Source organism: Streptomyces spinoverrucosus (genome assembly GCF_006539505.1).
Lineage (GTDB): Bacteria > Actinomycetota > Actinomycetes > Streptomycetales > Streptomycetaceae > Streptomyces > Streptomyces spinoverrucosus.
The window spans coordinates 1-57,671 of the sequence record NZ_BJND01000041.1; the positions used below are offsets into that span (position 1 = coordinate 1).

Annotated in this window: 43 protein-coding genes and 3 pseudogenes (1 of these 46 running past the window's edge); 16 read left to right on the forward strand and 30 right to left on the reverse strand. The window is 72.5% G+C overall.

All coding sequences use genetic code 11. From position 1 onward, the window contains the following. The 9 genes from SSP24_RS26145 to SSP24_RS26180 form a co-directional block, all read right to left on the reverse strand. A partial coding sequence (locus SSP24_RS26145) for a PAAR domain-containing protein (protein WP_141312152.1) occupies positions 1-336 on the reverse strand: 336 nt, incomplete at its 3' end. A 31-nt stretch (positions 337-367) separates the two neighbouring features. Beyond that, positions 368-2,191 (reverse strand): VgrG-related protein, encoded by a 1,824-nt coding sequence (locus SSP24_RS26150; RefSeq protein WP_141312153.1) that lies wholly within the window; start codon positions 2,189-2,191, stop codon positions 368-370. Then, on the reverse strand, positions 2,188-2,910 hold the full coding sequence (locus SSP24_RS26155) for a CIS tube protein (RefSeq protein WP_141312154.1): 723 nt from the start codon (positions 2,908-2,910) through the stop codon (positions 2,188-2,190). The genes SSP24_RS26150 and SSP24_RS26155 overlap by 4 nt, the downstream gene beginning before the upstream one ends. Before the next feature lie 52 nt (positions 2,911-2,962). Continuing rightward, entirely contained in the window at positions 2,963-3,388 is a 426-nt protein-coding gene (locus tag SSP24_RS26160; RefSeq protein WP_141312155.1) for a phage tail protein, read from the reverse strand. A gap of 29 nt (positions 3,389-3,417) precedes the next feature. Continuing rightward, positions 3,418-4,899: a hypothetical protein gene (locus tag SSP24_RS26165; RefSeq protein ID WP_141312156.1), complete on the reverse strand. Its 1,482-nt coding sequence runs from the start codon at positions 4,897-4,899 to the stop codon at positions 3,418-3,420. A gap of 1,861 nt (positions 4,900-6,760) precedes the next feature. Beyond that, positions 6,761-6,919 carry a DUF6760 family protein gene (locus SSP24_RS43035; protein ID WP_167529706.1) on the reverse strand — a complete coding sequence of 53 codons (159 nt, stop codon included), beginning with the start codon at positions 6,917-6,919 and terminating at the stop codon, positions 6,761-6,763. Next, complete coding sequence (locus tag SSP24_RS26170; protein ID WP_141312157.1) at positions 6,916-7,410, reverse strand: zinc-ribbon domain-containing protein; 495 nt, start codon at positions 7,408-7,410, stop codon at positions 6,916-6,918. The genes SSP24_RS43035 and SSP24_RS26170 overlap by 4 nt, the downstream gene beginning before the upstream one ends. Beyond that, positions 7,407-7,847 carry a phage tail protein gene (locus tag SSP24_RS26175; protein ID WP_141312158.1) on the reverse strand — a complete coding sequence of 147 codons (441 nt, stop codon included), beginning with the start codon at positions 7,845-7,847 and terminating at the stop codon, positions 7,407-7,409. The genes SSP24_RS26170 and SSP24_RS26175 overlap by 4 nt, the downstream gene beginning before the upstream one ends. A gap of 45 nt (positions 7,848-7,892) precedes the next feature. Further along, complete coding sequence (locus tag SSP24_RS26180; protein ID WP_141312159.1) at positions 7,893-9,467, reverse strand: phage tail sheath family protein; 1,575 nt, start codon at positions 9,465-9,467, stop codon at positions 7,893-7,895. A gap of 251 nt (positions 9,468-9,718) precedes the next feature. On the opposite strand from SSP24_RS26180, the gene SSP24_RS26185 reads away from it, so the two are divergent. Then, positions 9,719-11,446 (forward strand): eCIS core domain-containing protein, encoded by a 1,728-nt coding sequence (locus SSP24_RS26185; RefSeq protein ID WP_229865030.1) that lies wholly within the window; start codon positions 9,719-9,721, stop codon positions 11,444-11,446. Here SSP24_RS26185 and SSP24_RS44295 read toward each other — a convergent pair whose 3' ends face one another. From SSP24_RS44295 to SSP24_RS26205, 4 genes are all read right to left on the reverse strand, one after another. Further along, positions 11,447-13,864 carry an ATP-binding protein gene (locus SSP24_RS44295; RefSeq protein ID WP_229865099.1) on the reverse strand — a complete coding sequence of 806 codons (2,418 nt, stop codon included), beginning with the start codon at positions 13,862-13,864 and terminating at the stop codon, positions 11,447-11,449. 383 nt (positions 13,865-14,247) lie between these two features. After that, positions 14,248-14,955, reverse strand: a complete 708-nt coding sequence (locus SSP24_RS26195; protein ID WP_141312160.1) for a Pvc16 family protein — start codon at positions 14,953-14,955, stop codon at positions 14,248-14,250. After that, on the reverse strand, positions 14,952-18,149 hold the full coding sequence (locus SSP24_RS26200; protein ID WP_218037105.1) for a DUF11 domain-containing protein: 3,198 nt from the start codon (positions 18,147-18,149) through the stop codon (positions 14,952-14,954). Before SSP24_RS26200 ends, SSP24_RS26195 begins: the two co-directional genes overlap by 4 nt. Positions 18,150-18,285: 136 nt before the next feature. After that, on the reverse strand, positions 18,286-19,011 hold the full coding sequence (locus SSP24_RS26205; RefSeq protein ID WP_141312162.1) for a helix-turn-helix transcriptional regulator: 726 nt from the start codon (positions 19,009-19,011) through the stop codon (positions 18,286-18,288). A 202-nt stretch (positions 19,012-19,213) separates the two neighbouring features. Here SSP24_RS26205 and SSP24_RS26210 point away from each other — a divergent pair, with 202 nt between their 5' ends. Further along, entirely contained in the window at positions 19,214-20,566 is a 1,353-nt protein-coding gene (locus SSP24_RS26210; protein WP_373306681.1) for a COG1470 family protein, read from the forward strand. Between the two features lie 187 nt (positions 20,567-20,753). On the opposite strand, the gene lgoX is transcribed toward SSP24_RS26210, so the two are convergent. Both lgoX and SSP24_RS26220 read right to left on the reverse strand, forming a co-directional pair. Continuing rightward, positions 20,754-22,790, reverse strand: coding sequence for an L-glutamate oxidase LgoX (lgoX, locus tag SSP24_RS26215; protein ID WP_141312163.1), 2,037 nt, complete (start codon positions 22,788-22,790; stop codon positions 20,754-20,756). A gap of 194 nt (positions 22,791-22,984) precedes the next feature. After that, entirely contained in the window at positions 22,985-23,590 is a 606-nt protein-coding gene (locus SSP24_RS26220) for a tellurite resistance TerB family protein (RefSeq protein WP_174864714.1), read from the reverse strand. A gap of 225 nt (positions 23,591-23,815) precedes the next feature. On the opposite strand from SSP24_RS26220, the gene SSP24_RS26225 reads away from it, so the two are divergent. Further along, complete coding sequence (locus SSP24_RS26225) at positions 23,816-24,019, forward strand: DUF4287 domain-containing protein (RefSeq protein ID WP_141312164.1); 204 nt, start codon at positions 23,816-23,818, stop codon at positions 24,017-24,019. Between the two features lie 23 nt (positions 24,020-24,042). On the opposite strand, the gene SSP24_RS44300 is transcribed toward SSP24_RS26225, so the two are convergent. Further along, on the reverse strand, positions 24,043-24,786 hold the full coding sequence (locus tag SSP24_RS44300; protein ID WP_373306682.1) for a hypothetical protein: 744 nt from the start codon (positions 24,784-24,786) through the stop codon (positions 24,043-24,045). A gap of 678 nt (positions 24,787-25,464) precedes the next feature. Between SSP24_RS44300 and SSP24_RS26240 the strand changes: the two genes are divergently transcribed. After that, positions 25,465-26,697, forward strand: a complete 1,233-nt coding sequence (locus SSP24_RS26240) for a bifunctional glycosyltransferase family 2/GtrA family protein (RefSeq protein WP_141312223.1) — start codon at positions 25,465-25,467, stop codon at positions 26,695-26,697. Positions 26,698-26,739: 42 nt separating this feature from the next. Here SSP24_RS26240 and bla read toward each other — a convergent pair whose 3' ends face one another. Continuing rightward, positions 26,740-27,651 (reverse strand): class A beta-lactamase, encoded by a 912-nt coding sequence (bla, locus tag SSP24_RS26245; RefSeq protein ID WP_229865035.1) that lies wholly within the window; start codon positions 27,649-27,651, stop codon positions 26,740-26,742. 17 nt (positions 27,652-27,668) lie between these two features. Continuing rightward, positions 27,669-29,309 (reverse strand): penicillin-binding transpeptidase domain-containing protein, encoded by a 1,641-nt coding sequence (locus SSP24_RS26250; protein WP_141312224.1) that lies wholly within the window; start codon positions 29,307-29,309, stop codon positions 27,669-27,671. 106 nt (positions 29,310-29,415) lie between these two features. Between SSP24_RS26250 and SSP24_RS26255 the strand changes: the two genes are divergently transcribed. From SSP24_RS26255 to fxsT, 5 genes are all read left to right on the forward strand, one after another. After that, a complete protein-coding gene (locus SSP24_RS26255) occupies positions 29,416-30,372 on the forward strand; it encodes a LysR family transcriptional regulator (RefSeq protein WP_141312166.1) in 957 nt (318 codons plus the stop codon). Beyond that, positions 30,369-31,244: a serine hydrolase gene (locus SSP24_RS26260; RefSeq protein ID WP_141312167.1), complete on the forward strand. Its 876-nt coding sequence runs from the start codon at positions 30,369-30,371 to the stop codon at positions 31,242-31,244. Before SSP24_RS26255 ends, SSP24_RS26260 begins: the two co-directional genes overlap by 4 nt. A gap of 54 nt (positions 31,245-31,298) precedes the next feature. After that, positions 31,299-31,607, forward strand: coding sequence for a trypco2 family protein (locus tag SSP24_RS26265; RefSeq protein ID WP_141312168.1), 309 nt, complete (start codon positions 31,299-31,301; stop codon positions 31,605-31,607). Between the two features lie 103 nt (positions 31,608-31,710). After that, a complete protein-coding gene (locus SSP24_RS26270; protein ID WP_141312169.1) occupies positions 31,711-33,258 on the forward strand; it encodes a VMAP-C domain-containing protein in 1,548 nt (515 codons plus the stop codon). Positions 33,259-33,465: 207 nt separating this feature from the next. Beyond that, the gene (fxsT, locus tag SSP24_RS26275; RefSeq protein WP_167529708.1) at positions 33,466-37,419 is read left to right on the forward strand and encodes an FxSxx-COOH system tetratricopeptide repeat protein; all 3,954 of its coding nucleotides are present in this window, start codon (positions 33,466-33,468) and stop codon (positions 37,417-37,419) included. Between the two features lie 172 nt (positions 37,420-37,591). Here the strand turns inward: fxsT and SSP24_RS26280 are convergent, their stop codons facing one another. The 5 genes from SSP24_RS26280 to SSP24_RS26300 all read right to left on the reverse strand — a co-directional run bounded on the left by SSP24_RS26280 (position 37,592) and on the right by SSP24_RS26300 (position 44,307). Next, complete coding sequence (locus tag SSP24_RS26280; RefSeq protein ID WP_141312171.1) at positions 37,592-39,436, reverse strand: HEXXH motif domain-containing protein; 1,845 nt, start codon at positions 39,434-39,436, stop codon at positions 37,592-37,594. Positions 39,437-39,457: 21 nt separating this feature from the next. Beyond that, on the reverse strand, positions 39,458-39,637 hold the full coding sequence (locus SSP24_RS26285) for an FxSxx-COOH-like cyclophane-containing RiPP peptide (RefSeq protein ID WP_141312172.1): 180 nt from the start codon (positions 39,635-39,637) through the stop codon (positions 39,458-39,460). A gap of 124 nt (positions 39,638-39,761) precedes the next feature. Then, positions 39,762-40,829, reverse strand: a complete 1,068-nt coding sequence (locus tag SSP24_RS26290; RefSeq protein ID WP_141312173.1) for an effector-associated domain 2-containing protein — start codon at positions 40,827-40,829, stop codon at positions 39,762-39,764. Next, positions 40,826-42,262, reverse strand: coding sequence for a condensation domain-containing protein (locus SSP24_RS26295; RefSeq protein ID WP_141312174.1), 1,437 nt, complete (start codon positions 42,260-42,262; stop codon positions 40,826-40,828). The genes SSP24_RS26290 and SSP24_RS26295 overlap by 4 nt, the downstream gene beginning before the upstream one ends. A 323-nt stretch (positions 42,263-42,585) precedes the next feature. After that, complete coding sequence (locus SSP24_RS26300) at positions 42,586-44,307, reverse strand: lysyl oxidase family protein (RefSeq protein ID WP_141312175.1); 1,722 nt, start codon at positions 44,305-44,307, stop codon at positions 42,586-42,588. A 320-nt stretch (positions 44,308-44,627) separates the two neighbouring features. On the opposite strand from SSP24_RS26300, the gene SSP24_RS26305 reads away from it, so the two are divergent. From SSP24_RS26305 to grpE, 3 genes are all read left to right on the forward strand, one after another. Continuing rightward, the gene (locus tag SSP24_RS26305) at positions 44,628-45,386 is read left to right on the forward strand and encodes an SCO2400 family protein (RefSeq protein ID WP_218037106.1); all 759 of its coding nucleotides are present in this window, start codon (positions 44,628-44,630) and stop codon (positions 45,384-45,386) included. A 152-nt stretch (positions 45,387-45,538) separates the two neighbouring features. Beyond that, the gene (locus tag SSP24_RS26310) at positions 45,539-47,194 is read left to right on the forward strand and encodes a glycoside hydrolase family 13 protein (protein ID WP_141312176.1); all 1,656 of its coding nucleotides are present in this window, start codon (positions 45,539-45,541) and stop codon (positions 47,192-47,194) included. A gap of 97 nt (positions 47,195-47,291) precedes the next feature. Further along, a complete protein-coding gene (gene grpE / locus SSP24_RS26315; protein WP_141312177.1) occupies positions 47,292-47,738 on the forward strand; it encodes a nucleotide exchange factor GrpE in 447 nt (148 codons plus the stop codon). Between the two features lie 10 nt (positions 47,739-47,748). Here grpE and SSP24_RS26320 read toward each other — a convergent pair whose 3' ends face one another. The 4 genes and pseudogenes from SSP24_RS26320 to thrS form a co-directional block, all read right to left on the reverse strand. Continuing rightward, the gene (locus tag SSP24_RS26320) at positions 47,749-48,822 is read right to left on the reverse strand and encodes an aminopeptidase P family protein (protein ID WP_141312226.1); all 1,074 of its coding nucleotides are present in this window, start codon (positions 48,820-48,822) and stop codon (positions 47,749-47,751) included. A gap of 335 nt (positions 48,823-49,157) precedes the next feature. Further along, positions 49,158-49,604, reverse strand: coding sequence for a hypothetical protein (locus SSP24_RS26325; protein WP_141312178.1), 447 nt, complete (start codon positions 49,602-49,604; stop codon positions 49,158-49,160). 148 nt (positions 49,605-49,752) lie between these two features. Then, positions 49,753-50,706, reverse strand: a complete 954-nt coding sequence (locus SSP24_RS26330) for a nucleoside hydrolase (RefSeq protein WP_141312179.1) — start codon at positions 50,704-50,706, stop codon at positions 49,753-49,755. Positions 50,707-50,771: 65 nt separating this feature from the next. After that, a pseudogene (gene thrS / locus SSP24_RS26335) lies at positions 50,772-52,009 on the reverse strand (threonine--tRNA ligase). A 246-nt stretch (positions 52,010-52,255) separates the two neighbouring features. Here thrS and SSP24_RS26340 point away from each other — a divergent pair. The 3 genes and pseudogenes from SSP24_RS26340 to SSP24_RS26350 all read left to right on the forward strand — a co-directional run bounded on the left by SSP24_RS26340 (position 52,256) and on the right by SSP24_RS26350 (position 54,540). Beyond that, positions 52,256-53,211 (forward strand): annotated as a pseudogene (locus SSP24_RS26340) (RNA-guided endonuclease InsQ/TnpB family protein). A gap of 73 nt (positions 53,212-53,284) precedes the next feature. Then, positions 53,285-53,628, forward strand: a pseudogene (locus SSP24_RS26345) (MMPL family transporter); the annotation flags it as partial. Between the two features lie 117 nt (positions 53,629-53,745). Next, positions 53,746-54,540 (forward strand): hypothetical protein, encoded by a 795-nt coding sequence (locus SSP24_RS26350; protein ID WP_141312180.1) that lies wholly within the window; start codon positions 53,746-53,748, stop codon positions 54,538-54,540. A gap of 28 nt (positions 54,541-54,568) precedes the next feature. Here SSP24_RS26350 and SSP24_RS26355 read toward each other — a convergent pair whose 3' ends face one another. Further along, entirely contained in the window at positions 54,569-55,297 is a 729-nt protein-coding gene (locus tag SSP24_RS26355; protein ID WP_141312181.1) for a GAF and ANTAR domain-containing protein, read from the reverse strand. A gap of 163 nt (positions 55,298-55,460) precedes the next feature. After that, positions 55,461-55,634, reverse strand: coding sequence for a hypothetical protein (locus SSP24_RS43040; protein WP_167529710.1), 174 nt, complete (start codon positions 55,632-55,634; stop codon positions 55,461-55,463). A gap of 204 nt (positions 55,635-55,838) precedes the next feature. Between SSP24_RS43040 and SSP24_RS26360 the strand changes: the two genes are divergently transcribed. Then, positions 55,839-57,182, forward strand: coding sequence for a helix-turn-helix domain-containing protein (locus tag SSP24_RS26360; RefSeq protein ID WP_141312182.1), 1,344 nt, complete (start codon positions 55,839-55,841; stop codon positions 57,180-57,182). Between the two features lie 17 nt (positions 57,183-57,199). Here the strand turns inward: SSP24_RS26360 and SSP24_RS26365 are convergent, their stop codons facing one another. Further along, on the reverse strand, positions 57,200-57,671 hold the 3' portion of the coding sequence (locus SSP24_RS26365) for a 2-phosphosulfolactate phosphatase (RefSeq protein WP_141312183.1). 290 nt of this gene lie beyond the right edge of the window; only the last 472 of its 762 coding nucleotides appear in the window; its start codon lies off the right edge, out of view; it ends in the stop codon at positions 57,200-57,202.

Sequence of the window (57,671 nt, forward strand, 5' to 3'; positions counted from 1 at the left end):
GCCCCCGATCAGCACGTTCGGCGCGCCGGTCACGATCATCGCGCCGCACGTCGTCTGGTCGCGGGCCCGCGCGGCCGGCAAGCCGCCGATGAGGACCTGGCCCTTGGCGAGCGCGGTCGGGTCGGGCTTGATCACGTTGGTCGGTCCGAGGGCCGCGTGCTGCGGGATCGGGCAGGTGATCACGCTGCCCACGCCGCTGACCACCGTGGTGGCGACGGCCGCGGGGCGGCCGCCGATCAGCACGCGCGCCACCGCCTGAGCGGCGGGGCCGGGCGGCGGCATGGCGATCACACCGCCGTGGCTGGTGGGGTCACCGGTACGGGCTGCGGCTGGCATACGGCGCTCCTTGCGGCAGATAAGAACTGGGTCAGTTGATCCGGATGAGCTTGGCCTTGAGGACGCCGAGCAGACCGCCGTCGACGGTGACGCCGGAGCTGCCGCTGATGTTCACGTCACGGCCGCCGATCTTCACCCCGACCCTGCCCTGGATGTCCACGTTCCGGCCGGACACGCTCACGTTGCCCCGCCCCGCGTCGAGGGTGATGCCCTTCTTGTCGAGCAGGACCGAGCTGAGCGGGCTAGTGCCCTTCCTGGCGTACACCGTCAGCTCGATCTGCCCCTTGCGCTGGTCGAGGCGTACTTCGAGCCGCTCGTCGGCGCTCACGAGACGGACTCCGGACAGGCCGGGAGCCCGTGCGTCCAGCAGCTCCATCCGATGCCCCGAACGCGACACGATGGAGCGGCGGTTGACCTTCCCGGTGGTCTTGTCGATCAGCGGGACGTCGTGCGGCGACGGCTTGTCGACGCCGTTGTAGAGCCCGCCGATGACGTACGGGCTGTCCAGCAGGCCCTGTTCGAAGCCGACCAGGACCTCGTCGTTGACCTCGGGGCTGACGACGCCTCCGCCGCCCTTGCCGCCCCACTGCACGGTGCGCACCCAGTCGGTGGTGTACGTGTCGTCCAGCCAGGGGAACTTCAGCTTCACCGCGCCGTTCTCGGCGCCGCCCGGCTCGCGTACGTCCGTCACCACCCCGATCGCGAGCCCCGGCATGCGCGGCCCGCGGGCCGGTGCGTTGGCGCCGGTCACCAGGCCGGTCAGGGAGCGGTCGGGGCTGGCGCTCACCCAGACCGTCGTGCGGTATCCGCCGTCCGGTTCGAGGATGTGCTGCACCGCCGTCGCCGTATAGCGGCCCGAGAACGCCTGCCCGACGTTGCCGAGCGCCACGGGCTTGCCCGCCCGCAACAGGGGATTGCCCTCGGCCACCACCTCCAGCTCCCCGAAGCCCGCGCTGACCTGATCGGCCACCGCGTCCGCGACCGCCTTCGTCTCGGCCTGGGTGCGGTACGGGGTGTCGGTGACGGTCAGCTTCGAGGACTTGCCGAACCGGGCGGCGAGCGCCGGACTCAGCCCCGGCACCACCGTGTCACTGTTCACCGACGGCTGCCGGGCCACCAGCGGCCGTTTCGTGGTGACGTCCCAGCCGCGCACCTCCACCTGCTGCGCACCGTCCGCGGCCGACAGGGAGGCCCGTAGCGCCAGCAGGTTGCGGCCGTACTCCAGCACCATCGGGTTCCGGGCGGCCGACGTCGACGGCGCGGGCGCGCCGGACGCCTTCGTCGGCCTGGTGAACTGCAGCAGCCCCTTGTCGTCGACCCGCACCTGCGCGCCGCTCTCGGCCGCCAGGAACTGCAGGAAGTCCCAGTCGGACACGTTCGCCTGCGACAGCTGCTTGTAGGTGACCGGCGCGGCCTGCACGGTGCCGCAGGCCAGCCCGGCCCCTGCGGCCACCTTGCGGACGATGGCCGACGCCGTCATGTTCCGGTACGCCACCACCTTCCGGCCCCGCTGCAGACGATGCGCCTTCGAATACGCACGCACCACCGTGAACGAGCCCGTGCGGTCCCGGTCCACCTCCAGGGCGGTCACCTCGCCGTTGAACAGCCGCTCGCGGGCCTGCCCGGTCACGGTCATCACCGAGACCTTGAGCGGGGTGCCGATGGTGATGCCGGTCTTCCTCAGGAACTCGTGGTCGGGGTCGCGGAAGGTGAGCACCGCCGCGTCCGGCAGGCCCACGTTCTCGTCGACCACGCAGCTCACCAGCTGGGCGGCCCAGACCGGCGGGAGTTCGCCGGGCGCCTCCACGATGGGATCCGCCGCGAACGACCGGCCGTCCCGTGCCCCGGCTGTCACTGTTCCTCCTCAGCGCCCGCGTCGCTCAGTGCCGGCACCACGAGTTCGGTGCCGGGTACGAGCGCCATCGGGTCGTCGATGTCGTTGGCCTCCGCGATGACCCGCCAGGCCGTCGCGTCGCCGTATTCCTGCCAGGCCAGCAGGGCCAGGCTGTCGCCCGCGACGACGACGTGCGTACTGCGGGCGGTGCGCGCGCCGGACGTCGGGTTCTGGCCCGCCGGGCCGACGCTCGCCTCCTCGATGGACAGTTGGCAGGTGGCCCGTAGCGGCTTGCCGTCCACGTCGAACAGCGTGTACGTCACGGACAGGCTGGAGAGCACCCCGTCGAACGACGTCGTCCGCGCGGTGCCCCACTCGAACCGCACCCACGGGCTGGCCGGTTTCTTGCGGCCCAGGCTGGCCTTCGTCGGCACGCAGGCCTTCATCAGCTTCTCCACCGCCTGCTCCACGGAGTTGTCGTGTGTGGCGGTGGCGTCCAGGAACACCTCCAGGCTCAGCTCGCGCGGGCCGCTGCCGACGAACTCGGGCAGCGCCGACTCCTCCGCCATCCGGGACGGGGAGCGCCGCCACTCGGTGGTCTTGCGCAGCTCCAGGGAGGAGGGGTTGAACTGGAGGTTGATCCGCGCGAGCGCCCCGCCGGGCTTCGCGCCGACCGAAGCGGGGGGCTCCTTCAGGGTCAGCTGGGCCCTGGCCCGACTGGTGCGGGACGCTGGGGGCATGCCGGGACTTCCTTTCCGGGACGATCACGTGCGCGGGGTTCATGAGGGCGGGTCAGGAGGGACGCAGCCCCTCGTGGGCGATCTCCAGGGTCTCCACCGCGGCCTGTGAGCTGCTGGGGTCGAAGGACGGCCCCTGCCAGCGCACCGGCACGATCCCGAAGACCTGCCAGCTGATGATTCGCGTCAGGTCCGGTTTCAGCGCCACGATCTCGCCGTCCTTGGGCTCCACCCGCTTCAGCGTCTCGTCGAGCCAGCGGCCGATCTTCGCCGTGTCGGCGGTGACCGGCCGGGTGAGCGTGATGTTCGACCAGGTCACCCGCCCAGGCAGGTTGTGGGTGAAACCGTTGTTGCCGCCCTCGGCGTAGGTCTCGATCTCGACCTCGGCGCCCATGCCGGAGCAGGTGTGGAAGGCGCCCAGGTCGTTGCCGCCGATCGCGAGCCGGAAGAACACGCTGGTCGCGAAGATGTTGTCCGTCATTCGTCCGTCATCCGTTCCGTGCCGGGCCCTCAGCGGCGTCCGTCGTAGGGGCGGCCTGTACGTTCCCGTCCGCGCCGCAGCTCGGTGCGCAGCAGCCGGGCCATCGGGTCGAGCAGGCGGCGCGCGAGGTCGTCCAGGTCGATGCCGGGGTCGTCCTGGGCTGTCTCGGCGCGGTGGGCCGTGCGCTTGGCGGAGGCCGACCGCGAACGGCCGTGCGCCGACTTGGCCGGTTCGGCGAGGTCACCGGCGACGGAGGCCGAACGCTGCCGACCACGCGTCGGGAGCGCCTTGTCCATGTTCCCCGGGAGTACGGAGTCGTCCGCGCTGTGGGGCGCTCGCTGGACGGGGGTTGCCGCGTCGCCGGGCGCTACGGGTCGGGGGCGGACCACGGGTACGTTGCGCGCCGGTGCCGACGCCGACGGGGCTGAGGGGCTGTTCGCGAGCGGCGGCGTCTGCGGGGCGGTCACGGGGAGGGGCCGCGCTGGTACGGCGGTGGCCGGGGCGAGTGCCCCGTGGGTCTCGCGGTGGGGCGACGCAGGGCGGACGATCGGGACGCGCTGGACGGCGACGGAGGAACTGGGGGTTCGTGGGCCCGAGTTCTCCGGGGTGGTGTTCGGGGTTGCGGGTGCAGCAGCGTACGTACCCGGAGACGGGCGTGCAGGTGTCCCGGTGTCGGTCTGGGCCTGGGGGGCGGGCGGGTCGCCCGGCCAGCGCATGGCCACCACGGGACGGGTGCTGGAGCGGGCGGCGGCGGGGGGCTGTGCCACGTCTTCCGGAGCACGGGTGTTCAGGGTGAGCGGGCGCGCGGGGAGCAGTTGGAGGGTGAGGGGTGCGGCCGGGGTGGAGTGTGCGGCGGTGCCGGTCACGGTGAGCGGGCGCGGGTCGGGGGCCGCGCCTACGGTGCCGTGGGGGCGGGGTGCCGGGGCGGGGGGCTGGTCGGTGGCAGGGGTCCGGGTGCCCGGGGTGGCTTCGGCCGGGGCGCGGGCCACGACGACGGGGCCCGGGGCGTCGGGGACTTGGGGGCGTTGGGTGCCGGGGTGTGGTGCGTTCTCTACCGGAACTACCGGAATTGCCACGCCCACGGCGCCTTCCGGCGCGGCGGCCGGGGACGGCGGAGTCACCAGCGGCGTGGCGGGCGCGTTTCCGTGGTCCGTGGGACCGGGCGTCGAGGTGCCCTGGGCGGAGGAGTCGTCCACAAGGCGGCGCTGGACATCGATCGACCCCAGCAACGGCGCGGCGGGCGCGCCCCAGTGCTCCGTAGGACCAGGCGTCGAGGTGCCCTGGGCGGAGGAGTCGTCCACGAGACGGCGCTGGACGTCAACCGACCCCACCAGCGGCGCAGCGGGCGCGTCCCCGTACTCCGTAGGACCAGGCGCCGAGACGCCCTGGGCGGAGGAGCCGTCCACGAGACGACGCTGGACGTCAACCGACCCCACCAGCGGCGCAGCGGGCGCGCCCCCGTACTCCGTGGCACCGGGCGCCGAGACGCCCTGAGTGGAGGAATCGTCCACGAGACGACGCTGGACATCGACCGACCCCACCAGCGGCGCGGCAGGCGCGTCCCTGTGCTCCGTAGGACCAGGCGCCGAGACGCCCTGTGCGGAGGAGCCGTCCGCAAGGCGGCGCTGGGCGTCCACCGACCCTTGCAGCGGCGCGTTCGCTCCGCTCTCTCCGCGCGCGGGCACTGCAGAATCGCTCGGCGTCCGTTCGCGATCCGGCGCGGGCCCCCGGTCGTCCTGGCGGGCCGGAGCGCGCTGGACGTCTGGGCGGGAAGCGCGGGCGCCGGACCGGGCCGAACCGGGTACGTCGGCGCTCGGCGGCAGCGCGGGCAGTGGCGCGCCCAGGCCGCCACGCGCGCGTGCCCCGGACCGACCCGAGTCGGACGTCCGGCGCGGGGCGGAGCCCTCCTGAACCGTTCCCCGCACGCCGCCGTCGGACGTGCCAGCGCCTTCCGTCTGGCGCTGGACGACAGGAAGCGCCGGACCGGACGCCGGGCGCGGGGCGGCGGTGCCCTCCGCCAACGGTGTGGCCGTGGAGGGCAGTTCGGTCAGCGGGGCGCCGAGAGGGGCGCGGCTTCCCGCGCGCGTGGCGGAACGCTGTACGGGGGCCGTCGAGGGCGCCCCAGTACCGGCCGGTGCTGTCGTGGCGGAGCCGGGTGGGTCAGGGATTGCGCCATGGCGCGGCGCCGGAGAGGCGACCGGCCGCAGGGCGGGGATACGGCGCACGGGTCCGGCCTGGCGCCGGGCGACGGTCAGGCGGGGCCCCACCGGGCGGAGCTGGACGGCCAGGTGGGACACATCGGCGCCAGCGGCGGAGGGCACCTCCGTCCGTGACCCCGTCGCCGTGCGCTGAACGGCCGGACCGGAAGACGTACGCCCCCCTGAACCGCCCGGCGACCGAGATGCGCTCCCGGAGTCCGGCCCAGGCGCGCCGGGCCGTGGGGTCAGGGGCCCGTCGACCGCTGTACCCGGGACCACCGCGACCCGTCGTACCAGCGGAATCTCCCGCGCGGCGGCCGGACGGCCGATGTCGGCGGGCCTCACGACCGGGGCCGTGCCCGGCTCCACGGCCCGTTGGACAGCGGGAAGCGACGAGGAGAGAACGGCGGGGGAATCCGCGGACGTGAGGCCGCGCGTGCGCGCAGCATCGGCCGAACGGCCCTCCCCCGCAGTGCTGTTGTCGCCGGAACGCGCGACCACGGGCCCGGACCCGGCGCCCGCGCCCACGCCCGCGCCCTCGTCCGCCAAGCCGGACGAGGCCGAGCTGGACGTCGTACGGGACGAGCCGGAACCGGAACCCGACGAACCCGCCGCCCCCGACCCGGACGAGCCCGATCCGAACGCCCCCGACCCCAACGATCCCGAACCCGACGCCCCCGACGACCGCACCCCCACACGCGCCCCGCGCACGACGGGCGTCGCCCCGCCGGCCGACGGCCGCCCCGCGTTGTCCGGGTTTCCGGCGTCCGAAGTACCGCCCAGCACCCCCTCCGCCCCCTCCGCCCGCACCGCCCGAAGCAGCAACGGCCCCCCACCCACCCCCGCACGAACGCCCCGCGCAGCCGCCGGACGGGCAACCCCACGCACCAGACCAGCCGGTGCCGTGGGCAGCACGGCATGGCCAAGGTCGGTGTCGAACGACGGGTTCTGCCAGGCCGCAAGACCCGCGCGGAAGACGAGACCGTCGCTCACGCCGAGCGGGGCACGGGAGACGGTGAGTTCCGGCGACGCCGTACGGCGCCAGCCGCCGTCCCAGTCGCCGGGCACGGAAGGAACCGAGGCACCGGCCGTCCCGGAGACACCCGAGCCGTCGCCGTCCGGGGCAGCGGATGCCGCCCGGCGGCGGCGCCACCTGTCCCGCCATGCCATCTGCTCAACCGCCTTCGTTCATGCGGGTGTTGATACGGGCGATCTCCGCCACCCACTGCTGCCGTTCGCCGTGGGTCAGGTCGAGGATCTCCTCGCGTGGCCAGTGGAAGTGATAGGCGATGTACGCGACCTCCTCCCGGAGCCGGGGAAGGGCGTACGTCACGATTCCCCCAGGCGCCCACCCGAGAGGTCGACCTCGAAGCCGCCCTCGCAGTGCGGGCAGGTCACCGCCGCCCGGGTGTGGCCCTCGCTGTTGACGCGGCGGTAGAAGTCCTGGAGGAACGCGACGTCGGTGGCGTACATCCGCTCCACGATCCCGGCGTGCACATCGGTGATGTCGCCGATCCGGGTGATCACCTGGCTCAGCAGTACGACGCTCAGGTACGCCGGGTTCTCCTTGACCCGCAGATCGATCTGCGGCCGCAGCTCGTCCCGGGCCGTGGCCAGCCGCATCGCGCCGTGGCGGTGCACGGTGCCCGCCTCGTCGACGTATCCGCGCGGCAGTTCGAACTCGAACTCGGTGCGCAGCCCGTGGTCCTGCCGGGGCGCCGGCGCGGCGGCGGAGGGTGCCGCCGCCTGCTGCGATCCCGGGGCGGGCGCCGTCATCTGGAGGATCTCGTCCAGGTTGCCCGCCGTCACCGTACGGCGCTTCATTCGACGACGATCTCCTCGAACACGATCGTGACGGACTCGGTGGCCGGAGACGAATCGCCCGCCTTCAGGGACGGGCCCTCCCACTTGGAGGCCCAGCCCTGCATCAGCTGGATACGGCGGACCGTGGTGCCCTCGGTGTCCTTGATCTCGATGGTGAGGTTCTGCCGCGCGGAGTTCACGGCGCCGTTGTTCAGGGTCTCCTTGATCCAGTTGGTGAACTCGCTGCTCTGGTCGAGTCCCCGGGTGATCGTGATCTCGCCGGCCTGCCGGGCGCCCGGCTGCTTGCGGATGATCTGCTTGCCCTCCGCAGTGACCTGCTTGACCTCGACGACATCCTCCTCGACGGTGAACCCGCTGATCTCCTGGATCGACTCGACCAGGTAGCCGCCGAGCTGCACGCCGAAGACATGGGTGGAAAGAGCATCGCCCGTTGCCATGACTGTCTGTCACCTTTCCTTACGGATCCCTTGGCGGACCCGTGGTCACTCGTCGATGAGGCTGGTGCTGTCGGAGAACTGGGCCAGCCGGAACACCACGAACTCCGCGGGCTTGACCGGCGAGACGCCGATCTCGCAGACGACCCGGCCCTGGTCGATGGACTCCTGCGGGTTGTTGTCGCGGTCGCACTTGACGTAGAACGCCTCTTCGGCGGTACGGCCGAACAGCGCGCCCCGCCGCCACTCCTCGGTGAGGAAGGCCGTGACGTTGCGCCGGATGCTCGACCAGAGCCGGTCGTCGTTCGGCTCGAAGACCACCCACTGGGTGCCGAGGAGGATCGACTCCTCCAGGTAGTTGAACAGGCGGCGCACGTTCAGGTAGCGCCAGGCCGGGTCGGAGGAGAGGGTGCGGGCGCCCCATACCCGGATGCCCCGGCCGGGGAAGGCCCGTACGCAGTTCACGCCGATCGGGTTCAGCAGGTCCTGCTCGCCCTTGCTGAGCCGGATCTCCAGATCGACCGCGCCGCGGATCACCTCGTTGGCGGGTGCCTTGTGCACGCCGCGCTCGGCGTCGCTGCGCGCCCACACACCGGCGATGTGACCGCTCGGCGGGACGGTGGTGTTGCGTCCGGCGGCCGGGTCGAAGACTCGCACCCACGGGTAGTAGAGGGTGGCGTACCGGGAGTCGTAGCCCGCCTCGTCGTTGCGCCAGGTGCGCACCTGCTGGGCGTTGAGCCCGGGCGGGGCGTCCAGGACGGCGACACGGTCGCCCATCTGCTCGCAGTGCGAGATCACCGCGAGCTGCACGGTGCGTACGCCCTCGGCGTCGATGTCGCCGCGCTGGTAGGCGCTCATCAGGTCCGGCACCGCGACCATGGTGATCTCGTCGATGGTCTCCAGGCCGCCGAAGCCGGTGCGGGCCGCGGCGTCGCCGACGTACTCCGCGGGGTCGAGGCGGACCACCTCGCCGGAGCCGGTGCCGGAGCCGGGCGTGGCGGGCGCGGCCGGGGCGTCGGCCAGCGTCACGGTCTGGTTGGCGGGCCTGGTCTGGGAGGCGCCCTGCTGCTCGGTGACCTCGATCAGCTTGGAGGCGCGGGCCTGGTTGACCAGGTAGCCCTTGACGTTCTTGCGGGTGGAGGCGTCGTACGTCTCCGCCACTTGCTCGCCCTGGCGGACCAGCACCTTGAAGCGGTCCTCGGGCGGGTTCTCGCCACCGGCGTCGGCGACCTCCACCGACACTCCGGAGACGCCCGGCCGGGCCGCGACCAGGAAACCGCCGAGCTCGACCGGTTCAGCCGCCTTGGCCTCCCGGCCCCGCCGGTCACCGCCCGCCGCCGGGGCGGAGGTGTCCTCGGCCGAGCCGCCGATCCGGACGATGTACGCGGCGCCGCCGCCGTTGGCGAAGTAGCCGTAGACCGAGTGGGGCAGATAGGCGCCCTCGGTGAAGCCGCCGAACAGCTGCGTGTACTGGTCCCAGCTGGTGACCAGCGTCGGCGTGTGGAACGGCCCGCGCTCGGCGAACCCGACGAACGCGGCGACGGCGGTGCCGACCCCCTCGATCGGTCGGGCACCGGACTGCACCTCCTCCACGTACACGCCCGGGGTGAGGTACGTCGGCATGCTCGCTCCTTCGCGTCCTGCGGGTCGGTCACCTGTGTCCAGGCCGAGTCTCGGCGAGGGCCCCGGCACGGCGACAGGGACGTGCGGACCTGGGCGGGGGCAAGACCGCTGCCTTTCCGGACGCCCCGCGCTGACCGTCCGGGCGTCGCTCGTCGCTGCCCCCGCACTGCCCGCGCGGACCTGGACCCCTTGTCCGCCCGCACGGTCCACTGGGGGGTCGTAGCAGGGGTGCGCCGACGAGGAGGCAGCGGGTGCAGACGTCCAGGCCGCGCACCGAGCGGACCGAACCACGGCAGCCGGCACGCCGCCAGGCCGCCGCCCGGTGGGAGACGGCCGGGGGCAGCGCCGCCCGACGGGAAACGTCCGGGGGCGGTGCCGCCCTGCCGCCCCCGCTCACCGCCGAGGTGCTCCGAGCGGTGCAGCGCAGTGCGGGCAACGCCGCGGTGACCGCCATGATCGCCCGCCGCGCACGCCCCGCACCCGCCCCGGAGCAGCAGCCGGACACCGGGGTGCCAGAGGTCCTGGGCACCGCCGGAAAGCCCCTCGCCGGGCCGGTGCGCCAGGAGATGGAGTCCCGGTTCGGCACCGACTTCTCCGACGTACGGCTGCACACCGGGGCCGCCGCCGCCCGCTCGGCCCGCGCCATCGGCGCCCGCGCCTACACCTCCGGCAGCCATGTCGTCCTCGGCGCCGGGGGCGGCGACAAGCACACCCTGGCGCATGAACTCACCCATGTCGTCCAGCAGCGCAACGGTCCGGTCTCGGGCACCGCCACCGGACACGGGTTCGCGTTGTCGGATCCGGGCGACCGCTTCGAGCGGGCCGCCGAGGCCAACGCGCACAAGGTCATGTCCGGGCCGGTGCCGGACGTGCAGCGGCTCCCGGCAGCGGAGCCCCACGCGGAGGCGGGGGTGGACACGGTGCAGCGGGCCAGCACCACCGTGCTGGAGAACGCGGTCGTGACGCACTACAGCCCCAGCAAGAGAAACGCCGAGCCCGCACGGGACCTGACCATCCAGCGTCCCCGGACGGTGACCGGCCCCATCACCCCGACGGGCACCGCCGGCCGGCCGGGCGCGCCGAACCCGATCGCGGTCAAGACGCTGCACACCGCCTACAAGAACAAGAAGGGTGCGCGTGGGGCGCCCACCGAGGCGCAGGTGTGGAAGGACCTGTTCGGCGGGGCGGGTTACGACCGCGGCCACGTCATGGGGCTGGAGGTGGGCGGCAGCGATGTCACGCAGAACATCGTCCCCCAGTGGTCCCTGAACCAGGGCACCGGCATGTGGCGCCGGATCGAGCAGGCGCTGGTGGGGGTGAGCACGGGCGACCTTCGCTTCGAGGTCAACTATCAGATGGGGCAGGGCAATCACCGGCGGGTGATGATCCCGGTCCGGATCGACATCTACCTCGACAACGCCTCCTACAGCTCGTGGGAGAACGAACCGGACACCAACGACCTGATCAGGGCGGGCCGGGACCCGAGCGACGCGGCGCAGTACTACATGGAGGCGAAGGAAGCGCTGAACGGCCGGACGACGCTGACCGAGGACGAGATGCAGAACTTCGCCCTGGCGGCGCTGTCCGAGGACAGGGCCACCTTCCTCGCCTACCGGGACTACGAGGCCGCGGTCGCCCAGGGCCAGAACCCCGGCAGCAGTACCGCCGACACCCACATGCAGGGCATGACCCGCTCGACCTTCTCCAAGGACCGCCGGGACAAGCTGATCGACTCGTACGTCAGCGCAGGCTGGGTGACGAAGTCCGGCACCGGCGCCACGGCGACCTACACCCTGGACGACGTCCCGGCTCCCGCGCCCGACAGCGACGTCAGTTCCAGCAGCGAGTCCGACGTCGAGATGTCCGACGACTCCCAGTTGCCGTCGCCAGGACAGCCGTTCGCGAGCATCCAGTACGGCTCGCAGAGCAGCGACTCCGATCCGGACTGGGAGGACGACCGGATGTCCACGGGCTCCTGATCAGGCGTTGCCGGCGTCCGCCATGTACGGACCGAACTCGCTCTCCAGGACCAGCCGTCCGAGCTTGCGGTACTCCTGGGCGACCGCCGTCACCACCTGCCGCATGGTGAGCGGCCGTCCGGACTCCGCCGCGAGGTAGGCGGCGGTCACCGCGCAGGCCCGGATCGAGCCGCCCGCCAGTTCGAAGCGGTCCGCGCAGAAGCGGAGGTCGAGGTCGTCGGCGCGGGGCAGCCGCTCGCCCAGGCAGCGGTCCCACAGGGCGAGGCGCTGGCCGGCGTCGGGCACCGGGAAGTCCGCCACCACGTCCAGGCGGCGCGTGAACGCCTCGTCGAGGTTGGCCCGCAGATTGGTGGTCAGCACCGCGATCCCGTCGAACGACTCCATGCGCTGCAGCAGATACGCCGACTCGATGTTGGCGTGCCGGTCGTGCGCGTCCTTCACCTCCGAGCGCTTGCCGAAGATCGCGTCGGCCTCGTCGAAGAGCAGTACCGCGTTGACCGCGGACGCCTCGGTGAAGATCCGCTCCAGGTTCTTCTCGGTCTCGCCGACGTACTTGTCCACAACTGTGGACAAGTCCACCACGTACAGGTCCATGCCCAGGTCGGCGGCGACGACCTCGGCGGACATGGTCTTGCCGGTGCCGGACTCCCCGGCGAACAGCGCGATCACCCCGCGCCCCCGGCCGCCGCCGGGCCGCATCCCCCACTGCCCGAGCACCTGCTCGCGGTGCCGTGCCCGCAACGCCAGTTCGCGCAGCCGCCGGTGGGTGGCGGGCGGGAGCACCAGGTCGTCCCAGCCGACGCCCGGCTCCACCCGGCGGGCGAGCCGGTCGAGCCCGGCGCCGTTCTGGGCCCGCACGGCGGCGCGCAGATCGTCGGGGCCGACGGGGCGGCCCGCGAGGGCGGCGGTGCGCAGCGCCACGTCGGCGGCGCGGCGCAACTGCCCGGAGTCCAGACGGTGCGCGGCGACCGCGCGGGCGAGGACGTCGGCGTCACCGGTCACACCGGGGCCGTGGTCCGCACCGGCGACCCGCGAGTCCGGGCGGTGCGCGGCGACCGCGTCGGCATCGCCGGTCACACCGAGCTCGTGGCCCGCACCGGCGACCCGCGAGTCCAGGCGGTGCCCGGCGACCGCGTCGGCATCGCCGGTCACACCGAGCTCGTGGCCCGCACCGACGACCCGCGAGTCCAGGCGGTGCCCGGCGACCGCCCGGGCGAGCACGTCGGCGTCACCGGTCACACCGGGCCCGTCGCCCGCACCGGCGACCCGCGAGTCCAGGCGGTGCCCGGCGACCGCCCGGGCGAGCACGTCGGCGTCACCGGTCGCACCGATCCCCTGGGCATCGGCGGCCCGTTCGAGGGCGTGCCGCCAGCGCGCGGCCTGGCGCTCGGGAGAAGGCGCCGGCACGGTCAGTACGACGGGGCTGTCGGCCGCCCACGCCGGGTCCCAGCCGACGGTGCCGTGCGTGAGCAGGGGGATCCCACGCAGCGCCGCGCACAACGCCCCCAGCGTGCGGGCCCGTTCGGCGGGTTCGGCGGGCAGCGCCTCCAGGGGGCCGAGGACGACCCCGGCACCGGTGAGGCGGGCTTCCAGCGCGGCCACCCGGGCGAGTTCCGGTACGTCGCCGGAGCGCCGGGCGAGCGCCACCGCGTCCAGGACCAGCGGACGCAGCCCGGCCGCGCGCAGGGCGGCGACGGCCAGTCCCTCGGCGTCACCGCCCCGCCCGCGCAAATGCACGAGCCCGACACCGGTCCCGGCCGCGATCGCCGCCCGCTGCACCTCCGCGGCCTCGGCGGTCGGGTCCTCTCGGGCCTCGCCGAGCACCCCGGCGAGCCGGGCGTCGGGCCGGTCGCCGCCCAGGAGGTGCGCGGTGACCCGGTCGGGCACCACCAGGACACGGGACAGCGGCGGCCGTTCGGGCTCGGTGACCTCCACCAGACCACCCGCGAGCAGCGGCGCCCCGGGCGCGAGCCGGAACCGGGCGGACGCCGCGCCGCCGACCCCGCACAGCTCCAACGCCAGCCCGACCGTGGGCCGACGCCGCGTCAGGTCGTCGTTGAGATAGCCGTAGAGCCGCTCGAAGCGCGCGTCCAGATCGGGCGCCACCGCGACCAGCAGCAGATCCAGATCCAGCGGCTCCAGCCCGAACCGCCGCGCAAGCCCGCCGAGTACGGAACCGGCGGGCGGGTGCCAGGGTTCATGCCCGGGTACTTCGAGCCCACCCGGCTCGTCCAGAATGCGCGCCACCGCCTCGGGGGTGAGGTACTGGCCCCGGTACGGGTCGTCGGGATCGGGATCGGCGTCCCGACGAACGGCGACGGCATGCCGGACACGCTCCTCGACGAGCCGAAGCCGCGTCCATACGGGGTCGACGTCGCGGGTGATTCCTGGCCTGCCGGTGCCTTCCGGCCCGCCGATGTCTCCCGGCCCGCCGATGTCTCCTGGCCCGCCGATGTCTCCTGGCCCGCCGATGTCTCCTGGCCCACCCGAGACCTCCGGCCCGCCCGGGCGACGGCTCCGGGCATCTCCGCCGGTGGCCCCCGGTCCACCGGAAACTCCGGGCCCGCCCGAGACTTCCGAACCACCGGAGACCTCCGACCCACCGGAGACCTCCGCCCCGCCCGGGCGACGGCTCCGGGCGTCTCCGCCGGTGGCCCCCGGTCCACCGCAAACTCCAGGCCCGCCCGAGACTTCCGAACCACCGGAGACCTCCGACCCACCGGTGACGTTCGGTCCCCGGGCGACCTCCGACCCCCCGGACACCTCCGACCCCCCGCTGACAACAGACTCCGCAGTGTCCATCACGCCTGCCGATCCCCCCGTCGACGGCGACGCGCCGCAGCAGCCGGCCGCTCGCGCTCCCCGGCGAAGCCCTCCGCCCCCGGGTCGCTCACCTCCGTGTAGCGCAACCGGCGTCCCGGCGAACCCTCCCCGCCCTCGCGCCGCGCCGCCGAGCGCACCACGAGCCCCTCCGTGACCGGCGGTGCGGCGGCCGTGGTCACCCCGGCGAGCGGCGCCCGTACCCGCACCCCGAGCGACGCCTTCAGCTCACCGCCGAGCGCCGACCACACGTCGGAGGCGGCCGGTGCGTCGAGGCCGGCGCCCGCGGTGTCCAGGCTCACGGTCAGGCCGAGTTCGGCGAGCGTGCCGGTGAGCAGCTGCGCGGGCAGCGTGTCGTGGGCCACCAGACGGGCCAGGACCTGCGAGAGCAGCCGGTGTTCGTCCTGGGGCCGGTTCGCCCACGCCGTGACCAGGTACGTCAGCTCGAACCAGCGCGGCGGGCTGCGCCGCGCCACGAGGTGGCCGTCCTCGTCGTACACCTCCCCGGCGCCGCTGCCGCGCCGAGTGGCGTCCTCGCGGATGTCGTACAGGAAGACGCAGACCGTCGGTGCGCTGCGGCGCGCCGCCCAGTCCCGGGTGGGGGCGTCGAAGACGACCTCGACGCCCGACGCCTCCAGGCCGGATTCGCCGAGCAGTCGGCGCAGCCCCTCGTCGACCTCGTGGATCACCGGCGCACCACCTGGTCGGGCGGCTGGATCGTGCCGCTGACCACCAGGAAGTCGGTCTGCACCGGCGAGAACCCGGGACCCCTGGCGGTGATGACGCGCGGCCCGGTCTGGTCCTTGGCGAGGATGAGCAGCTGGCCGATGAACGTGCCGTCCGGCTTCGGCACGGTCGGCGCCGCCGCCGCGGTGATCCCCGGCTTCCAGCGGAACCGCACCGGCACGCCCGGCGGGAAGTCCGTACCGCGCACCGAGGTGACGAAGCCGGGCTTGCCGATCGGCGGCACCGCGACGATCCGCGGCTGGAGGATGCGGATCCGCTGCCGGGCGGTGTTGTCGCCCCGGTCGGCGTCCGTGCCGGTGGTGGTGAGGTCGCCGGTGACGCGGCCGGTCAGCGCCTTGTCGGGGCTGAGCACGACCCGTACGACGGTACTCGCGCCCGGTTCCAGGTCCGGCAGCGCACACCGCCAGGAGCGGTCGCAGCCCGCCGGCGGCCCGCTGTTGGGGATGCCCCGGGGCAGGCCGATACGCAGCCGCAACCCGGTCGCCAGCGCGTTGCGGCCATTGCGCACGGTGTACGTCACCACGACGCGCCCGCCGACGTAGCCGGGGTTCGGCTGGGCGGTGACGCGCACCCCGGGCCCGGCCTCGGGCGCGTCCGGCTCCGGCGGCACGGTGGGCGGCACGGTCGTCGGCGGCGCGGGAGTGGGCGGCACAGCAGTGGGCGTGGGCGGCGTCGGGCTCGGGCTCGTCGGCGGCGGGGGCGGCGGAGCCTCACGCACCGGCACCACGGTCCGCCCCGCGTTGTCGCTGGGCCGCGGGTCCAGGACCGTACCGGCGACCGACCAGTCGACCGGCGCGTCGCCGGGCGTGACGCCGGTGAGGGTGACGTTCACCGGCACGGTGCTGCCGGGCGGCACCACGCCGACGTCGCACTGCAGGGAAGCGGCGTCGCAGGTGCCGCCGGGCCGGGTCAGCCGGGTGACGCGGACGCCGGGCGGCGGGGCGATGGTGAGGCGGGTGCCGGGTGAGGCAGCGGGGCCGTTGTTCACGACGTCGACGCGGACCGTGGTGGACCGGCCCACGACGACCTCCGCCGTCGTACCAGGCGCCCGCACCGCGAGGTCCACGGACTGCTGGACGCTCGGCTCCTTCTGCCGCCCCGGGAGACCGGCGGTGAGCGGCGTCAGCTCGCCGGACTCGATGTCCAACAGGGACAGCTTCTCAGGGCTGTTGCCCGGCAGCCCGGCGCGGGAGCTGAACACCAGCCCGGAGCCGTCGGCCGTCCAGGCGGCATCCCGCGGCTGGTACGGGCCGGTGGCGGAGGTGTCCGGCAGTTCCCGGCCGCAGGCGCCGGGAAGGTCGCGGGCGGTAGCGGGCAGCAGCACCTGGCAGTCGTCGCCGTTCACGGACGTCAAGAGGATGCCGCTGCGCTCATCGACCCGGCCGCCGCCGTTCTTGCGGTTGAAGGCGATGCTGAGCCCGTCCGGGGAGAACGCCGGGCTGTCGTCGATGACTTCGCAGTCGCCCGGGCAGACCGTGGCGCTCAAGTCGCGCTGTGCGCCCAGGTCGTTCACGGGCACGGTCCAGATGTGCTTGTTGCCGCCGCCCCCGTCGATCACGTGGTTGCGGGTGAAGGCCAGGGTGGTGCCGTCGGAGGACCAGGTGGGCTGGGCGTCCTGTCCCTGGAGCTGCCCGGCGGGCGGGGTGATCTGGCCGGTGATCGCACCGGTGGCCACCTCCGCGATGAGAATCCGGCTCGGTCCGGCAGCCTCTCCGACGCCGCCCGGCGACGTCCGCACGAAGGCCAGATACTTGCCGTCCGGGGAGAACGTCGGATCGGTGTCCCAATCGTTCGGGCCGCGCGCCGCGAGCGGCAAGGGCGCCGCGTTGGCACCATCGGCGTCGGCCATCCAGATCCGCTCGATCCGGCCGTCGGGGCTGTCCTCGAAGCGGGTCACCACGATCCGGCGGCCGTCGGGCGTGTAGTTCTGCCGCTCGGTCCACGGGTCGTACCCGGGCGCGGGCTGGAACAGCGGGTCCTTGGCGGGATCGGTGTTGGTGTCGGCCGCCGGGTCCTCCTTGAGGATCGTCAGCCCCAGGTCGCGCGGGTCGACCCCGTCGGACCGGACGTCCTGCAACGTCACCACGTTCGGCCCGGCCGCCGAGGTGCGCTCCACCACCACCCCGCCGCCGTCGAGCGGTCCGAGCCAGGTGGGCGAGAGGACCTCCCGGTCCTCGTTGAGCACCAGCGAGGGAACCTGTTCCGAGTGTGCGGTCGTCCGGAACACATGGTCCCAGTCGCCCTCGCACTCACAGGTGATCTCGGGGCTCAGGAACAGCACCCCGTCCCCGTCGGGCAGCCACGCTGCCCCGTGGGCACGCCAGTTCGCCTGCCCGCCCCCGAGCAGCGGCTCGTCGGAGGTCCCGTCGGTCACCCGCAGCCGGGGCAGGGACTGCCCGTCGACGGTGGTGGTGGCGGTGTACGCGATCCAGTTCCGGTTCTCGTCGTCGTTCACCGGGTTCCACGCGGGCTCGGTGGCCGCGCCGTTCGCCGGATCGGTGACCCGGGTGGCGGTGCCGCCGTTCAGCGGCCGTACGTAGATCTGCTGCCCGGCGAGCGGATCGCTGTCACTGGAGTACGCCAGCCGCTGCCCGTCGGGGGACACCGTCGGCCACTCCTCGTCGGAGGGCGTGTCGGTGAGCCGGGTCAGGCCGGTGCCGTCTGTCCGCACCAGCCACACATCCCGCTGCGTCCCCCCACCCAAACCGCCGGATCCGGCCGAGTCGAACACCACGGCCCGGCCGTCCGGCGTCAGCCGGGGGTGCGCCGCGTCCATGCCGCTGGTGAGCCGCCGTACGGAACCGTCCGCGGACCGCAGATAGATCTGCGGGTTCTTCTCGTCACGCCGACTGGCGAAGACCATCTGGTCGCCGAGGGCGGACGGCTGGACGTCGAGGTGGGCCGGGCCCGCGCCGAACAGCGGGGTGCTGGAGGTCGTGGTGTCGACCCGGCCGAGACTGCGGTGCCGGGTACCGGCGTACGCGATCCGGGTGTCCCCGGCGGCCTTCGCCCGCGGCCGGGACTCGGCGCTGCCCTGCCCGGCGGCGGCCGTGACCCCGAGCAACGGGATCAGCAGCAGCAACGACGTGCCGAGTCTGCCCAGGCGGTACCGCCCGCCGGGGCCAGCGGTTCCCATCACGGTCCCCCTCGCAGTGTGGTGCGGCATCGGGATGTGCCCCCGCCACCCTGCGACAGCCGCACACGACGCGGCAGGGCGGCGGGGCCGCACCCGGGGGAAGCGCGCGATGCGCTTTCGGGCAGTCCCGGCTTCCTCAGATCAGCCCGTTGCGCAGCGCGTAGCCCACCGCGTGGGCCCGGTTGCGCAGTTGCAGTCGCGTGATGATCTCGTGCAGGACGTTCTTGACGGTCCGTTCGGAGTACGACGTCTTGCGGGCTATCTCCGCGGTGTCCAGGCCTTCCGACACCAGGCGCAGCATGTCCGCCTCGCGCGTGGTCAGCGTGGACAGGGACACGCCCCGCGGGTCGAGCGCCGAGCGCTGGAGGCTGCCCACGTGGGTGAGCAGCTTGCCGAGCAGGTCGCCCGGCAGCACGCCCTCGCCGTTGGCTGTCGCCAGGACCAGGTGCAGGAGCTGGTCCTGGTCGGCCTCGGCACGCCGCAGCACCGCCGCCACGCCGCACTCGATGACGCGGGGCAGTGTGCCGGGCCCGAGGGTGCCGACGACGAGGCCGGTGCGGGTGGCGGTGTTGTGCCGCAGCCGGTGCAGCAGGGCGGCCACGTCGTCGTCGACGTGGTCCACGATCACCAGCGACACCTGGGCCTGCTCGGCGTCGGTGTCGTCGAGCAGGTCGACCTCGGGGCGCTGGCGCAGCTGCTGGACGACGCCGACGCGCAGCACCGGATCGGCGGCGTAGACGGCGACGGTCACCCGCTCCGGGCGGCCGGAACGGGAGGCGGGGCGGTGCGTGTCCCGCGCCGGAGCGGCGGGCACGCGGGACGTGGTGGTCGGGGCCGGGCTGTGTTCCGTAGGGCAGGTCATGGAGGGTTACCTGTCTCATGGGTTCGTGGGGGGTGGATACGGGCTCGATGCGACCACCGCCAAGGCGGCGCCCGCGAGGCGGCTCGCCGGAACAGCAAGGCCCTGCAAGCGAGTTGGCCCTGACTCGGCGGGCATCGCGACTGCCCAGGTGTTGCCCTCGCGCTCCTCGTGACGCCCCCGGACCCGGCCCTACCGTGCTGGCGTGACGCCTTCTGCAGCCGCTTCCGGTCCCGGCGCGCCCGGTCTCGACATCCCGTCGGTGACAGTGGCGCCGGGTGACACCGCCACGACCACTGTGACCGTCCGCAACGACAGCGACATCGTCGAGGCGTACAGCCTGGAGGTCGTCGGCGACTGCGCCGCCTGGACGACCGTGGAACCCGCGCGGGTCTCGCTCTATCCCGGCACCTCCGAAACGGTGACGATCCGTCTGGAGCCACCGCGTTCACCGGAGATCCGGGCCGGTGAGATGCCCCTCGGAGTGCGGGTGCTGCCGACCGAGCACCCCGAGTCGGTACGGGTCCTCGAAACGACCGTGCACATCGAGGAGTTCCACGAGCTGCACACCGAGCTCATCCCGCGCCGCCGGCGCGGCTGGCTGCGCGGCCGCTACCGGCTGGCCGTGCGCAACCAGGGCAACTCCCCGGTGCGGGTGGGCTTCACCCCCGGCCAGCAGGGCGAGGAGCTGGCCTTCGCCTTCAACCCGGCGGAGCCGAAGCTGGAGCCCGGCGAGTCGACGGAGGTCGGACTTCGGGTCCGCACGGCCAAGCCGGTGTGGTTCGGCGCCCCGGCGACATGGCCGTTCACCGTGAACGCCGCGGAATCCCGCGACGAGGAGGACACCCCCGGAGACGAGCCCACCGCCCCGGCGCCGCTGGACGCGGAGTTCGTCCAGATCCCGATCTTCCCGAGATGGCTGCTGGTCCTGCTCGCGGCACTGCTGGCGCTGCTGCTGGCCTGGTTCGCACTGGTGCGCCCGGCGGTGCGCAGCGCCGCCAAGGAAGCGGCCACCGAAGCGGTCCAGCCACGCCCGACGCCCGCCGGACAGGGCGACGGACAGACCCCGGGCGCCGCCCCCGGCGGCGGCACGGACGCCCGGCCCGGTGGCGGCGGCCAGGAGTCGGGCGCACCGGCCGGCGCCGGTCCCGGCGGAGACGGCGGCTCGGGCACCGGCGACGGCACGTCGGTCGGCGGGGGCCAGCAGAGCTCGGCGACGATCGACCTGGAGACGTCCGCCGGAGAGACGAAGACCGGCACATACCAGGTCCCCCAGGACAGCGTCTTCGGCGTGACGGACATCGTCGTCGCCAACTTCCAGGGCGACGAGGGCCTGTTGACGATCACCTTCGGCGACCGCAAGGTCACCACGATCGCGCTGGAGACCTTCCGCAACCAGGACTATCACTGGGTGACCCCCATCAAGATCCCTGAGAACGACACCGTGACCGTCGAAGTGACCTGCCAGAAGCCGGGCACACCGGCCACCGGCCGACAGGCGGCGGGATGCCACGAGGTCCTGAACGTGAGCGGCGTGCTCAGCCGCACCACGCAGTGACTCCAGCCTCACACGTTCGACATTGTCGATCGGTGTAGGCGCCATCCGAAAGCGTTGGATCTTGTTCCGACCGGAAATAGACAACCTCGGTCTGAAAACCAGCGACATAAGTGAACATCAGTCACTGACCCACCCACCCGTCCGACGCCCTGCGTTTCGGTCACACCCAGGTGATCGGAACAGCCCCCTACGCCAAGTGCACCTCCAACGCCGCCCGCACCCCCGACTCCAACGCCCCCTCGATCCAGGACGGTTTCACCGAGGTGTGGTCGCCGGCGAAGTGGAGCGGGCCCTCGGGGGCGCGAATGGCCGCGAGGAGTTCCGTGTGCTGGCCGGGGAGCAGGACGGACGCCTCGCCGTAGGCGTACGGGTCGCGCAGCCAGCTCTGGGTGCGGCCGGCGCCCGTGTAGAAGACCTCGACGCGCTGGCCGTAGACCTGTTGCAGGCCCCGCAGGGCGTGCGGATAGCGGGCGTCGTCGTCGAGGGAGTCCCAGCGGGAGGCGTCGTCTGCCCAGCTGTAGGAGGCGAGGACGACACCGCCCGCGCTGCCGTGCACCGGGTGGGACGGGTTGATCAGGAAGCGGTTGGCGTTGTCCGAGACCGAGCCGCCGCCGACGATCCCCGCCGCCTCCGGCTGGTCACGGGTGGCCCAGCGGTTGGCGGCGTAGTGGACGCGCTGGCCCGCGGTGATGTGCCCGGGCGGCACGGACGGATGCGCGCCGAGCAGGCTGCCGTCGGCGGGCGCCCGGCCCTGCCGGTACTCCTCGTACAGCCCGGGCCGCACCGCGTCGAGCTCCCGCTTCCAGTCGTCCTCGCCGAACTCCCACCACCGGCGGCTGAATTCGAGCAGCACCTTGGTCGCGCTGTCGTAGTGCAGCTCGGCCACGGCACGCCGTTTGCCGTACGACATCAGCGGCCTGACCTGCATCTGCCGCAGCCCGGAGAACGGCACCGTGACGATCGCGAGGTCACCGGTGAACTCCTCGCGGACCACCTTGCCGTTCCGCCCCTCGGACACCGTGTCGATCCACACACGCGGCCCGCCGGGCCGGACGTGGGAGAGGTCGCCCTTGCGGTCCGGGTCCCACCACTCGATGTGCGTGGCCCGGCGGTCCATCCGCACCACGTCCGCCACCTGCCGCAGCAACGCGTCCGGCAGCATCGCCGTACCGCCGGTCAGCTCCCAGAACTCGGTGTCGGGGCTGATCAGCGACTGGCTGATGAAGCTGTGGATGAAGGACAGCGGCAGCCGTGAGGTCAGGTTCTCCAGGGTGCCGATCAGGTCGATGGTGCGTTCGTCGAAACCGGCCTGCTCGGTCAGGAACCGGTACATGGACCAGTCACCGAACCGCTGGATCACCCGCGCCCAGCCCTCGACCCGCTCCGGCATGGGCTTGTCGACCCGCTTGCCGTCCGGCCCGGCCGTGCTGAACTCGTCGCGTACGGGGTCCAGGGCCCTGCGCAGGATCGTGCCGGAGGGCGTGTCCCAGTACTTGCGCGGCACGCCGAACGACCGGTTGACCTTGCGCGGCGCCCGCGCGTACTCGGCGCGGCGCATCCGGACGCCGTTGACGTGCAGCCAGGCACGGTTGACCGGCCTGCCCTCACCGTCGACGTCGACCAGGTGGAACCGGCGCTTCTTCAGGTCCAGTTGCTCGATGAGAGCCATCACCAGCGGGTGGCTGCCGGGGATGCGCATCGCCCCGGCCTCCGCGTACTGCCGTGGATCGGCGAACGGCTGCGCCGCGTTCTCGTGCCCGCCGGTGCGGAAGGTCTTGATCCGGCCGCCGACCCGGTTGCCGTTGGCCTCCAGCAGCGTCACGCGATGTCCGGCCCGTTTCAGCAGCCAGGCGGCCAGAAGACCGGCCGGGCCCGCGCCGACCACCAGCACCTTCTTGGCGTCCTTGGTCCGCGCGCGGGGCAGCCCGTCGCCGAGGATCTTCCGGTACGTCGGCACCAGCGGCTCGTTGCGCTCGTCGACGACCAGCAGCGCACGGGCCACGGCGAGACAGGTGTCCCAGTCGGCGGTGGATCTGGGCGGACAGGGGGCGGCGGCCGGGGCCTGCGGGGGAGCGGCGGGTACGGCGGGTGCGGCGGCGGCCGGGTCGGCGGCGGTCAGTCCCAGCGCGGTCGCGGTCGCGGCCGTACCGGCCACGGTGGTGAACTGTCGCCGGGAGAACGGACGGTGGGTGCCTGTGGTGATGGTGGTGCCGTGGTCATCCATACGTCCCTGGATACGGGGGACGGCGTACGTCCGGCAGCGCGATCGGCGCCGACCACCGGAACGTGGGAGCGCCCCGGGGCACGCCCGACGCCCGGCGACCGCCTGAGCGGACGTATCACTCCCACGCGCCCGGCGCGCACCACCACCGGTGCCCGCCGGGAGGTTTGACGGGCGCGGCGGCGTTCAGCGCAAGCTCAGAGGCCGAACTCCTGAGGGGACAGGCCCAGCACCGAGCAGGCCTCCCGCAGCACCTGCTCCTCCGCCGGTGCGACATAACCGTCCGCCCCGGCGATGACGAACCCGGTCTGGACGACCGCTCTGGCCTCCGCCGGCTTCTTCGCCGCCTTGGCGATCTCCTGCATGACCTGCGTCTTGCCCTGCGGGAAGTCGAACGCCAGCCGGTCGACGTGCTGGTTGAAACGCTGGCGCAGCTGCTCCGGCGGGAAGTTCTGCAGGACGTCGTTGCTCAGGATCAGCGACTCCACGTGCTGTCGCTCGGTCGGGTCGACATGGCCGTCGGCGGCCGCGACCAGGGCGCACATGGCCATGCTGGCGTCCCGGTAGGCGCCGCTCTTCAACTCCGTCTTCAGGGAGGTGAGCTGCGACTTGAGCGTATTCACCAACTGGGCCCGCGAGCCGCCCGAGGACCCGGAGCCCGGCCTGCCGTGCCCGCCGGCACCGCCGAAAGCGCCATGACCACCCTGCCCACCGTGTCCGCCCTGTGCGCCGGAGCCACGCGCGCCCTGGGCCTGCTGCTGCAGGTTCTTGGCCTGGTCCTTGATCCGATCCCACATAGCCATCCGTGCCACCTCGGCTTCAGCCGTGTCGTTCCGGTCGCCGGCGTGCGTGTCCGCACCCGTCCTCCTGGCAACGCCTGCCCGTTCCCCGAAGTTCCATGACCACGCCCGGACGGCCCAAGGCAAGTGACGCGGATCACGCACGGCGGACCGATCACTTGCCCGCCCGCCGCCGGTCATCACGTGCGACAACCGCAGGATCTCCCGGCAGAAAAGGACGCGACCGCCATGACCGCACCCGTGAAGGGCCCCGCCAGCTACTTCCCGTCGATCGAGAAGAAGTACGGCCGTCCGATTGCGGAGTGGAAGGACCTGATCCGCGCCTCGCCCCTGACCAAGCACATGGAACTCGTCTCCTGGCTCAAGACCGATCACGGCCTGGGCCACGGCCACGCCAACGCACTCGTGGCGCACACCCTCGCCGAGGACTGATGCACGGGCCGCCAGCAGGGCGTCTACCGGGAGGTGGCGCTCTGTTTCGGGATGATCCGGGGTGAGGAGGGGCGGTCGCGTCGCGGTGGGGGCGGTGCGGCGTTCGGGTTCACCCGGCGGATCTCCTGGGTCGTGGAGGTGCCCGGCTCATCACTGGGCGGGGGCGGGGAGGGCGGCCGCGAGCGGTGGCGGGGCAGGGTGCGCCGGGGCGGGCGGGTCAGGGTGATCTGCCGTACGAGCTGCTGAAAGCACGCCAGCGCCGCGAGACCCGGCAGGGCCGCCGTCACGATGTCCACGACGGTTCTGGGCGCCTGCGCGACACATAAAAGCATCGCCGCGGACGAAAAGAAGAGGATCACACACCAGGAGTGCACGGCCCGGCGTTGATGGAGCGCTGCGCGCAGGACGGACAGCGAGGCGACCACCCACGGACCGTAGATCAGCAAAGGCCACAAGGAAACGATGCCGTTGTCGGTACGGTTAACGGAAAGACGCAGCGGTTCGTAGACGGCCAGTCCGCCGAAGAAACTCACGCCGCATGCGATGACCGCCGCCAGCGCGGCCATGACCCGGCTGACTGCGCGAAGGATGTTCGGGCCGCCGCGTTCACGTGGCTTGCGGTGACCTTTCGGGGAATCCCTCAACGGTGGCAGTTCCGCCGTGATCTCCTGGAGATTTTCCAGCGGTGTGCCGGGGGCGGGAACGGTGACCGGGGCATCCGCCGGGGGGACGCCGGAGGCCTCCTCCGCCAGCGCGTCCTGGAGCATGAACGCCAGCTCCTCGGCGGGATCCCAGCCGGAGTCCGGTGGAACCAGGGGTTGCGAGAACGCTTCGGACGGACCTCGATGCCGGCCGGTGCCATGACCCTGCGTATACATAGCGAATTCTTGCTATTTCGCCGTAGGGAAAGCGGACGTGCCCTGCGACCTGATCCACCGTCGGGCGAGATCGGCTTCCATCTCGGCCATGACATCCAGAAAATGGCGAAGAATCGGCTCGGTGGCCCGGAGTGTGACGGGGGGTCCGTCTTTGGTAAGTGTTCCGTTGACACTGGCCGAGCAGTGTGCCGGGGCGGGAATGTATGTATAGGGACCCATGGTCACCGCATGTCCCGCAAACCTGCCCCCTCGCTGCTGACTCGCCAACAGGCCGAAAATACCGTCCCTGGTTGCCTTGGTCATATCCAAACTAACGGCACCCGATTGCGCCGGATGCGCAGCAAACGGGTGAAGGATCAAGGTAATGAAACGATTTCCCCGCCCGGCAATAAGCAGATGACTCGCCTTACATTCCGGTGCGGGCGCCCGGCGGCGTCGGGCCCGCCGACGGCGCTCATCACCGCGTAACCCGCAGCCCACTGCCCGCGGGCGCCGTCGTCCGCGTACCTTCATACCTTGCGCCGAGCACGAAACAAGGACGAGCCAGTGAGAGAACAAGGGACCGCCGTGAAGGACGTACACCCACTGCCCCACCGCACGCCGGTCCCGACCGACCATCCGGACCCCGTCCTGGACGTGGTCGTCCCGGTGTACAACGAGGAGACGGATCTGGAGCCGAGCGTCCGGCGGCTGCACGCGCACCTGCGCGACACCTTCCCCTACCCGTTCCGTATCACCATCGCCGACAACGCCAGCACGGACCGCACCCCGGAGATCGCCGTCCGGCTGGCCGATGAACTGCCCGAGGTGGAGGGGCTGCGGCTGGACGAGAAGGGCCGCGGGCGGGCCCTGAACACCGCATGGTCCCGTTCGTCGGCACCCGTGCTCGCATACGTCGACGTGGACCTGTCCACGGAACTGGCCGCGCTGCTCCCGCTCGTCGCCCCACTGATTTCCGGGCACTCCGACATAGCCATAGGCACCCGCCTGGCCCGCGGTTCCCGGGTCGTGCGCGGCCCCAAACGGGAGTTCACCTCCCGCGCCTACAACGCCATCCTGCGCTCCACCCTCGCCGTGGGCTTCTCCGACGCGCAGTGCGGTTTCAAGGCGGTACGGCGTGATGTGGCCGAGCGGCTGCTGCCCCTCGTGGAGGACTCGGGCTGGTTCTTCGACACCGAGATGCTGGTCATCGCCGAGCGGGCGGGACTGCGTATCCACGAGGTGCCGGTGGACTGGGTGGACGACCCCGACAGCCGGGTCGACATCGTCGCCACGGCCCTGGCCGACCTGCGCGGCATTGCCCGGATCGGGGCGTCGCTGGCGCGCGGCACCCTGCCTCCGGCGGAACTGCGGCGCAGTGGTGAGGGCGAGCCGTCGGGCGGACTGGTGATGCAGCTCGTGCGGTTCGCCGCCGTGGGAGCGGTGAGCACCCTCGCATATCTGCTGCTGTACTCGCTGTTGCGCCCGATGATGGGTGCCCTGTCCGCCAACGCGCTGGCGCTGCTGATCTGCGCCATCGGCAACACGGCCGCCAACCGCCGCCTCACCTTCGGCATCCGCGGCCCCGGCGGGGTCGTACGCCACCAGGCCAGGGGTCTTGCGGTCTTCCTGCTCGGCCTGACGCTCACCAGCGGCTCGCTCGCCGTCCTGCACCAGGTGGCGCCGTCGGCCGGGGCCCGCGTCGAACTCGCCGTACTGATCGCCGCCAACCTGACCGCGACACTGCTGCGGTTCCTGCTCTTCCGAGCGTGGGTGTTCGGCGCCCGGCCGCGCAGGCGGGCGGAATCCGCCGTTTCATGAACGGGAGTTGCGTGTCGGCACGCGGCGCTGACGATCGTTCCGTCAGATGAGGTCGGCCACCACCAGGCGGGTGGCCTCCGCGAGCAGGGCCTCCCTGGGTGGGGTGTCGTGGCCGGAGCGGTCTGTCATCACGGCGAGGACGAGCGGTTCGGTGTGCGGTGGCCAGACGATGCCGATGTCGTTGGCGCGGCCGTACTCGCCGGTGCCCGTCTTGTCGGCCACCGTCCAGCCCTTGGGGACACCGGCGCGGATGCGCTTGGCGCCGGTGGTGTTGCGGACGAGCCAGTCCTTGAGGAGGGCGCGGCGGTCGGGGGTGAGGGCGTCGCCGAGGACGAGGTCGCGGTAGGTGGTGGCGATGGCCCGGGGTGTGGTCGTGTCGCGCGGGTCGCCCGGGGCCATTCCGTTCAGTTCGGGCTCGTAGTGGTCCATGCGGCTGACCTTGTCGCCGAGGCCACGCAGGTACGCCGTCAGTCCCGCCGGGCCTCCGACGTCCCGCATCAGCAGGTTTCCCGCCGTGTTGTCGCTGTAACGGACGGCCGCGTCGCACAGTTCCCTGACCGTCATCCCCGTCTCGATGTGGTCCTCGCTGATCGGCGAGTAGGACTGCAACTCGGCCCGTGTGTAGGTGACCCGCTGGTTCAGGTGGCTCAGGGGGTGCTCGTGCAGCACCGCCGCCGCGGCCAGGGCCTTGAAGGTGGAGCAGAGCGCGAAGCGGTCGTCCGCACGGTAGTTCAGGGTCGCTCCCGTGCCGGTGGCCAGGGCGAATACCCCCAGCCGGGCTCCGTGGCGGCGTTCGAGTGCCGCGTAGCGGGAGAGGTCGGGCGTACGGGTGGAAGAGGGGCGCGGTGGCCTGGCGCTCGCGCGCTCCTCAGGTGCGGCGCGGTCGCACGCCGACGCTCCCAGCGGTACCAGCACCGCGCCCAGCAACAGTTGCCTACGGGACAGACCAGGCATACGGGACTCCCTCCTGCTCATGACTCGGGCACCGCCGTCAACAGGCTGTGGACAACCGGGCCCGCCGAGCCGCCGCCCGTCACGCCCTCCTCCACCACACACGCCACCGCCACATTGCCGCGATACGCCACCATCCAACCGTTGTTGTCCTGCTCCTCCGACACTTCCGCCGTGCCCGTCTTCGCCCCGACCTCGCCCGGCAGATCGGCCAGCACCCGCGCCGTACCGTCGGTCACGGTCGCCCGCATCAACTCCCGCAGCTGTGCCACCACATGCGCCGGAAGCGGAGTCGTCGTCGTCCCGCCCGTGTCCCCCGCCGTGATCGTCGGCTGGTGGAACGTCCCCGACACCGCCGTCGCCGTGACCGACGCCATGATCAGCGGGTTGGCCTGCACCCGCCCCTGCCCGATCATCGACGCCGCCTTCTCGGTCTCGTCCCGGGGTACCGGCACCGAACCGTCGTACGACGGGATCCCGACGCGCCACTCCTGCCCGACACCGAAGTACTTGGCCGCGACCTCACCGAGTTGCCCGTCCCCGAGCTTGCCCCGCAGGCTGATGAACGCCGTGTTGCACGACTCGGTGAAGTCCTTGCGGAAGCTCGCCCCCGGGAACTCGGAGGTCTCGACGTTGTGGAACTGCTTCCCCACCGTCAGGTACTTGGGGCAGTCCACGACGTCGTCCAGCCCGACGGCCCCCTTGAGCAGCAGCGCGGTGCTCGTGACGATCTTCCAGGTGGAGCCGGGCGCGTAGGTGCCGGAGACGGCCCGGTTGAAGCCGGACGACGGCGAGTTCGCCACCGCCAGGATCTCCCCGTTGTCGATCCGCAGCGCGACCAGCGCCGCGTTCTTGCCGTCGGCCTCACGAGCGAGCGCCTGCTCGGCGGCGGACTGCCAGTCGGCGTCGAGCGTCGTACGCACAGGGCCGTCGTCGCCCGAGCCGTCCTCAGGCGCCTCCCCGAAGCGGGCCTCCGTACGCTCCACCTCTCCCGTCACCCGGTCCACCAGCCGCACCGCACCCCGCGGCCCGGCACCGGCCCCACCGACCTGCCCCAGCACCGGCCCAAGGGACGGGTATTCGTCGGTCGTCAACATGACCCCCTCCCGATCCGTCGCCTCAGGCGCCCCCGTCTCCTCCCGCTCCAGACGGAACTTCTCCGTCTCACTCAGCCGCGGATGGACCAGCGACAGCCGCCAGTCCACCTTCCAGCTCCCGTCCCCCTGCTCCCGCAACGGCAGCTCCGACTTGTACGTCCATGTCCCCAGGTCGGTGATGGGCATCCGGGCCGTGAACGGGACGGTGACAGTCCCGTCCTCCGCGAGCAGGGGCTGCGCGGCCGTGAGGTTCGGCTTGCTGATGTCGAGCCCGGCCGTGAAGTTGCCCAGCACCTCCTGGGCCGTACCGGGACTGGTCGTCCGCGCGGCCGCGCTCGGCAGACGGCCGCCCGCCCAGTCGGCCAGGAACGCCCGCGCCTGCTCCAGGGCCGCCGGATCGGGCCCGGCGTCGCCCCGTGCGAAGGGGCCGACCCCGGCGGCGTACGCCCCGCCGGCCCCGACGGCGAGCACCACCCCGACGGCGGCCACCGCTCTCACCCGACGCCGCGGTCGTCGTCGTCTCGCCGTCCAGGTCGTGGCGGCGGAGTAATCGCTTCCCGACATGTGCGCCTCACGGTTGTCCATGCCCCGAGCACAGCAACGCCCCACCCCACCTGTCCAAGTCCGATATCGATCTCGGATTCATCAATCCGCGATATGGTCGCTGGTCGTGGACCTGGTTCGGCACCTGGAGTGCTTTGTGGCTGTTGCAGAAGAGTCACACTTCGGCCGTGCCGCCGCCCGTCTCGGCATGGCGCAGCCACCCCTGTCCCAGCGCATCCAGCGCCTGGAACGCGAACTGGGCGTCCGGCTGTTCGAGCGCACCAGCCGTCAGGTGCGGCTCACCGAGGCCGGCGCCCTGCTGCTGACGCGGGCCCGTGAACTGCTCGCCCGTTCGGAGGAATTCCTCGCCACCGCGCACCGCATCCGGGACGGCGAGACCGGCCTGCTGCGGGCCGCGCTGCCGCCGGACCTGTCCGGCGAGACGGTCGCCGCCCTCCTCGCGGACTTCGACCGGCGCCACGACCTGGCCGCGCCGGAACTGGAGCTGCACGAACTGTCCACCGCCCAGCAGCTGGCCCGCTTCGCCTCCCGCGACCTGGACGTCGGCCTCATCCACCACCCCTGCGACATCACCGGCCTGGAACTCGGCCCGGTCCTGCGCCGCGACCTCGGCGTACTGCTGCCACCCGGCGCCCCGGCCGCCGACCTCACCGAGGTGCCCCTCGCCTCCCTCACCGGCCACGACCTGATCCTCTTCCCCCGGACCGACGCCCCGGCCCTGTACGACGACCTCCTCACCACGTGCGCCCGCAACGGCTACACCCCGCCCGCCGTACGCCACGCCCAGGGCGCCAGCTTCGTGCGGGGCCTGGTGCTGTCCGCCGGAGCCGTCGCCCTCACCCCACGCGACACCGTCACCGCCCCGGACCTCGTCTGGCGCTCGCTGGCCGGTGCCCCGCTGGCCTGGCGGCACTCTGTCGCCTGGCCCAAGGGGCGCGGGAGCACCGCGGTGACCGCCTTCGCGGACGCGGCCACCCACGCGCTGCGCGGCACCGCCGGCGCCGCCCCCGACGTACCGACCCGTCCGCTCCATCTGCGCCCGGCATCGGAGTACTGGCTGTGACCGACGCCCTCGGCCGTGTCCGTGCGGCCTTCGCCGAAGCCGGGGTCACCGGCTGGCTGCACGCCGTCGACATCGACACCGGCGCGCAGCTCGACGCGGGCGCCGACCAGCCGGTGTGCACGGCCAGCGTCCACAAGCTGTGTCTCCTCGTCACCCTCCACGAGCTCGCCGACACGGGCGACTTGGACCTGACCGAGCAGGTCGACTGCCCGCCCCTCGGCCGCACCCCGGGCCCCACCGGCCTGGCCGCCATGCGGGACCCCGTACGCATGTCCCTGCGCGACCTCGCCTACCTGATGACGGCCGTCAGCGACAACACCGCCGCCGACCTGCTGCTGGGCCGCGTCGGCCTGGACGCCGTCAACCGCACCACGGCCCGCCTCGGCCTCACCCGCACGCACGCCGTGCACACCTTCGGCGAACTCCTCGCCACCCTCAGACAGGACGCCGGGCCCGGCGGCGCGCGGATCCTGACCGACCCGCACGTCCTGACCCGCCTCAGGGCCCTCGACCCGGCCCGCACCAACCGCAGCACGCCCCGCGACATGACCCGCCTGCTGAGCGCCGTATGGCGGGACGAGGCCTGCGCCCCCGAGCACGCCGCCGCCGTCCGCCGCCTGCTCGGCCTCCAGGTCTGGCCGCACCGCCTGGCCTCCGGCTTCCCCTTCGACGACGTCCACGTCGCGGGCAAGACCGGCACCCTGCCGACCCTGCGCAACGAGGTCGGCGTCGTCGAGTACCCCGACGGCGGCCGCTACGCCGTGGCCGTCTTCACCCGCACCGCCAACCCGGCGGCCACCCTCCCGGCAGCGGACTCGGTCATCGGTACGACAGCCCGACTGGCGGTCGAGGCCCTGCGCGCCCGCACATGAGCCACCGGGCGGGAACTGGTACCTCCCCTTCCCTCCCGCCGCTAGGATCCCCGCATGGTCGAACTAGCCGAAATGATCCGGGAGTTGAGGCAGGAGCTGAACTGCGCGCTGGCCGGTGGCGGCGATGGGCCCGTGCGGTTCGAGTTGGGGCCGGTGGAGATCGAGGCGACCGTCGCCGTGGGGCGGACGGGCGGGGCCGGGGGGAAAGTGCGGTTCTGGGTGGTGGAGGCGGGCGGTGAGGCGCGGGTCGACTCCTCGCGGACGCACCGGATCTGCCTGACCCTGCAGCCGAAGCTCGTCGCCCCCGACGGCACCCACCACGCCGTGCTGATCACGGGCGACGAGGCGGAAGGGGAACGCTAGGGCGTCTCTACCCCCTGACGTGGGGGGACGACTGGCCGTACGCTGGTCGGCACTGTCAGTGGTAACTCAGGCGGCACTGGTGGCGGGTCGGGAGGTCACGGGGGTGGAAGGGCGCAACCCTGCGCGGGTTCGCAACGAGCTGGTGGCCGAAGTCGTCGACGTACTCCAGGAGTCGGCCACGCTGCGGCACACGAGCAGCGCGGACCTGCTGGTGACCATGCTGGGGCAGGAACTGGGCGCACCGGTGGAGCCGTTACGCGGTGAGGCGTTACGGCCCTGGCTGCTGCACCTGGTGGAGAAGTGCGCGGGCGTGCCGGACGGGCTGCCCTGCCTGGTGCGCTGTCTGGGGTACGTCGAGCAGCAGTCGACCGCCGTGACGGCGCTGCGGCGGCTGGTGGACGAGTGGGAGGCCGTCGATTTCTTCGACGGGGCCGATCTGCATCCGCTGCGGCCGCTGCTCCAGGAGATCCGCTCCGCGTCCACGCTGGCCGCGATGGCGCGCCGCGCGAGCCGTTCGCGCACCCAGGAGCTGCCGTCGTGGTGCGACACGGGCTGGGCGGTGTTCCTGCGGCTGGCCGGGGACAACTCGGCGGCGAAGGAACTCCCGGTGAGCATGGCGTTCTTGTCCCTGGCCGCCGACCAGCTGGTCGAGGACGGGCGGAGGGACGCCGCCGAGCGGCTGCGCCGCTGGAACCGCCGGCAGGCCCGCACCTGGGGCCTGGAGGACAAGATGGCCGAGTGGCAGCGCGGCAGCGGCGTCGCCGAACCCGTGGCCTCCTCGCTGATGCCGGCGTATCTGATGATCCAGTTCGAGCCGGACGGCGTGGACCGCGACCGCTACTACCTCTCCCACTGGCGGCAGTCCGACGCGGAGGGCTGGCACCCGGTGCCCGGCGAGACCCTGCATCTGCACCGCGACGAACTCCCCTCCGAGGTCGAACTGCTCATCGAGCAGACGGAGGAACGCTGGTCGGATCTGCGCCAGCCGGTGGTACTGGAGTTCATCCTCCCGTGGGAACTGCTCGGCGAACCCGTCGAGTGGTGGCACAAGGAGTCCGACTCGCCCTCCCCGACCCCGCTGGTGATGGACTACGCCGTCCTGGTGCGCAGCTTCGAGCGGCTCAGAAGGGCCGCCTGGCACCGGCCCTGGCACAACAAGTGGCGGCACTTCAAGGAACGTCCGGCCGACACCCACTCCTACTGGAACCGGCCCGGCCACTCCCACTTCCATCTGGAGCGGGAGCTGAAGGAGGACGAGCACGCCGTCTGCCTGGTGCTCAGTGAACCGCCGGGCACCGACTCGGTCACCAGCCGCCAGGAGTACCTCGCGGGCCTGCGGGCGGGCGTCCCGGCCATGATCTGGCACCGCGGCGACTGCTCCGACCCGGCCTTCAAGGAGGCCGTCGCCGACATCGTGCAGGACCGGGGGCTCGCCGGTCTGCTGGAGCGGACCGGAAGATGGCGCAAGGATGCGCTGGCCATGGGGCCCGAGGGGTGGGACAACCACGTGGGACGCCATCTGGCGATCCTGCTCGACGACCCGGAACGCCGGCCCGTGCCCCCGGGACCCGACCATGCGCGGGGGGAGCGGCCGACCGGGTCAGAGGTGCACGGAACGCCCGCCCGCGAGCCGAAGGGTGACCCGAATTGAACGAGCGTGCGCGTAACCGCCCGCCTGTGTTTCAGGTCGGCCTCACTGCTTCCGTCATGCTTTCGTATGCACCCGGCGCGAGCCCCCGTGCGCACTTGCTTCACGAACGGAACCGCTGTCAGGCTTTGCCCGTGGCTGTCACGCATGCCGGGGGTCTGCGCGACTCCGCCACCCGCTCATCGTCACTACGACGCCTTGAGGGCACGCATGCATGATGACGATGGCCAGCGACCGGAGGAGTCCGCACGGGCACGCCGTGAGGCCGCTCATGTCCTGAGCCGGCTCGGTCAGCAGCCGGGCGGGCCCGAGCCCGCGGAAGCGGTTCTGGTCATCGACACCCACCCCACCATGCGGGTGTGGTACGAGACGGTCCGCGACGACCTGGTCGAGGAACTCGAACGAACGGGCGCCTTCACCCGCGTACGGGTGGTACGGCTGCTCGGCACCGACGAGACCGACGCGGCCCGGGTGAGCCCTGAGGAGCCGTTAGGTCCCGTCCCGGAGAAGGCCCGCCGCGTGGTGCTGGTGCTGACCGACGGCCTCGCGGCCGGGTGGCGGCTCGGTGCCGTCCAGCCGCTGCTGCGCGGCTGGGGGCGGACCTGCCCGGTCGCCGTGGTGCATCTGCTGCCGCAGCAGATGTGGTTCCGCACCGGCCTCGACGTGTACCGGGTGCGGATCCGGGCCCCGCACGGCTGGGCCGCCAACAGCGCCTGGGACTGGGAGGAACGCGAACCCCCGGCCGGGCCGCGGGACACCGACGAGGCCGGCGCCGAGCGGGACGGTACCGCCGTCGTCGTACCCGTGCTGGCGCTCACCGGGCCGTGGGCGGCGGCGCTCACCCGGCTGGTGTCCGGACCGGAGCCCGAATGGCTGGATCTGTCCGCCATTCAGGCCCGCGAGTGGAAGAGCCGGCCCGACGCGGCCCGCGCGCTGCCCTGGGCGGAGGAACTGCCCGACCCGCTCAGCACCGTGCCCGCCGCCGAACGGGTCTCCGACTTCCGGGCCGTCGCCAGCCCCACCGGGTTCGCCCTGGCGACCCGGCTGGCCGCCGCGCCGCTGAGCCTGCCCGTCATCCGCCGGATCGTCGCCACCACCCCGGACGCCGGGCCGGTCCACGTCTCCGAGCTGCTGATCAGCGGACTGGTACGGCCCACCTGGGAGCACGGCGAGGGCCCGGCGGACGTGGTGTTCACCTTCGCCCCCGACATCCGCAAGGAGCTGCTGGCGCTCGGGCGGCGCAGCGCCACCGCCCGGGTGCTGCGCGAGGTGCGCGCCCTGTTCGCCGCGGACGACCTCGCCCGCACCCTGCTGCCGCCGCCCACCGAGCCGCTGGACACGCTGGCGATGCCGCATGTCGGCAGCCGCAACATCGCCTTCCTCCGGGTGGAGCTGACCGCCCTGCGCGCCCTGTCGGGCCGCTACGACCAGCGTGCCGCCATGCTGGCGCAGGTGCTGAGCTGGCACGATCGGCGTTACGCGGTCAGCCTGGAGAAATCACCACGCGGAGTGCCGGGGCGGGTGGCGGCGGCCCGGTCGGCCGTCGACGCCACCGACCCCGCCCCCCGGACCCCCTCCGAAGGAGCCTCGCAGATGCCGACATCACCCCAGCGGACCGTGGAGACGGGCGACCGCACGACACAGCCGCGTGTCTGGGGGAACCTGCCGCCGCGCAACCCGAACTTCACCGGGCGCACCGAGCTGCTGGAACTGCTCGACCAGCGGCTGCGCGAGGGCACCACCACCGTGCTGCCCGAGGCGATCCACGGCATGGGCGGCGTCGGCAAGACCCAGCTGGCCATCGAGTACGCCTACCGGCACCAGTCCGAGTACGACATCGTGTGGTGGATCCCCGCCGAGCGGCCCGGCCAGATCGGGCAGGCGCTGGTGGAACTGGCCCAGCGGCTCGGCCTGGTGACCACCACCGAGGCCAACATCGCCGGACCCGCCGTCCGCGAGGCGCTGCGCGAGGGTCGGCCGTACTCCCGCTGGCTGCTGATCTTCGACAACGCCGACAACCCCGAGCAGGTCCGCCACTACTTCCCGCAGGGCGGCAACGGCACCATCCTCGTCACCTCCCGCAACCGGCGCTGGGGCCAGGTCGGCGGCTCCCTCGAAGTGGACGTGTTCACCCGCGAGGAGAGCAAGGAGCTGCTGCGCCGCTCCGGCCCGCCGCTGCGCGACGACGAGGCCGACGCGCTGGCCGAGGCGCTCGGCGACCTGCCGCTGGCGCTGGAGCAGGCCGCGGCCTGGCGGGCGGAGACCGGGATGCCCGCCTCGGAGTATCTGCGGCTGTTCGAGAACAAGCGGATGGAGCTGCTCGAAGTGGCCCCGCCGCCGGACTACCAACTCCCCGTCGCCGCCGCCTGGAACGTCTCCCTGGACCACCTGGAGACCCGCAGCCCGGCCGCACTGCGGCTGCTCCAGCTGTGCTCCTACTTCGCGCCCGACCCGATCTCCCGTTCGATCTTCTCCGGACTCGGCAACAGCAGCATCTTCCCCGAGCTGGACGCGGCACTGAACGACCCGATGCGGCTCGCCCGGGCGATAAGGGAGGTGAACCGCTACTCCCTCGCCCGCATCGACCACCGGACGAACTCGATCGAGATGCACCGCCTGGTGCAGCTCGTCCTGAACAACCGGATGACCCCCGAGGAGCAGTCCCGCATGCGCCACGGTGCCCACACCCTGCTGGCCGCTGCCGACCCCAAGACACCGGAGAGCCCCGCGAGTTGGCCCCGGTACGCGGAGCTGTACAGCCATGTCATCGCCTCGGACGCGATCAAGTCGGACCAGCCGTGGGTGCGTCACCTGGTGCACAACATCGCGAGGTACCTGTTCTTCTGGGGCGACCACGACGTGTCTCTGGACTTCTCGGAGCAGGCCTGGGAGTCCTGGCTGACCATCTTCGGCGAGGAGGACCAGCAGACGCTGCTCATGGGGCGGCAGGTGTGCTTCATGTACTGGGTGGTGGGCCGGTTCGACGACGCCGCACGGCTGGTGGCGCGCCTGCGGGAGGTGTACGAGCGCACCGCGCCCGACGACCAGGAGGACACCCGGGAGAGCGCGCTCGACGCGATCCAGATGGAAGCCGCCGTACGCCGGGCCGAGGGCCGTTTCGCCACCGGCGCCGAGCTGGACCGCATCGCCTACGAGCGCGCCCAAAGGGCCTTCGGCGACGAGGACCCGACCACCCTCAACATCGCCCACAACTTCGGTGTGAGCCTGCGCCTCGCCGGTGACTTCCGGCAGGCCCTCGAACTCGACCAGCGCACGCTGGCCATGAAACTGCGGCTGTTCGGCCGCGAGGACCGGCGGACCCTGATCACCGAGAACAGCGTCGCCATCGACGTCCGGGAGACCGGCGACTACGTCGGTGCGCGCTCCCTTCAGGAGCCCGTCCTGGTCGCCTGCCGGGACGTGTTCGGCCACGGCAACCCCACCACCATCGAGACCATGCGCCAGCTGAGCGAGGCCAGCCGCAAGGGGGGCGACCACCTGCGCGCGCTGGAGCTGGCCACCGAGGCCCACGCCCAGTTCACCCGCCGCTACGGCGACACCCACCCCCAGTCGCTGGCCGCCGCCCTCACCCTGTCGGTGGCACTGCGGCAGAACGGCGACCTCCAGGCGGCCCGCACCCGCGGCCTCAAGGCCTGCGAGGGCTACCGGCAGATCTACGACCAGCACCACCCGCACGTGCTGTCCGCCGACGTCGACCTGGCCGTCACGCTGCGCATGCTCGGGCAGCCGGAGGAGGCCCGCCGCCTCGACGAGACGGCCCTCGCCTCCCTCGCCGACCGGCTGGGCGCGGGCCACCCGCTCGCCCTCATCTGCGCCATCAACCTGGCCAGCGACCTCGCCGCCCTCGGCCTGCACGAGGAGGCCCGCCGCCGTGGCGAGGACACCCTGGCCCTGTGCCGGTCCTCCTTCGGCGAGGACCACCCCACCACCCTGATGTGCGCGGCCAACCTGTCGATGGACCTCGCGTCGGTCGGCGTGCAGGCCCAGGCCACCACGCTCCGCCAGGACACCCTGGACCGCATGACCCGTGTCCTCGACGCCTCCCGCGCGGAAACCGAGCCCAGCACAGGCCACCACCCCGCGACGGCCCAGTTCCTGGAGGGCCAGCGTGCCAACTGCGACATCGATCCGCTGCCGCTGTAGCCGACCGCCGGACTGGCCCTAGGTCCTGTCGTCAAATTCCCGTCGTCCGCCCGGAGGGCGGGCCCGGCGGCGGCGATGGGGGTGCCCCCGCGCGAGCTGGCGAAGCCGGTTCGAGCGTGAGCGAGCGTGCGTGCCAGGCGTCGCCGGGCAGACGGGAATTTGACGACAGGGCCTAGTCCGCCAGGTCCTGCCCCAGCCACTGAGCCAGCCGTACGGGATCGGCGGCGTGCCCCGTCGTGGTGAGCAGGGCGTCCTGCACGGCCCGGGCGCGTTCCGGGTGGTTGAGCAGGAGGCGGGCCGCCACCTCGTGGGACGGGTCGGGCGAGAGGGCCCGGCCCAGCCCCGCCCAGGCGGACACCGGGGCCTCCTTGCCGGACAGGCGGGCCGCGTACGCCTCCCGGGCCGCCTCGTGCCGACCGGCGATCAGCAGGGCGTCGGCCGGGTCGGCGCCCTCCACAGGCGGGGTCCGCACAGCGCCCTCGGGGTCGGTGAGGTGGTGGCGGGCCAGGACCGCCGCGGTGTCCAGGAAGCGGACCTCGCTGTCGGGGACCAGGGCGGGCACGGCGGCCAAGGCGGACGGTGGCCGGGCGGCGCCGTGCCGCCAGTCGCGTACCGCCTCCTCGACGGCTTCGGCGGGCGGGTGCAGATGGTGGGCACGCCAGCGGGACCGATGGTCGGCGGCGACCCACTCGGCCAGGCGGAGTTCCTCGGCGGGGACCTCCTCCGTCATCCACCGCGCGCACCGCTCGCGCAGGCGCTCCAGGAGGTACCGGCCCAGCGGCGTCAGCATGGCGTGGCCGTGCACCTCGTTCAGTACGGACCACACCTGGCCGCGCCACAGTGCGAACTCGAAGTGGGCCGGCGAGACGTACGCCGGGTCGGCCGTGTGGCGGTGGGCGCGCCAGAACCGGGCGACGCCCAGGAAGGCGTAGATGCCCTGGAGGAGGCCGCCCAACGGGCGCGGGTCGTCGCGCCAGGGGGCGTAGAAGAGCTCCTCGGGCGCGTCGGGGCCGTGCGGCGGCTCGGTGAGGGGACCGAGATTGATCAGGGCGCCCAGCTTGATGTGCTGGAACTCGTGCACGAGCGTCGCGGCGAGCTGGACGGCGTCGTCCGGGCGGGAGGCGACGACCCCGCCGAACGCGGCGGACGCCGTGCAGCTGTACGGCCGAAACCTTTCTCTCACCGGGGTCGGAGCCACCGACATCAGCCCACGCCGCATCGCCCCGGCGGTCACCGGATCGTCGCGCCGCACGATCTCCCAGGCGTCGGCGAGGAGCGCCGACCAGGACGCCGCCTCCGCCTCCGGCATCGGCCGGGGCTCGCTGGGGCGGGGGAACGTCCGGTACGGATCCAGCTCCTCCAGCACGAGGTGCTTCACCGCCCCGCCCGCGCCCAGCGTCAGCCGCCGCACCGGCAGCCAGCTGGGCCCACGCACCTCCCGGCCGGACACGACCTCGACGTCCTCACCCGCCCCGGTGATCCGTAACCGGCCCGCGTGTCCCGTCACCCGGGCGGTGCTCCACGGCTGACGCTCCGGCAGGACCGCGCAGCCCAGCGTGGGCAGCAGCACCATCCCGTGCCGAACCGGAACGGTGATCGAGAAGTCCACCCCGGCCCGGGCCGCGGCTGCGGCGGCCAGCGCCGAGAGATACCCGGTGACCACCCAACTGGGCGCCTGCTCCTCGCCCGGTGCCCGCCCACGGGCCGCGCGTACCGCGAGGGAGACCCACATCCCGGTGCTGGGGGACATCAGGACGTCCTCGAACACATCGGGCGCGGCCCGCTGGGCGCGCTCCAGCAGGGCCCAGGCATCCGCGTGCACCAGCGACGTGGCCTCGTTGCGGGTCAGCGCGTTGTCCAGGGCCCGCAGCAACAGCAGGCGGCGGCTGCGTTCCGCGCCGAGCAGCGCCCGAACCACCGCGTCGTCGCCCTCGCCGCGGGCGAGCGCCTCGACGTCGGCCGCCGGGAGCCGATGGAAGGGCAGGTGATCTCCCGTCGTCGTGGCGTCAGCGGCCACGGATCCCCCACCGCACCACGGTCACCTCGTCGAGTCGTCGAGACGGGAGTCGTTGAAGCCCCCGGCTGTGATGCCCTGGGGGCCGTCGATGTGGTGCAGCAGCCGCTCCAGCGACTCGGTGAAGTCCGGGCCGTCCAGGGAGCGCAGCGCTTGCAGGGAGACCCCCGACAGATCGACGAGACAAGACTCGACGGCAGGCATCGTTTGCTCCACGGCTGCCAAGTCCCCTCCTGTGCCTACGAGTCCGCGCTGTCGGCTCCCAACCATCATGACCCAGCGGACCACAAGTCGAAACCCCACTTCCCGGCCGCCTCGCGAGATCACGTCAGCCGTAACGCCCGGCCAGCCGGGCGGCGGCCCGGTCGACCCGCTCCACTTCCGGCGACGGTCCTTCCAGCAGCCGTACCGCTTCCAGGAGCTGGTCGAGCGTGCCCGGGTAGCGCAGGCAGGTGCGCACGATGCCGTAGACGTCCATCCGCAGCCTGGGGTCGCGGGGGCTGTTGGCCGCGATGCGGTCGCTGATGCTGTCCAGCAGCAGGGCCATGCCGTTGCCGCTCCGCAGCAGGGGCAGGGCCGTGAGGGCGTCGACGAGGTCGACCAGTTCGCGCAGGGGCAGTTCGCCGGGCAGCCCGGTCAGGGGCGTGACCGGGTGGGGAAGCGCGGTGCCGTCGGCGGAGGCGAGGCCGTCGCGCGGGGGCAGTCCGGCGTACCGGCCGAACCGCTCCAGCGCGGCCGGGGACAGGACGTCGTACCACCGCTCCACCCGCCGGGCCGCGAGCCGCCCCAGGCCGTCCGCGCGATGGTGCGTACTCACGACCCCGATCACCGCGCCCCCGCACCACACCGCCGCACCGGACATGCCCTCCCACGGGGAGCGGTCCGGTTCGACGTCGGCGGGCGGGACGACGACGGCCAGTTCGAGCGTGCCCTCGCGGCGGTTGGACAGGACGGAGACGGTGCCGGAGACATGGCATGAGTCGCGGTACTGGCTGGGCGAGCCGTCGTCGAGGGGTCGTGCGGTGTCCTTGCGGAGCTTGAAGCGGGGGAAGCCCATGGCGCTGAAGGGCAGCACCACATCGGCGTCCGGGACGGCGGCGTAGCGGGGCGGGGCGACGGCGGGGAGGCCGGGCGGGGCGCCGGTCAGCTCCAGCAGGGCGACGTCGGCGGCCTCGTCCAGCAGGACGACGCGGGCGTCGGCGCTCCACTGACCGGGCCGGTCGGCGTCGAAGCGGACGCGCACGGAGTCGACGGGCCCGGCCACGACATGGGCGGCCGTGAGCACGCAGGCGGTGGTCACGCGATAACCGGACCCCCGCCGCCCGGGTCTCGCGGCCACGAGTATCTCGGCCACGCGCGCCACGTCCAGCCCTTGCTGCTCCCCCCGGTCCGTCACATCGGTCCACTACCCCTGGGGTGCGGGGCGTACGCCGGAGCGACCGTGAGGGGAGCTTCCCGGGCCACGGCGACGATGTGCTCGCGCAGGCGCTGCGTGAACAGCCGCATGTTCTTGCGTGCGACGTCGGTGTCCGGGTAGCGGCTGGCGAGTTGGAGGCCCTCGTGGAGGCGGGTCAGCCAGACGCAGACCTGGTCGCCGTACGACACCCGGATCAGGCCGTAGGCCTTCAGGTCCTGCCAGCGTTCGGAGCCGGTGGTGGCGCGGGCGTCGACGAAGGAGACGATCGAGTACAGGTCGGGGGAGGTGGGGCGGAAGTCGGCGCCGAGGAGTTTGAGGACGCGGGCGATGGGCTTGCGGGACAGGGGGCGGTTCTCGCGCAGGGCGCTGCGGACCATGCGCAGGGCGCTGTCGAAGTCGGGTGCCTCGGCGACGGGGACCTCGATCGGGGCGCCGCCGACGTACCAGCCGACGGAGTCCGACCACTGGGAGCGGACGCGGGTGTGGAAGGGCACGACCGTGCGGTACACCTGCTGGCCGGCGATCTCACGGACGATGAGCGCGGTGGCGGCGAGGACGCCGACCAGGCTGCCGCCGTAGGGGCGGCAGTACGCCTCGAAGGCGGTGGCGTCGGCGTCGGGGACGAGCATCTCCTGCATGAACTTCTGCGCGGGCAGCGGCCCTTCGGGGTCGAGGCCGAGCTCGACGGGGAAGTTGGGCAGCCGACCGTCGCACTGGGCGATGAACTCCCGCCAGCGGGCGACGATCTCGTGGGTGTCGTCGAGGCGGTCCGCTTCGGTGCGTTCGAGGGCGCAGAAGTCGACGTAACTGGCGACGGGGGGCGCGTCGAGGCGGCGGCCGGCGAGGGCGGAGGCGTACAGCTCGTGGATCTCGGCGGGGATGCGGTAGAGGGAGTGGGCGTCGACGTTGCTGTGGTCGAAGGCCATGTAGACGCTGGTGCCCTCGTCGCGGACGACGGCGGTGTAGATGAAGTTGGGCCAGCTCAGCGCGTCCGCCACGGTGTCGAACCGGTCCTGCAGATAGCGGGTCAGCCTGGCCGCGTCGCCGAATGCGCCCCGGTCCACGCGGTGCAGGACGACCACGTCCGCGTCGAGCGTGAAGCGCCGCATGTCGTCGTCGATCCAGCGGAAGCCGCTGCGCAGCGTCTCGTGCCGCAGGGTCCAGGCCCGCAGGGCCTCCTGGAGTACGTCGAGATCGGCCCGGCCCGGGATGTCGAACGCCGCGCCGAGCCAGGTCGGCACGAACAGGCCGTCCTCGCGCACGGAACGCGCGGTGCGCACGTGCGACTCCTGGACGTAGGCGGGCGGCCGGGAGTCGTCCGGCATGTCGGCCGCGGCCTCGACGGCCGCCGGATGCAGCGTCCACTCCACGAGCCGCCCGGGGCGGACCTCGCAGCGCTGGATGTCGGTCATTCGCACAGCATTCTCCGTTCGCCTGCCCACGGGAGACGACCGGCTCGGCGACCGTGTCTACTGGGCATCGCTCAGTGCACAAAGGGACCAACGCTCAGGGGTTGCGGAAGAAACGCGCAGTTTTCGGCGTCCGTGTCGCGTGAGCTGCTTCACTGGGGCGGGGGGTTTGCAACAGCACGGACAGAGGGGCATCCGTGGACCGGCATCAGCAGCGCATCACCGCGCTGCTCAAGCGGTATCGGGCGCTGAAGCGGTAGCCGGGGACGGTGTCCACGCACGGGAACGCCCCCGGCGTGGCACCGGGGGCGTTCGTCGGGTCGGTGTTACGGGGCGTTGATCAGGTCGTGCGGGGGGACCTGGACCGTGCGGGCGCCCGGTTCGCCGCCCAGGACGACCTTGCGGAGGGCGACGTTGTTGTTGAGGTTGGTTTCCTTGAGGCGCTTCTCCGGGTTGGCGATCACCTGGATGTAGTACGTGCCGTTCGGCAGGTCGGTGATGTCGAAGGACTGGCCGGGACGGTACTGGGTGTACGTGTCACCGGAGCCGACGTCGAGCACCTCACGGACGGAGATGGAGTTCTGCTGACCGCACGCGGTCGACAGGTCCGTGTTGTACGGGTGCCAGTTGGCGTTCTTCACCGTGTAGTCGATGGCGTCGGTGTTGGCCAGGCAGAACGCCTCCTTGCCGCTGCGCACCTCCTTGGTCTGGTCCTCGCTCAGCAGCCGGTAGCTGGCGAAGTCCGTGAAGTGCCAGTGCTCGTGCCCGATGCGCGGGTCCCACTCCATGGTGCCGGTGGGCGTGTACCCGACCTGCTTGCCGTCCGCGTCGTAGAAGTACTGGTACGCGTCCATCAGGTCCGCGCCCGGGCTGCGGAACCCGTCCACGACGAGCGGCGCGGGCCCGGCGTTCCACACGTTCGCGCTGAACGCCAGGTAGTCCTTGCCCGGTACGTCCCCGTCCTCGCCGTCCGTGATGGCGATGTCCCACGCCGGCAGCGAACGCAGGTCGGGCTTCGGCACGTTGGCCGGGACGCCCGCGCGCCCGGTGGGCCGCTTGGCGTTGGGCTTCAGCGCGGGCGCGATCCGCGAGCCGTCGGTGTGCCCCGGCCCGTCGCCCAGGTGCGAGGCGCGGCCCCGGTCCTCAAGGGCGTGCGACAGCTGGGGCGGGGTGGGGGCGTCGGCACCGCGAGGGCCGTAGTGATGGGCGGCGTGCCCACCCGCGGCGTGCCCACCTGCGACGTGCGCACCCGAGGCGTGACCACCCGCGTCATGACCGCCGTGCCCGCTGTGGTGGGCGCCGGAACGCGCGGCGGCCCCGCCCTGGCCTTCACCGCCGTCGGTGATCTGCCGGACGGTCACCTTGATGGTCGGCTGGTCGTTCGGGATGCCGAACAGGTCGCGGTACTTCTTCGCCACCGCCACCTTCGCCGTGTACTCACCGGCCGGCAGATCCACCGGCTTGTCGTAGTCGACGGTGCTGGAGTTGGACGCCCAGCCCTTCTCCACGCCCCACACGGAGCCCAGCGTCCACGGGTTCGTGGGGCAGCTCTCCGGGTAGTGCGAGGTAGCCGGGGCGTCCGGGCGGAGGCGGCCGGAGGCGTTGTTCGGGCAGAAGGTGCCCTTGGACTTCGATACCTCCTCACCGGCCGCGTTCTTGATCGACACCTCAAGGAAGCCGGGCAGCCCGGAGAAGTCCTTCACAAGACCGGCGGGCAGCTTCTTGGTCCGGACGGTTTTGCCGTCGCGCAGGACCTGCTGGGCGACCACCGGGTCCTTGTACGACTTGCGCGTCACCTTCAACTCCAGCGGCGCGTTGTCGACCGTCACATACGTCCCGAGGTCGAGATAGACCCCGGGGTCCTCCTCCCAGCGATCCAGCGTCACGGACTTCGACGCGGCGATCAGCTTGAGCTGCGGTTTACCGGGCGTGGTGCGTGCCGGGTCGGCCCCCGAGGCGACCGCGGCGCCGCCGACGACGACGGCGAGCGCGGTGCCGGCGGCGAGCGCCGAACGCTTCACGCGATTGCGGTGTTGCTGACTGGTCATCGGTTCCTCGTCTGCGAGTGCCACCCGTGGGCGGCATCGGACCGGACAGCCCACATCGGCCCCGGCCACCGCTGTACCGACGCACCCCACGCGCCTGGCGCCCTGAGAGTCTGTGAGCATCCTGTGAGATAGGCAAAGCCCGTGTCCGGGTTGCCTGTTGGGGCCGAAGTTCGTACGAGATGCGGGCCTGACGTGGCCGGAAGGGACGCCTCGCCCGGGCGAATCTGCGCAGGAGCGTCACACAGGCTGCACACAGTGGCCGGAATCCGTCGTTACCGTTGCAGGCCGTTCGGGGGGCATTCGACTCAGGAAGACCGCAGATGGACTACTGGCAGATGGACTACTGCTCCTCGTGCCGTCGGCATCTCAACGGCGCCCTGGTGTGCCCCGGATGCGGCGCCTACGCTCCGGACATCGCACCGGCCGCCGTCCGGGCCGAGGCCGAGCCGGAGCCGGTGCACACGCCACCGGTCCCGAAGACCGAGGAGACGGCCCCTCTGCCGGAAGGCCGCGCGGCCCGGCGTCGGCAGCGGGTCCGCTGGAAGAAGAGCCAGCGCCGGGCCCTGGTGGCGACGGCGGTCGCCCTGGTCGGCGGCGGACTGACCCTCACCACGATGGACCGCGGCGCCCCCACCGACCGCGCCCAGGCGACCGCCGCACCCGAGCTGACCCTGGACACCGCGGGGCGGCAGCCGGCGGAGGACATACGTCCCCAGCCGGATAAGCAGCGCACCGCGCCCGGGCCGACCGCCCCGCGGTCCCAGTCCCCGGACTCCGCCTCCGACTCCGCGGCGAGCCGCACCCAGCAGCGCCCCACAAACCCCGCCCCGCACAGCGCGCCCCCGGACACGCCGGTCTCGGCCCCGACGACGGCGCCCCAAGCCCCGCAACACCGCTCCGACTCCCAGGTGCCCCCGGTGGACACGGCCCCCAGCGCCACCCCCACCACGCCGCCCCAGCCGACCTCACCCCCGGCCGACACCGGCACGAAGCCCACCACCCCCGACCCGGCGACCTCCGCCCCGGCGACGACACCCACGTCACCCCAGCTCTGCGTACTGGTGCTCTGCCTGGGCTGACACCTGGTCGGGCCTCCTCCGATCCCCGTTGCGGACGCCGCACTCCCGCTCCGGACGCCACGCTCCCACACGCCGAGGTTCACCTTTCCGGTGAAGTGGACAAAGTCCTCGTATCGTCCGGCGCAGAGCGACCGACCGTAGGAGGAGCCCGAGTGACCACTGCCGACCTCTCCCCCAAAAGCCCCGACTGGTGGCGTCAGGCCGTCATCTACCAGGTCTACCCCCGCAGCTTCGCCGACGCCGACGGCGACGGACTCGGCGACCTGAAGGGCATCACCCAGCGCCTCACCCACCTCGCCGCCCTCGGCGTCGACGCCCTCTGGCTCAGCCCCTTCTACCCCTCCGAACTGGCCGACGGCGGCTACGACGTGGCCGACTACCGCGACGTCGACCCCCGCCTCGGCAGCCTCGACGACTTCGACGCCATGGTCGCCGAGGCACACCGCCTGGGCCTGAAGGTGCTCGTCGACATCGTCCCCAACCACAGCTCCCACCAGCACGTCTGGTTCCAGGAGGCGCTGCGCGCCGGACCCGGTTCCGCCGCCCGCGACCGTTACGTCTTCCGCGACGGCCGCGGTGCCCATGGCGAACTCCCGCCCACCGACTGGCAGTCCGTCTTCGGCGGCAGCGCCTGGCGCCGCGTCCCGGACGGCCAGTGGTACCTGCACCTGTTCGCCCCCCAGCAGCCCGACCTCAACTGGGAGAACGAGGAGGTCCGCGCCGACTTCCGCACCACGCTGCGCTTCTGGTCCGACCGCGGCGTCGACGGCTTCCGCGTCGATGTCGCGCACGCCCTCGCCAAGGACCTCGGCGAACCCCTCCGCGACCTCGGCGCCCCCGAGCTCAGCGACGAGGCCGCCCTCGCGACCATGCCACCGGGCAGCCACCCCTTCTACGACCGCGACGAGGTCCACGAGATCTACCGCGACTGGCGCAAGATCCTCGACGCCTACTCCCCGCCCCGCATGGCCGTCGCCGAGGCCTGGGTCCCCGGCGCCCGCCGCGTGCTGTACGCCCGCCCGGACGAACTCGGCCAGGCCTTCAACTTCGAGTACCTCAAGGCCCGTTGGGACGCCGACGAGCTGCGCGAGGTCATCACCGCGTCCCTCGCCACCGCCCACGCGGCCGGCGCCTCCGCCACCTGGGTGCTGTCCAACCACGACGTCATCCGCCACGCCACCCGCCTGATGCTCCCGCCCGGCACCGACCCCGACGCCTGGCTCCTGTCCGGCGGCAACGCCCCCACCGTCGACGCGGCGGCCGGCCTGCGCCGCGCCCGCGCCGCCACGCTGCTGATGCTGGCGCTGCCCGGATCGTCGTACGTCTACCAGGGGGAGGAACTCGGCCTGCCCGAGGTGGCCGACCTGCCCACGGCCGTCCTCCAGGACCCCATCTGGGAGCAGACGGGCCGCGTCCGCAAGGGCCGCGACGGCTGCCGGGTGCCGCTGCCGTGGACGATGACCGGTCCGTCGTACGGCTTCGGCGCGGGCGGCGCCTGGCTGCCGCAGCCGGCGAGCTTCGCGTCGTACGCCGTCGAGGCCCAGGACGGGGTCGAGGGCTCGACCCTGGAGCTGTACCGCACGGCCCTGCGGCTGCGCCGCAAGCTGCTGGAGGGCGAGTCGCTGACCTGGGCCGACGACACCCCGCCCGGCGTGCTGCACTTCGTGCGCTCCGACGGCTGGCGCTGCCTGGCCAACCTCTCCGACCGTCCCGTACCCCTGCCGCCCGGCGATCCGCTGCTGTCCAGCGCGCCCCTGGAGCCCGACGGACGCCTGGGCCCCGACACCACGGTCTGGCTAGGCCGCTGACCCCATGCCCGGGGGAGGCCTCCCCTTGACAAGCCGCTGCCCTCGGCTTACCCAGGGCTGGTAGGCACAGCTCGCTTTGTGCGAGGAGGTGGCCGGGATGGCCGGATCCCAGGCTTCCGGCGGGAGCACCCGCGCGGAGCTGGCCGAGCGCACCGCCGACCTGCAACGCGTGAAGGCCGAGTACGACAACTACCGCAAGCGGGTACGGCGGGACCGGCTCGCCGTACGGGAGATCGCGGTGGCCAATGTGCTGCGCGGGCTGCTGCCGGTGCTGGACGCGGTGGACCGGGCCTGCGCGCACGAGACGATGACACCGGGGCTGCGGGAGATCACCGAGGCCCTGGAGGTCCAGACCGGGGCGCTGGGCCTGGTGGCGTTCGGGGAGGTGGGCGACCCCTTCGACCCGGCCCGCCACGAGGCGCTCGCCCACCACGTCTCCCCGTCCTGCCCCCGCCCGACCTGCACGGCGGTCCTGCGCCCCGGCTACCGGGTCGGTGACCAGCTGCTGCGTCCGGCCTGCGTGGAGGTCACCGGCCCGGAGTAGCGCCGTAGCCCTACGCCACGACGGCCATCTCGTGCGGCGTGTTGTTCAGCCGCCGCACACCGTCCGGCGTGCACGTCACGATGTCCTCGATCCGGACCCCGAACCGGCCCGGCAGATAGATCCCGGGCTCCACGGAAAAGCACATCCCCGGCACCAGCGGCTGCGGCTCGCCCTCGACGAGATAGGGCGGCTCGTGGGTGGTGACGCCGATGCCGTGGCCGGTGCGGTGGACGAAGTACGCGCCGTACCCGGCCTCCTCGATCACCGCCCGCGCCACCCGGTCGATCTCCTGGCACGTCACCCCCGGCCGCACCGTGCGCACCGCCGCCTCCTGCGCCACCCGCACGATGTCGTGCACCTTGCGCTCCTCGGCGCTCGGCTCACCCACGTGCACGGTACGGGTGATGTCGGAGCCGTACCCGTCCTTGAGCCCGCCGAAGTCGAGGACGATCATGTCCCCGTCCTCGATCACCCGGTCCCCCGCCTCATGGTGCGGGTTCGCCCCGTTCGGCCCCGAGCCGACGATGGTGAAGTCGACCTGGCTGTGCCCGTGCTCGCGCAGCAGCCGCGCCAGGTCGGCGGCCACGTCCGCCTCCCGCCGCCCCGCGAACCGTACGGCCAGGATCTCCCGGTACGCCGCGTCCGCCGCCGCGCCCGCCGCGGCGAGCCGCTCCACCTCGTGCGCGTCCTTCACGGCTCGCAGCATCGGCAGTACGACGCTCAGCGCGCGGTACGTCGTCAGCGGCAGCGCCTCCTGCAACCCGAGCAGGTGCAGCGCCCAGGTCGCGTCCCCGACGCCGTACCGCCCGTTGGGCCGCAGCAGCCCCGCCGCGGCGGCGTACGGGTCCTGCCCGTCCCGCCACTCCGTCATCCGCACCGCGCCCGCCCCCGGCGCGGCCGAGGCGTCCGGCCGCTCCAGCGCGGGGACGAGGAGGCGGGGCTCGGAGTCCTGGGTGAGGACGAGGAGGGTGAGCCGCTCGGTGATCGGAGGCCGGTACCCGCACAGCCACGCCAGGTCCGGGCCGGGCGTGACCAGCACCCCCGACAGCCCGGCGGCGGCCGCGTCACGGGCGGCGCGGCGCATCCGGGTGGCGTAGTCGTGCTCGGTGAAGGCGATGGGGTCGTGGTCGCCGGAAGCCACCGGGTGCGCCGGGTGGGCCGGGTTCTCGGGGTGGGCCCGGTGCTCGGGGTGCGCCAGGTGGGCCGGATGCTCGGGGTGCGCCGGGTGCTCGGGATGCGTCGGGTGCTCGGGGTGCACCGGGTCCATCGCGCCCATCGGTCCCGCTGTCTCGCTCATCACTGTCGCCTCGTCGCTCGGCCGTGGCTGTCCGCCGCGGTCCCGTCCATTGGAAGGGTTCGGTCGGCTGGGTGCGTCCGCGAACTAGCCCATACGAGTGAGCCCGAAGGCCGTCCCGCCCGTCAGTACCGCACCGCCCGCCCCACCTCCGCCCGCACCTCACCGGACAGCTCGTGCGTGCTGCGGGCCGTGCCCGTCCCGGTCTCCCCGGCCGGTACGTCGGCCACGGTCAGCACGACGGCGTCCCGGAAGTCCCCGTCCGGGTCGGTGAAGTTGACCTGCACGGCGAAGGACTTCGTACTGTCGGCGGTGTTGCGCACCCTGACCTCGACGGTCGTGCGCCCGTCCCGCCCGCTCACCGGGTCACCGAGCGTCACGTCCTTGTTGACGTCGACGCCCGCCCTGATCTCGTCGAACCTGCGTTCTGCCTCCGCCGTGGCGGACGCCCACAGATCCGAGGCCCGCGCCCCCGGCTCCTCCTCGCCCTCACCCCCGCACGCCACCGACCCGGCGCCCACCACCGCAACCAGCACCGCTGCGACCACCCACCGCGCCCGGCAACCGGCCATGCCAGCCTCCAGCCCGAGGAACCCGTCACCCTCCCTCCAGTGAAGGCCCACCCGCGCGCACCCGCATCCGCGCAGGTCAGCCCATGGCTGGGGTCTGAGGTTGGGATCAGGTCGGCTGGGAGGGACTGCGCCTCTCAGGCGACAGGCCCTAGCCCTCCACAGTCGCCAGCCACAGCTTCACGTACCGCTCCTCGTCGACGTCCAGCGCCACATCGACCAGCGGCTGTTCACGCGCCTCGCCGTGGATCTCGGACTCACCGGGCCGGGGCCGGAGGTCGACAATGGTCTGCCCCCGGGTCGGCCCCGGCGCCAGAGACACCTCGACGGGCAGTGCCCGCGTGGTGAGCCCCGCGGGATCGGCGACCGCGCACACCGCACCGGCGTCGCCGAGCCCGCCCGCCGGATCCTCCTCGGTCCCCGGTCCCCGATGGGCGAGCAGCTCACCCCCGAGCCGCACCCCCGGCTCGGAGGCGGCCCGCAGTCGCCGTACGTCCGAGGCCGGGACGACGACCCGCATGAACACATCCAGCCCGTACATGGTGATCGGCACCCCGGCGGTGAGCAGAATCGCCGCGGCCTCCGGGTCGTGCCACACATTGAACTCGGCGACGGGCGTCGCGTTCCCGGCGGCCACCGCACCCCCCATGAATACGATCCGCTCGATGTTGGCGGTCACCTCCGGGTGGGTGCGGAGCAGCAGGGCGATGTTGGTGAGCGGCGCGGTGGGGATGAGGGTGACCGGCCGCGGGGAGGCGAGGATCTCGCGGCGCAGCAGCGTCACGGCGTCCACGTCCACCGGCGTACGGGCCGGCGCGGGCAGCCCCAGGTCGCCCATCCCGTCGTGCCCGTGCACATGCCGGGCGGAACGCGGCGCCTCGACCAGCGGCCGCGCGGCACCCCGGGCGACGGGTACGTCACCGGCGCCCGCCTGCTCCAGCACGGTGAGCGTGTTCCGTACGACGCCGTCCACGTCGGTGTTCCCGGCGACGCAGGTGACGGCGCGCAGGTCGATCCCCGGGTGCCGTACGGCGAACAGCAGGGCAAGGGCGTCGTCGACGCCGGTGTCGCAGTCGATGATCACCGGGATGGGCTGACCGTTCACGCGGGGCTCCTTCACGCGGGGCTCTTCTCACCGGGCCGGTACGACCCCTGCCTACGCGAGCGACCCTACGCGGATTCCCACAACGCGGTGCCGCGAGCCGCGACCCGGGCGACGATCCGGTCCACCAGGTCGTCCGCGCCGAGGCTCCCCACCGTCGCCCGTCCCGAAGCCGCAGGGAGACCGCCTCGTCCTGGACCTCCCGCTCGCCGACGACGACCTGATACGGCACGTACCGCGCCGCCCGGATCCGAGCCCCCAGACTCCCCTGCTCGGCCCCGGCGACCTCGGCCCGCACCCCACGGCCCAGGGCCCGCCGCACGACCTCCTCGGCCCACCCCCTCTGCGCCTCCACCACGGGCATCACGACAAGCTGCACGGGCGCGAGCCACACCGGAAAGGCGCCCCCGTGCACCTCGATGAGCTGCGCGACGGCCCGTTCCGCGCTTCCGATGACGCTCCGATGCACCATGACGGGCCGATGCTTCCCGCCGTCCGCACCGACGTACTGCAGCCCGAACCGCTCGGGTTGGTAGAAATCGATCTGCACGGTGGACAGGGTGGCCTCCCGCCCCGCCGCATCCACGACCTGCACATCGACCTTGGGCCCATAGAAAGCGGCCTCGCCCTCGACGGCCTCGTAAGCCACCCCCGCCGCATCGAGCACGTCCCGCAACAACGCGGTGGCCCGCCGCCAAAGCCGCTCGTCATCGACGTACTTACCGCCCTTGTCGCCCGCCCCCGGCAACGACAGCCGGTACCGAGCAGCGGAGATCCCGAGATCGGCGTACGCCCGCCGAATCATCTCCAGGGCGGCACCGGCCTCATCGACGGCCTGCTCACCGGTACAGAAGACATGCCCGTCATTGAGCTGAATCCCCCGAACCCGGGTGAGCCCACCGAGCACGCCCGACAGCTCCGCCCGATACATCGCGCCCAACTCGGCGATCCTCAGCGGCAGTTCGCGATAACTCCGCGCTCGCGCCCGATAGATGAGCGCATGATGCGGACAGAGGGACGGCCGCAGCACGACCTCCTCCGCCCCCACCTCCATCGGCGGAAACATGTCGTCGCGGTAGTGCTCCCAGTGCCCCGAGATCTCGTACAGCTCCCGCTTCCCGAGCACGGGCGAGTACACATGCCGATACCCGGCCGACCGCTCCACGTCCCTCAGGTACTCCTCCAGCGCATGCCGTACGACGGCCCCGTCCGGCAGCCAGTACGGCAGCCCGGCCCCCATCAGCGGATCGGTACCGAACAGCTCCAGCTCCCGCCCAAGGCGCCGGTGGTCGTACGCGGGTTCCATCGAATGCACGGGTCTCCCTCTTTCTCGCGATCGGGGCGAGAACCCGCTGCACAGACCGAAGCCCCGGGGTCCCTCACCCCGGGGCTTCGACATCAACTCAGCAGTCAGCGCGCCGGGACACTCTCCGGCGTCGTCGTGAGAGACGGACGGGCACGCTTCATGAGGAGACGGTAACGCGGGGACGGACGCCGCCGCGAAGCATTTCTCGTCCCACCGGCCGACCCCGACCCCCGTAGGGTGACAGCCATGCAGCTCCGGTACAGCTTCCGCCTGTACCCGGACATCGGTCAGCAGACTGCGTTGGCGAAGGCGTTCGGGTGCGCGCGTGTCGTGTTCAACGACGCGGTCCGCGCTCGTGAAGACGCCCGAAAGGCCGAGCAGCCGTTCCCGACGGCCGGGCAGCTGTCCCGGAAGCTGATCACCGAGGCGAAGCGGATAGCCGAGCGGTCCTGGCTCAGCGAGGTCTCCGCGGTGGTGCTCCAGCAGTCCCTGCGGGACGCCGAGAAGGCGTACCGCAACTTCTTCGCCTCCCTCAAGGGCACGCGCAAGTGACCGAAGGTGGGAGCACCACGGTTCAAGTCCCGTAAGGACACGCGGCAGTCGATCCGGTTCCGCTACTTCGCCTCCTTTGTCCTCGACACCGACCCCGCCGCCGACGCGACCCGGATGCCGGAGACTGACCGCATCATCGGCATCGATCTCGGCCTCACCCACTTCGCGGTCCTCTCCGACGGCACGAAGATTGACTCCCCGCGCTTTTTGCGGCGCGCGGAGAAGAAGCTGAAGAAGGCCCAAAAGGAACTTTCCCGCAAGCAGAAGGGATCCAAGAACCGCGCCAAGGCATGTCTCAAGGTCGCCCGCGCCCACGCCGAAGTCGCTGACGCACGCCGTGAGTTCCACCACCAGCTCTCCACGAAGCTGATCTCCGCCGCACGAAGCTGGCCAGGTCCGTGCACGACGCCGGATGGTCATCGTTCATCAGCATGCTGGAGTACAAAGCGGAACGGTACGGCCGCACCCTGGTCAAGATCGGCCGGTTCACACCGACCTCCCAGACCTGCTCCACCTGCGGCGTCAACGTGAAGACGGCCGCCGGACTGGCGGTATCGGCCTGCGGAGCGCCGGTAAGACCAGGACCAATCCCGGCACAGCGCGAAGAAACAGGAAGCGACGGATTCCCGACCGAACCCCGTGCCGCGTAGCGGTACAGCAACGATCGAGAAAGCCAGAATCCTCAGGCTTCAGCCCGAGGTGCAAGTCAATTTCCTGTATCGAGTGGGCCGTCTGGCCTTCCGGCGACGCTCGTACGTCGCCCTGGTCCGGGCGGCTGTCAGCGCTTCCCCGGCGCCTCGGCGGACGGCGCGACCGCGCGGGTCGTCTTCGTCGCGCCGGGCGGCGAGACGGTGACCGCCGCCGACAACAAGCGGGCGATCGAGGAGACCGTGGCCGAGCTTGTCGACGGCTCGCAGGTCGCGAGTGCCGTCGACCCGTTCCAGGCGCGGGCGGTCAGCCAGGACGGTACGACGGCGTACGCGACCGTCACCTACAAGGTCGCGGCGAACGACCTCACCGACGCCGGCAAGACACGGTTGGAGCAGGCCATCGACGAGGCCCGGGACCCCGCTCACCCATACGGCCCAGCCCCCTGCCCCGTACGGCCCGGCGTGCTGGTGAGTCGGCGGTTGGGGTGGTCTCGTTGATCCACCCACGTCGGAAAGTCCCCTGGAGGCACCCCGATGACCCCGCGTCTGTCCGCCCGCTTCTTCGTCGTCTCCCTGTTGTCGGCGGCCGGGTTGATCGCCGTCGGTGCCTGCTCGGGGCTCGCCTCCGATGTCGCGCGGTACGCGAACTCCCCCGAGTTCTCCTCCGGCACACCCGACGGCGTCTCCACGCCCCCCAAGACACCGCCCGCCCTCACCGACGACCAGGCCCGGGCCGCGCTCATCACCGAGGCCGATCTCGGGGACCCGTGGGCGCCGACCCAGGGCGTCGCGACCTGGCGGGACGGGTTCCTCAAGGCGTCCGCGCCGCGCGAGATGCCCGACTGTCAGCGGTTGCTCGACGCCCTCTACAGCGACGAGCTCCTCGGGGCTCCGGCCCGCGCCGTCATCGGGCTCGACGACGGGTACGCCGACGCCCAGCTCCGCTACCAGGTGTCCTCGCAGCGGCCCACGGACGTCGATCGGACGCTCGTCTGGATGCGGACCCTGCCGCAGAAGTGCCGCCAGTTCACGGCGACCACCGCGCGCGGGGCCGTACAGGGCGTGCAGGTCGTCGACTCCCCGCTGCCCGAGGTCGGCGATGCGCGGCAGGGGCTGCGGGTCCTGGTCACCCGTGACGACGACGGTCCGGGCGAGGGTGAGCCCGTCACCCTCACCCTCGACGTCGCCGCCGTCCGGGTCGGCGAGGACGCGTTCACCGTCACCAACGGCGGGCTCGGCGACGTTTACCCCGAGTTCACCCAGGCCGCGGCCGAGCTGGGCGCCAAGCGGCTGGCGGAGGTGCGTAAGCAAGGGCGGGTGACGGTGTAAATCCACCCCACCGGCCCAACCTGTCCCGCTAGTCCCGCTCGAATCGCTCCCTGTGCGCCACCACGTCATGCGCCACGTCGAGCACCGTCAGCCCCCGCGCGAACGCATGCCCCCGCAACCGCGCCAGCGCCTCGTCCGAGCCCACGCCCAGCTGGGCCATGACCATGCCGATGGCCTGGTAGACCTCGTCGTGCTCGGTGGCGAGGTCGCTGAGCCAGAGGCCGTCCGATGACCGACCGCCGTTCTCCTCGCCGGTGGGCAGGGCCATCAGGGCGACCGTCATGACCCCGGCCACAAGGTACGCGGTGCGCAGGTCGCGGGGACTGAGCAGGCCGGGTACGTCGCGGTAGAGGTCCAGCGTGCCCAGGCACCCGGCGTCGTCGCCGAGTGGCAGCGCGCACACGGCCCGTACCCCGAGTGCCGTCGCCTGCTGGGCGAAGACCGGCCAGCGGTCGGCGTCCCGGCCGCCCGCGAGGTCGGACGCGATCACGGGCGAGCCGGTGCGCGCGGCGTGCAGGCACGGGCCGTCACCCAGGGTGGCCTGGACCTCCATCAGGTACGCCGCCCGGTCGTCGCTCGCGCTCAGCGGTACGGGCATGCCCTCGTGGCACAGCGACACGCTCGCCCGCGCCACCGGCAGCAGCCGGACGGCGACGTGGCACAGCCTGCGCGGTATCTCACCGGGCTCGGCGTCCCGCACCCCGTCGGCGATCGCCTCGGCAGCCCGCGCCCGTTCCGGTTCGTCCCTGGGCCGCACGGTGACTCCCTCCTCCGACGACCGCCTCGGACGACGTGGGCCGGCGTCACACACCGCGGAACCACACACCGCGGCACCACACCCACGACCCGCCCGGAAACGAGGCCCGACTACCCGTACCCGGCCACCCCAAACCGCGCCCCGGGCAGCTCACCGACCTCCGCTACCGGCCCTGGCCGGGCACCCCCTGCACCGACGTCTGCACCGGCTCCGTCGCCCGCGCCGGTCCCGCGTTCGCCGCCGTGATCAGGGCCGCGGCCGCGACGATCGCCGCGGCGAACGCTCGGGCGTAGCGGGCGGAAGGGCGTCCGTGGGGAGCGGATGTGGGTCCGGGCACGGCAACCTCGCAACGACAGTGGGGGGTTAAGCAGCCTTAATTTCGTTCCTAACCTAGGGGTCAGGAGGTCCAACGGGAAGAGGTCCCCGGGGAGTTGGCCAATCCGCCCGGGCGGCGGGCGGCGTCGGCCGACCCGCCGCCAACAGCGCGTCTTCCTGTGCAACTCCCCTCAACATAACTCCACTTACTGGCATGATTAAGCGCATGGCGAAGCGGGACGACCCGGAGACCATCGGGCGCAGAGTGCAGCAGCTGCGGCACGAACGCGGCCTCACCCAGCGGCAGTTGGCCGAACCGGCCTACACCCCCGCCTACATCTCCACCCTGGAGGCCGGGCGCGTCCGCCCCTCCGACGATGCGCTGCGCCACCTCGCCGACCGCCTCGGCGTCGCCTTCGACGAGCTGGCCACCGGCCGCCCCGCCCGCCTCGCCACCGACCTGAGGCTCCAGCTGACCGAGGCCCAGCGCACCCTGGCCACCGGGGAAGCGGAGGAAGCGCGGGAGCAGTACGCCGCCCTGCTCGCGCAGGCGGAGACGCACGGCCTGGTGGAGGAGCAGGCCACCGCGCTGCTCGGGCTCGGCGAGTGCGCGCTGGACACCGGCGACCTGACCGCCGCCCGGCAGCACTTCGAGCGCGCCGAGCGGACCCTCGACGACGCGCCCCTCCCGGCCCGCGTCCCCGCACTGCGCGGCCGCGCCGTCGCCCACTACCTCGCCGGTGAACTCCGGTACGCCGTCTACCTCCTGGAGTCCACCCTCGACGAGCTCAACCGGGGCGGACTGCACGACCCGGACGCCCTGCTGCTCCTCTACGCCGCCGCCATAGGCCCCTACATGGACATGGGCGCCCACGCCCGCGCCGCCCAGGCCGCCGAGTTCGCGCTCGCCCTCGCGCCGCAGGCCGGGGACCCCGCCCTGGTCGCCCGGATGCACCGGCAGGTCGCCCGCACCCTGGTCGCCGAGGGCCGCCTCGCCGAGGCCGACGCCTCGCTGGCCAAGGCCGCCGAGATGTACCGCCAGCTCCAGATCCGTACCGAGCTCGCCAACTGCCACTGGATGCGCGGCTACGTCTACGCCCAGAACGGCGACCTGGAGCGCGCCGAGACCGAACTGCGCGCCGCCCAGGACATGCTCTCCGCCAAGCGCGCCGCCCTCTACAGCAGCCAGGTCGCCGTCGAGCTCGCCGACGTACTGCACCGGCGCGGCAAGTCCGAGGAGGCCGCCGCCCTCCTGAACGACGTGCTCGGCGACCTCTCCTCCGAGCGCGGCGCCGTGCACGCCGCCGCCGCACATCGCCTCCTCGGCCGGATCGCCGAGGACGCGCGCGACACGGAGTCGGCCGAGGAGCACTACGTCCGCGCCCTCAGCCTGCTGGAACGCGCGGGCGCCGCCGGTGACCTGGCCGACCTCTGCCGCCTGCTCGGCGATCTGCTGCGCCGCACCGGCCGGGTGGAGGCCGCGCTGGACGCGTACCGGACGGGCCTGGGCCACCGTACGGCCCCCGGCACCACCACCCTCGGTCCCGCACCCGCACAGCCTCCTCTGTGACAACGCCAACGGAAGCATCAACGAACGGTTCTGTGGTGGAAGGCTCCGTCGGTGAGGACGGGCACGACCACGCTTGCGTCGAGCTCGGTGGCGATGGCCACGTCGTCGGCGAACCCGCTCCGGGCCAGTTCAATGCCCGAGGAACAGGTGGCCACTGCACTCCTGACATCGGCGGTATGCGTGAAGCAAGCCCGTGCGGCAGCTGCCTCGCAGGACAGCGGGCCAACACCTCGCGAGTCCAGTTCGGCGATGATCGCGCCCGCGCCCAGCAAGTCCTCCAGCGCAGGTCGCAGGCTTCCGTCCGGCCACCGCTCACCAGCGGCGATCACCACGACGGGACGTTCCACGGTCCCGTAGCCGTGCCGGGCCAGCCATCGTCCGACAGCGGTGGCGTTGCGCAGACAGCCTGCCACCACCGTCGAATCGCCTGCCGCGGCGGCGATGGCGGATCCGTTGGGTGAGGGCAGCACGAGTCGGGGGGTGAACGGG

Coding starts and splice junctions, on each gene's coding strand:
- SSP24_RS26175 (WP_141312158.1), bottom strand. CDS start 7,847: ATGGCAACGGGCGATGCTCTTTCCACCCATGTCTTCGGCGTGCAGCTC.
- grpE (WP_141312177.1), top strand. CDS start 47,292: ATGGCCGGATCCCAGGCTTCCGGCGGGAGCACCCGCGCGGAGCTGGCC.
- SSP24_RS26205 (WP_141312162.1), bottom strand. CDS start 19,011: ATGACCTGCCCTACGGAACACAGCCCGGCCCCGACCACCACGTCCCGC.
- lgoX (WP_141312163.1), bottom strand. CDS start 22,790: ATGGATGACCACGGCACCACCATCACCACAGGCACCCACCGTCCGTTC.
- SSP24_RS26180 (WP_141312159.1), bottom strand. CDS start 9,467: ATGCCGACGTACCTCACCCCGGGCGTGTACGTGGAGGAGGTGCAGTCC.
- SSP24_RS26305 (WP_218037106.1), top strand. CDS start 44,628: ATGGACTACTGGCAGATGGACTACTGCTCCTCGTGCCGTCGGCATCTC.
- fxsT (WP_167529708.1), top strand. CDS start 33,466: ATGCATGATGACGATGGCCAGCGACCGGAGGAGTCCGCACGGGCACGC.
- SSP24_RS26285 (WP_141312172.1), bottom strand. CDS start 39,637: ATGCCTGCCGTCGAGTCTTGTCTCGTCGATCTGTCGGGGGTCTCCCTG.
- bla (WP_229865035.1), bottom strand. CDS start 27,651: ATGCCTGGTCTGTCCCGTAGGCAACTGTTGCTGGGCGCGGTGCTGGTA.
- SSP24_RS26250 (WP_141312224.1), bottom strand. CDS start 29,309: ATGTCGGGAAGCGATTACTCCGCCGCCACGACCTGGACGGCGAGACGA.
- SSP24_RS26320 (WP_141312226.1), bottom strand. CDS start 48,822: ATGCGCCGCGCCGCCCGTGACGCGGCCGCCGCCGGGCTGTCGGGGGTG.
- SSP24_RS26200 (WP_218037105.1), bottom strand. CDS start 18,149: ATGGGAACCGCTGGCCCCGGCGGGCGGTACCGCCTGGGCAGACTCGGC.
- SSP24_RS26170 (WP_141312157.1), bottom strand. CDS start 7,410: ATGAAGCGCCGTACGGTGACGGCGGGCAACCTGGACGAGATCCTCCAG.
- SSP24_RS26325 (WP_141312178.1), bottom strand. CDS start 49,604: ATGGCCGGTTGCCGGGCGCGGTGGGTGGTCGCAGCGGTGCTGGTTGCG.
- SSP24_RS26155 (WP_141312154.1), bottom strand. CDS start 2,910: ATGCCCCCAGCGTCCCGCACCAGTCGGGCCAGGGCCCAGCTGACCCTG.
- SSP24_RS26350 (WP_141312180.1), top strand. CDS start 53,746: ATGACCCCGCGTCTGTCCGCCCGCTTCTTCGTCGTCTCCCTGTTGTCG.
- SSP24_RS26360 (WP_141312182.1), top strand. CDS start 55,839: ATGGCGAAGCGGGACGACCCGGAGACCATCGGGCGCAGAGTGCAGCAG.
- SSP24_RS26300 (WP_141312175.1), bottom strand. CDS start 44,307: ATGACCAGTCAGCAACACCGCAATCGCGTGAAGCGTTCGGCGCTCGCC.
- SSP24_RS26265 (WP_141312168.1), top strand. CDS start 31,299: ATGGTCGAACTAGCCGAAATGATCCGGGAGTTGAGGCAGGAGCTGAAC.
- SSP24_RS44300 (WP_373306682.1), bottom strand. CDS start 24,786: ATGCTCCAGGACGCGCTGGCGGAGGAGGCCTCCGGCGTCCCCCCGGCG.
- SSP24_RS26220 (WP_174864714.1), bottom strand. CDS start 23,590: ATGGCTATGTGGGATCGGATCAAGGACCAGGCCAAGAACCTGCAGCAG.
- SSP24_RS26225 (WP_141312164.1), top strand. CDS start 23,816: ATGACCGCACCCGTGAAGGGCCCCGCCAGCTACTTCCCGTCGATCGAG.
- SSP24_RS26160 (WP_141312155.1), bottom strand. CDS start 3,388: ATGACGGACAACATCTTCGCGACCAGCGTGTTCTTCCGGCTCGCGATC.
- SSP24_RS26295 (WP_141312174.1), bottom strand. CDS start 42,262: ATGACCGACATCCAGCGCTGCGAGGTCCGCCCCGGGCGGCTCGTGGAG.